The sequence below is a fragment of the Photorhabdus stackebrandtii genome (genome assembly GCF_011189495.1).
GTDB classification, from domain to species: Bacteria; Pseudomonadota; Gammaproteobacteria; order Enterobacterales; family Enterobacteriaceae; genus Photorhabdus; species Photorhabdus khanii.
Window position 1 is genome coordinate 1 of record NZ_PUJV01000022.1, and the last position, 57,671, is coordinate 57,671.

The window sequence follows — 57,671 nt, forward strand, 5'->3', positions numbered from 1 at the left end:
CGTATACTACGCTTTTCGCCCGCAGAGTCAAGCGCTTATTCACGTTGCTCTGCCTGGCCTCACACGTTTTGTCAGCGTTGTGTCGGTCAGTGGTGGCGCATTATAGGGGGTTCTTCGGCGCTGGCAATAGTTATTTTAAAGAAAATTGATCGTTTGATTAATCCCACAGCAAAACCCCACTTTATACTCATTTATCAACAGACTTATCCACAAATGGTTAGTTGAGTTAAAATTTATCGAGCATCACGCAAACGTTTTCGTTACAATTCGATGGCTAAAATCATTGCGTGGTTTTAGCTGACTGTTCTGAAATATTATTGCAGTGCCCATTTTTTATGTCCTGATAATAGTGGGTTCTTCCCAATAACACGTTATTGCCTTATAAAATCCAAGGGATCAAACCAATGCAACAGCCTCGTCCAATCCGTCGTGCCCTACTTAGTGTTTCCGATAAATCAGGGATCGTTGAATTTGCAAAAGCCTTATCTCAACGCGGTGTTGAATTACTTTCTACTGGCGGAACAGCCCGTTTACTGGCTGACTCTGGTCTGAAGGTTACTGAAGTTTCAGATTACACCGGCTTTCCTGAAATGATGGATGGACGCGTTAAGACCCTGCATCCTAAAGTACATGGCGGAATCCTTGGTCGCCGCAGGCAAGATGATGAGATCATGGAACAACACCAAATCTCACCAATTGATATGGTAGTTGTGAATCTATATCCATTCGCTCAAACCGTTGCCAAACCAGATTGCACTTTGGAAGACGCTGTTGAAAACATTGATATCGGCGGACCAACGATGGTTCGCTCTGCGGCTAAGAACCACAAAGATGTCGCGATCGTAGTTAATAGTAATGATTATGAAAAAATCATTGAAGAGATGGATAACAATCAAGGTTCACTGACACAATCGACCCGTTTCGATTTAGCCATTAAGGCATTTGAACACACCGCTGCTTATGACAGCATGATTGCTAACTATTTTGGCAAACTGGTTCCGCCTTATTACGGTGACATCACTCAACCATCAGGACGCTTCCCTCGTACCCTGAATCTGAATCTCACTAAAAAGCAGGATATGCGTTATGGCGAGAACAGTCATCAGGACGCCGCTTTCTATATAGAAGAGAATATCTCTGAAGCGTCTATCGCAACGGCAACTCAATTACAAGGTAAAGCGCTTTCCTATAATAACATTGCAGATACAGATGCAGCTTTGGAATGTGTTAAAGAATTTGCAGAGCCTACCTGTGTTATCGTTAAGCACGCTAACCCATGCGGTGTAGCAATAGGTAAAGATATTCACGAAGCCTATGATCGCGCATTCAAAACAGACCCTACCTCAGCTTTCGGCGGTATTATCGCGTTCAACCGCGAACTTGATACTAAAACTGCACAAGCCATTATCGATCGCCAATTCGTTGAGGTAATTATCGCTCCTTCAATAAATGAAGATGCATTACCCGTATTGGCTACCAAGCAAAATGTCCGTGTTCTGGTCAGTGGAGAATGGGAAACTCGCGTTGCTGGTCTTGATTTCAAACGTGTTAATGGCGGCCTACTGGTACAAGATCGCGATCTTGGTATGGTAACTACAGATAGCTTACGTGTAGTTTCCAAACGTCAACCCACGGAACAAGAAATGAAAGATGCCCTGTTCTGTTGGAAAATCGCTAAATTTGTCAAATCAAATGCAATTGTTTATGCAAAAAATGATATGACCATCGGTATCGGTGCAGGTCAAATGAGCCGCGTCTATTCTGCAAAAATTGCTGGAATTAAAGCCGCCGACGAAGGTTTGGAGGTTCAGGGGTGTGCAATGGCTTCTGACGCATTTTTCCCATTCCGTGACGGCATTGATGCAGCAGCGGCTGTCGGTGTGAGCTGTGTTATCCAACCAGGCGGTTCTATCCGTGATGACGAAATCATTGCAGCGGCTGATGAACACGGTCTCGCCATGATTTTTACTGGCATGCGCCATTTCCGCCACTAATCAATAGCAGGAGTGAACTAAATGAATATTTTAATTATTGGTAGCGGTGGACGCGAGCACGCTCTGGCATGGAAAGCAGCTCAGTCTCCTTTGGCTGATAAAGTCTATGTTGCTCCAGGAAATGCAGGAACCGCTCTGGAAAGCAATCTGGAAAATATTGATATCTCAGCGACAGATATCAATAGCCTGTTAGCATTTGCACAAAGCCATAATATCGGGCTGACTATCGTTGGTCCTGAAGCGCCATTGGTCATTGGTATTGTCGATGCATTCCAAAAAGCAGGGTTGACTATCTTTGGCCCAACTCAAGCAGCTGCTCAATTAGAAGGCTCAAAAGCATTCACCAAAGATTTCCTGGCACGCCATCAGATCCCAACGGCGGCTTATCAGAATTTTACAGAAATCGAACCGGCTCTCGCCTATCTGGATAAAGTCGGCGCACCTATTGTCATAAAAGCTGATGGGTTGGCTGCGGGTAAAGGTGTGATTGTTGCAATGACTCTGGGAGAAGCTCAGTCCGCCATAAAAGATATGCTGGCTGGAAATGCATTTGGTGATGCAGGCCATCGGATTGTTATTGAAGAATTTTTAACTGGCGAAGAAGCGAGTTTTATTGTTATGGTCGATGGCAAGAATGTTGTTCCTATGGCAACCAGCCAGGATCATAAGCGCATAGGTGACGGTGACACGGGTCCGAACACTGGGGGAATGGGGGCCTATTCACCCGCTCCGGTCGTCACCGATGCAATCCACCAACGTATTATGGAAGAAATTATTTATCCTACTGTTAATGGTATGGCTGCTGAAGGTCATATCTATATGGGTTTTCTTTATGCCGGGTTGATGATCAACCAGAATGGCGAACCGAAAGTGATTGAATTTAACTGTCGCTTTGGTGATCCGGAAACCCAACCAATCATGATGCGAATGCGTTCCGATTTAGTTGAACTTTGTTTGGCCGGTGCAAAAGGCAAGCTTGCGGGTAAAACTTCTGATTGGGACGAACACCCTGCTCTGGGTGTAGTGCTGGCTGCCGGCGGATATCCTGCTGATTATCACAAAGGAGATATTATTCATGGCTTGCCCCAACAAGAAAATGAAAGTAGCAAAGTTTTTCATGCAGGTACGGTACTGAAAGATGGTGATGTTATTACCGCAGGTGGACGTGTTCTGTGTGTTACCGCCTTGGGAGAAACCATTGCCGATGCACAGAAAAATGCTTACCAGCAAGCAGAAGAGATTGAATGGAGTAGCTGTTTTTATCGCAAGGATATTGGATACCGGGCAATTAACCGGCTGAAATAATCACAAAACTGACGGAGGTCAGAGGCTGTCCTTCGTCGGTTCCCAACGGCAGAAGTCGTTATTGGCTACCAACAGTAATTCACGGCCAGCCGAAGCTTCCAACCAGGCAATTGTTAATTGACCGTAACTGCTTTTTTCGCGCTGTTCAAGCCATGACCTCGCGTAAGGTTCAAACTCGACGGCAATCGTGTCACCTGCACAGGTAGTGACCTTGCCGTTATGCCAGTGCCCTTGCATCAAACGCACATTTCCCACGATCAACGCATCACTTAACTCAAGAACCCGTTTAGCATCAAACTGCATGCGAACAATATCATCACTGGAAAGTGGTTCACGCCGGGTTTTTGACTGCTTTTGCATAAAAATCACATCACCGGATTTATCTAAACGAAGTTGTTCAGCCAATGGATTTTCATTATGCAGAATTTCACGACGAATTTGGCGTAAATCGCCCTGTTTATATTCATAAAAAGTCACGATGGTATTGCCATTACGGTAAGGGCTGTAAACACTCATTAGAACCAGAGGCTTACTATTTTGATCGTTGAGGCGCCACAAGCGGACAACGCCATCATCTGCGATGAATCCACTTGCACTAAAAGAAGGTTCTTTTGGTTGATTGGTACAGGCGCTGAGCGCGAAGACGAATCCTAGTGTCATCAGCCCCTGACGAACCAACAAAAGGGGATAAATACCCCTTCTATCTTTTCTTTTTTGCAATGAAATTATTTAACTGCGTCTTTCAGTGCCTTGCCAGCAGAGAAAGCAGGTACGTTCGCAGCAGCGATTGTAATTTCTTTACCGGTTTGAGGGTTACGGCCAGTACGCTCTGCGCGATGGTTAACTTTGAAAGTACCAAAGCCCACCAGTTGTACTGAATCACCTTCTTTCAGGGATTCAGTAATTGCATTCAAAGTTGATTCCAGAGCAGCTTTCGCCTGAGCTTTGGTCAGGTCTGCGCTTTCTGCGATTGCATCAACTAATTCAGTCTTATTCATAGATTATCCTTACAGTGTGTTTATCGTTTGCAAAGCATCGAGTGCGACGGATATGCCGAATGACAGCACCCCTGCATACACGCACCGATAGCCACTTCTTTTCACCCCCCAAATGTAGAACAGAGTGGGGGCAAAAGTGAAGCCTTTGAACATGGCATTTAAAGCATTAAATCACGTTTTTTCACTTTACTGCGTTAAATTTATGCCTATGTTGCTAATTCCTGACTCCCGGAGGTCAGCTTTCAATCCTTTAATCAACTCAATATCCCGCTCTTCACAGCCGGCCAATAAGCGATAAATTTCCCATTGAATGTCCCACTCTTGTTCAATGGCAGGTAATACTCTTAATTCTTCATCGGTCATTTCTTTCCCGGCATGAGTCATTTCAAGCATAGCAACGGTGCGAATTGAAATTTCACTCACTGCAATTGTATGCTCCAATGTCTCACCACTCAGACGGGCATGAATAATTTCCCCTAACGCAATACACGCATCAATTGCCGGGTACACACCGTAAATATCGTAATCATCGGCTGACGGAATGATTTGTTCCAACTTTTCCAGCTGATTATCAAAATTAACCTTGGCATCTTTTACAACTAATATTTCCCACACCAAATCCAGAATACGGCGGTAAAGAGCAGGTTCCGCGAACGCTGTCTGACGACAGAACATCTGGTAATTTGGATACATCCGTTCGCATAAACTCGCCATGAAAGTCAGATGCTGCCAGCTTTCAAGTTTTTCCAGCCGTAAATGTATCGGGTTTCGTAACATTAGTTCTTACTCATTAATGCATAATTTGCTTCGCAGTTTACCTGAAATTCAAGAAGATCCACACGCTTACACCGAATTTAAGGATTTTTCTGCATCATTTGTTCAAAAAACGCCCTATTTGAGGCGATACCATCCGCCCAACGGGTAGTTTCAGGTAGGCGATAACCTCTCACACAACGCTCTACCCATAGCAATGCACTATCAAGACTGATTCTGTGTCCTGTAGAAATATACAATGGATTACAACGTTTTTTACTTCGCCATACCCAACCAATCTGCTCCTCTTTATCAATCAAAGGCTGGCAACTGCCGGGTTGCTCATCCAATGGTTCACTTTCACCACATAAACGACGTTTTGCCACACCAATAGTAGGTACATTCGCCAATAAACCAAAATGGCTGGCAACACCTAAACGACGTGGATGCGCAATACCATGGCCGTCCACCATGACCAGATCAGGTGTATGTTTCAGCGACTGCCAGGCAGCCATCAATGCAGGATATTCACGAAAAGAGAGTAAACCAGGGATATAAGGAAGTGTAGTTTCAATTCGGGCTATCTGATACTCCACCAGTTCAAGGGTAGGATAAGAGAGAACAGCAATAGCTGCGCGGGTAACCGTTCCCTGCTGTTCAAAGCCCACATCAGCACCAGCAATCAATTTTGGTGAGGAAAAATCATCATGACGAATGACTTGCTGAGCCTTTTCTATTTGTTCCTGACGTAATGCTTTCGTGTTAATCATATTTTTACTGATGATATTTAGCTGAAAGTTTATGTACCGCTTCAACAAATACACCAGCATGTTCCGGCAGTACATCTTGATGGATACCATGACCAAGGTTAAAAACATGACCAGAACCCACACCAAAACCTTGCAAAATTGTCGAAACTTCCTGCTCAATCCGCTCTGGAGAGGCGTATAACATAGATGGATCCATGTTGCCCTGCAAAGCCACTTTACTCCCTACACGACGACGTGCATCAGCAATATCTGTCGTCCAGTCCAAACCAAGGGCATCACAACCCGTTTCAGCCATTGCTTCCAGCCATTGCCCACCGCCTTTGGTAAACAATGTTACCGGCACACGGCGACCTTCATTTTCACGGATCAGGCCATCAACAATTTTGTGCATATAACGCAGGGAAAACTCGCGATAATCCCGCCCCGTCAGCACGCCTCCCCAAGTATCGAAAATCATCACGGACTGAGCGCCCGCTTTAATCTGGGCATTAAGATAAAGAATAACACTGTCTGCCAGTTTACCCAGCAATAGGTGCATGACAGCGGGTTCGGCATACATCATTTTTTTGATTTTAGTGAATGCCTTACTACTACCGCCTTCCACCATATAAGTCGCCAGTGTCCACGGGCTACCGGAAAAGCCAATCAAAGGAACCTGACCCGCCAGTGCCTTACGGATGGTACGCACTGCATCCATCACATAACCCAGCTCCATTTCAGGATCAGGAACCGGCAGTTTTTCAACATCAGCACGACTTAAAATAGGGGACTTAAAACGCGGGCCTTCACCTGCCTCGAAATAGAGTCCCAACCCCATTGCATCAGGAATAGTGAGAATATCAGAGAAGAGAATCGCCGCATCCAACGGATAACGCCGTAAAGGCTGTAAAGTGACTTCGCAGGCAAGTTCAGTATTCTTACATAGAGAGATAAAATCACCTGCCTCGGTACGGGTAGCCTTATATTCCGGCAAATAGCGACCAGCCTGACGCATCATCCATACAGGTGTAACATCAACGGGTTGGCGTAGTAAGGCTTGCAAATAGCGGTCGTTTTTCAACTCATTCATAACAGGCTCCATTTATTTATTGGCCGCAATATTATCTGGCTGCAATGATTTGCTGCCATTGTAACATGACAGGCAAATCTCTCCCGTTGAATCGCACCAAACAGTACATTACGCATTTCGGCATAAAGCAACCGTATCTTCAATCAACCGGCGGGCAATCGTATTGGCTGGCGGGATCAATGGCAGTTGATCATAGCGATACCAGTCTGCGCTAATCAGCTCTTTCGGATCATGACGGATTTCACCGCTGTCATAATCAGCCAGAAATGCCATCATCAATGAATGAGGAAAAGGCCACGGCTGAGAAGCCACATAACGTAAGTTACGGACTTTAATATTACTTTCTTCCATTACTTCGCGGGATACCGCTTCTTCGAGTGTTTCACCTACTTCGACAAATCCCGCTAGTACTGTGTACATATTCCCGCGATGACGTTGATGCTGCGCCAGCAAAATCTGATCATTACGGCGAATACCGACAATAATGCAAGGCGCAATCTGCGGATAATAACGCTCATGGCAGTGGTTACACAAACAAGCCCATTCACTGACACTGTGGTACATTTCATTGCCACAATAACCACAATATTGATGAGCACGATAAAACTCTGCTAGCTGTACTCCCCGACCAGCTAACTGAAACAATCCGCACTCACTTGAAACAATTTCCCGTAGCGAAACCATATCGGAAGACATTTTTTGACGAATAAGCCAAACTTTCTCTCCCTGCCATTCACCAATAGGCAATGCTATTTTTCCTTGCAGTGACCATTGAGCCGCTATTCCAAAGGGTAATTCACCTTTAGGGAGCCAAATACGATTTTCATAGCTAATAATCCACCAGCCACGTTTTGTACCTGTAATTTGTTGTTGCATCATCACTATGACATCTTAAATTATTCTAATATGTGTATAAATCATACGCTTTTTCATCAGAAAAAGAGTGTCTTATTATTATATATTGTATTGCCTGACCAGACAGTGACAGGCATGATTCTCAGCTATCAATGTGCTTTGACCTGAGGAACACAACATCATGCCACAACCGCTTGCAGTGTTTGATCTGGATGACACCTTAATCTCCGGTGATTCCAGCGCTATATGGACAGAATTCTTATGGGAAAAAGGCATAATTACTGATCCCAGCTTTATCGAAGCAGACAAAAAAATGATGGCTGATTACAGCGCAGGTATGCTGAATATGAATGACTATCTGGCATTCAGCTTGGAAACATTACATCAGGTTCCGCTAGAGCGGGTTGATGTCTGGCTCACCGAATTTGTTAAAGAGAAAATCAGACCACGGTTTTACCCACAAGCCAAAGCTCTGCTTGAAGAGTATCAACAGCAGCAGGTTCCAGTCATGATTATTTCAGCCACCGTCTCTTTTATTGTGAAAAAGATAGCTGCCGAATTAAATATTCACACTGCACTAGGCATTGATATGGTGATGGAAAATGGCTGCTATACCGGCAAAATAGACGGTATTGCGACTTTTCGTGAAGGTAAAGTCAAACGAATCAAACAGTGGCTGGAACAACAAAATAGTTATCCTGAAATTATCCGTTTTTACAGTGATTCAATTAATGATCTACCAATGTGCCAATTTGCCGATGAGGTCATTACTGTCAATGCCGATGCCCGTTTAAAAGCCGAAGCACAACAACATGGCTGGCAACAATTAACCTGGTCATTGTAAATACTTTCAATCAGTAAGGGTTGTAGTTTTCATAATCCCTTCTATACTTATGCCTACTTTCTTGTCGGAGTGCCTAGCGTAAGCTGTTTTATCGCAGCATACACAGGCTGAGACCGTTAATTCGGGATCCGCAGAACCTGATCGGGTTAATACCCGCGAAGTGGAACAAGAGTAATCAACCGCTGTCGGCTCACCCGGTTTTCTTACCAAGAGTCCATCCAGCCATCAATTATTACTCCCTGCGAGCTCCAGACAAGCAACTTTCCCAATAACACGGTTAGGAATTTGCTATGTCTAATAATATTGTTATCCCTGCAACTGATATTTCACCAAAACCCAGCACGGCACGTCCACGTCAAGCTCAACGCGATGCCGCTCAGGAATTTATTAATTCTATTCAGGGAGTCGCATTCCCTAATTCTCGACGAATTTATCTCCAAGGTTCACGTGACGATATCCAAGTCCCAATGCGGGAAATTCAGTTATCGCCCACTTTAATTGGTGGAACTAAAGAAGAACCGCGATATGAGGAAAACGAAGCTATCCCTGTTTACGATACTTCTGGTGCTTATGGCGATCCTGATTCCATGCTGGATGTGCATGTTGGGTTAACTAAATTGCGCCAGCAATGGATCGACGAACGCCAAGATACAGAACCCGTTACTGCCCTCAGCTCTGATTTTACTCAGCAACGCCTGGCGGATGCTGGTCTCGATCATTTACGTTTCAATAACCGCCCTCATCCATTAAAAGCCGGTAAAGGCAAACGAGTGACTCAATTGCACTATGCCCGTAGAGGCATCATCACACCGGAAATGGAATTTATCGCACTACGGGAAAATATGGGACGTGAACGTATCCACGGCGATGTACTACGCCAACAACATGCCGGGCAAGGCTTCGGCGCTCAGTTGCCAGAAAATATCACACCAGAATTTGTCCGTCAGGAGGTCGCGGCTGGCCGGGCGATTATTCCTGCCAATATCAATCATCCTGAATCAGAACCAATGATTATTGGTCGTAATTTTCTGGTGAAGGTTAACGCCAATATCGGTAACTCTTCGGTAACCTCTTCTATTGAGGAGGAAGTGGAAAAGCTAATCTGGTCTACCCGTTGGGGAGCGGATACGGTAATGGATCTCTCCACTGGCCGTTATATCCACGAAACCCGCGAATGGATCTTACGTAATAGCCCGGTTCCTATCGGCACAGTCCCCATTTATCAGGCTCTGGAAAAAGTTAATGGCGTAGCGGAAAACCTCACCTGGGAAATGTTCCGTGATACCTTGCTGGAACAAGCAGAACAAGGGGTGGACTACTTCACTATTCACGCAGGCGTTCTGCTGCGCTATGTACCGATAACAGCCAAACGCCTCACCGGGATCGTTTCCCGCGGTGGCTCAATTATGGCGAAATGGTGCTTATCTCATCATCAGGAAAACTTCCTCTACCAACATTTCCGCGAGATTTGTGAAATCTGTGCTGCTTATGATGTTTCTCTATCCTTAGGAGATGGCTTGCGCCCCGGTTCTATTCAAGATGCCAATGATGAAGCCCAGTTTGCAGAACTACACACATTAGGCGAACTAACCAAAATTGCCTGGGAATATGATGTTCAGGTGATGATCGAAGGCCCCGGACATGTGCCAATGCAGATGATTCGCCGCAATATGACAGAAGAATTGGAGCACTGTCATGAAGCCCCTTTCTATACTCTTGGGCCACTGACGACAGATATTGCACCAGGTTATGACCATTTCACTTCGGGCATTGGTGCAGCGATGATTGGCTGGTTTGGCTGCGCCATGCTCTGTTATGTGACGCCAAAAGAACATCTTGGGCTGCCAAACAAAGATGATGTTAAGCAAGGGCTGATAACCTACAAGATTGCTGCTCATGCTGCCGATCTCGCCAAAGGCCATCCAGGCGCACAAATCCGTGATAACGCGATGTCAAAAGCAAGATTTGAATTCCGTTGGGAAGATCAATTTAATCTGGCGCTCGATCCAGATACCGCACGTGCCTATCACGATGAAACTCTGCCACAAGCCTCCGGTAAAATTGCTCATTTCTGTTCTATGTGCGGGCCTAAATTCTGCTCGATGAAGATCTCTCAGGAAGTACGCGATTATGCCGCCGGTATGGAACAGATGTCAGAAGAATTCCGCGCCCGCGGTAGCGAGCTGTATCATAGTGCGGAGGGAATCTCTCATGAGTAATCTGCCTAATGCCCCATTTGCCCCGACGGAACACAGATTGGGGCTGTATCCGGTCGTGGATTCACTAGAGTGGATTTCCCGCCTATTAAAGGCAGGAATTACTACCATCCAGTTACGAATCAAAGACTTGCCAGAAGATCAGGTCGAGGGAGAAATTAAGCAGGCCATCATGCGGGGCCACCAATATAACGCTCGTTTATTTATTAACGATTACTGGCGACTGGCGATCAAACATGGCGCTTACGGTGTTCATCTGGGACAGGAAGATTTGGATAACGCCGATCTGAATGCAATCCAGGAAGCCGGATTGCGGTTAGGCATTTCCACTCACAATGAACAAGAATTGGCACGGGCAAAATCTTTACGTCCATCTTATATCGCCCTCGGCCATATTTTCCCGACGACTACCAAAACAATGCCCTCTTCCCCACAAGGGCTAGCAGCACTAAAACAACAGGTAGAAAACACACCGGATTATCCTACTGTCGCTATCGGAGGCATCTCTCTTGAACGTGTACCGGATGTTATTGCTACAGGAGTTGGTAGTGTGGCACTGGTCAGTGCGATTACCAAAGCAAAGGATTGGCGTCAGACAACAGCGCAATTGCTTCATCTGGTTGAAGGCATTTAGTTGAAGGTATTGAGAGGTTCTTATGCTGAATGATCAAGAATTTATGCGTTACAGCCGACAACTGTTGCTGGAAGATATCGGCCCTGAAGGGCAGGAAAAACTGAAAACCAGCCGTGTACTGATTGTCGGTCTGGGAGGGCTGGGTGCCCCTGCGTCTCTCTACCTCGCCGCGGCAGGTGTGGGAACAATTTATCTCGCGGATGATGACCAACTGCACATCTCCAATTTACAACGGCAAATCCTTTACCGCACAGAGGATATCCCTTCGGCAAAAGCTGAACTTGCAGCAAATCAACTCAATGCGCTGAATCCACTGGTAAAAATAACCGTTCTTAATCAACGTCAAGATGTGGAATCACTGAAAAAAATCGTAAAACAGGTCGATCTGGTTCTTGATTGCTGTGACAACATGGCAACTCGCCACGCTATCAATGCAGCTTGTGTAGCCACACGCAAACCCTTAATCAGTGGCAGTGCTGTTGGGTTCAGCGGTCAGCTTATGGTGCTTGAGCCCCCTTATTCCCACGGCTGCTATACCTGTCTCTACCCTGATCAGGAAGAACCACAGCGCAATTGCCGAACTGCGGGTGTATTAGGTCCGGTAGTCGGCGTCATCGGCACATTACAGGCATTGGAAGCCATCAAAATGTTAACCGGACTTCCCTCTCCGTTGAGCGGTAAACTTCGGCTGTTTGATGGTAAGCAGCAAAGCTGGAGCACGCTACAGCTCAGTCAATCGCAGCAATGCCCAATCTGCGGAAATATGGCATGAAAATTACTATAAATGACCAGCTGATGGAGCTTACCGCTCCTCTGGCTCTACAACAATTACTGGAACAACTTGAATGGTCACAACCGGGAACGGCATTGGCCATTAATCAAACCATTATTCCGCGTTCGAACTGGAGTACGTACCAAGTTAATGATGGGGACAATATCCTTTTGTTTCAGGCTATTGCCGGAGGTTGATATGTTAAAGATCGCTGATACTACTTTTGATTCCCGTCTGTTTACTGGTACAGGCAAATTCGCTAATGCAGATTTAATGATTCAGGCTATAGCTGCCTCTGGCAGTCAGCTTGTCACGATGGCGATGAAACGCATTGATTTGCAGGGAGGTAATGACGCTATTCTGGCACCATTACAAAAACTTGGCGTCAAATTGCTGCCAAATACTTCTGGAGCCAAAACCGCAGAAGAGGCTCTGTTCGCAGCCCGTCTGGCCCGTGAAGCGTTGGCAACAAACTGGATCAAACTGGAGATCCATCCTGATGTGAAATACTTGCTGCCCGATCCGGTCGAAACGCTCAAAGGCGCTGAAATGCTGGTCAAAGACGGATTTGTCGTTCTACCTTATTGCAGTGCGGATCCTGTTTTGTGTAAACGTCTGGAAGAAGTGGGCTGCGCGGCAGTCATGCCTTTGGGCGCGCCGATTGGCTCTAATCAGGGACTGCTAACCCGGGATTTCCTGCAAATTATTATTGAGCAAGCACAGGTGCCAGTGGTTGTCGATGCGGGCATCGGCGCACCAAGCCATGCACTGGAAGCGATTGAACTGGGTGCTGATGCCATATTGGTCAATACCGCTATTGCCGTCGCGCATAACCCAGTAAAAATGGCACAGGCATTTAGCATGGCAATTGCAGCAGGCGAATTATCCTATCAGGCTGGTTTAGCAAGTCGAAAACAACACGCTGTTGCATCCAGCCCATTGACTGATTTTCTGGGAACGTTCTAATGGCTAATCATCTTTTGAACAACAGTTTTGGTTATCGCTGGCAGCAACTGGGTTGGGATGACATTACCCTTCGCATTAACAGCAAAACTTCGCAGGATGTCGAACGGGCATTGGGCAGCCACAAATTAAATCTGGATGATTTTATGGCGCTGATCTCACCAGCGGCGAAACCCTATATAGAACCGCTGGCACAACGAGCACAGAAATTGACTCGTCAACGCTTCGGTAATACCGTTGGTTTTTATGTGCCGCTTTATCTCTCGAATTTGTGCGCCAATGATTGCACCTATTGTGGATTCTCAATGAGTAACCACATCAAGCGCAAGATACTAAATGAAGACGAAATTATTGCAGAATGTCAGGCGATTAAAGCTCTGGGCTTTGACAATCTGCTATTAGTCACGGGAGAACATCAAAGTAAAGTAGGTATGGACTATTTCCGCCGTTATCTGCCACTTATCCGTGAACATTTCAGTTCCATAATGATGGAAGTCCAGCCAATGACTCAGGAAGAATATTCAGAACTCAAAACATTGGGGCTGGATGGTGTAATGGTTTATCAAGAAACCTATCATGAACCAACTTATCGGCTGCATCATCTGCGGGGTAAGAAACAAGATTTTCATTGGCGACTAGAAACACCGGATCGTCTTGGCCGGGCAAAAATTGATAAAATTGGTTTAGGGGCATTAATTGGCCTATCTAACCACTGGCGGACAGATTGTTATATGGTGGCTGAACATTTATTCTTTTTACAACGCACATACTGGCAAAGTCGTTATTCAATTTCATTCCCACGTTTGCGGCCTTGTGCCGGAGGTATTGAACCTGCATCACTAATGAGTGAAGCAGAACTGGTACAACTGATTTGTGCTTTTCGTCTGTTTGCGCCAGATGTTGAGCTTTCTATTTCTACTCGTGAATCCCCATTCTTCCGTGATCACGTTATACCACTGGCAATCAACAATGTCAGTGCAGGTTCTAAAACACAGCCCGGTGGTTATGCAAATAATAGCCACGAAGAATTGGAACAATTTATTCCGTATGATAATCGTTCTGTTTATCAGGTCGCGAACGTATTAATTAAAGCCGGATTACAACCTGTCTGGAAAGATTGGGATGGTTATTTAGGCCGATAATTTAACAGGGATTTATCGTAAGGAAAGGACTCCTATCTAATAACCCCTAATTAATCGTCTATCACTCCTTTTTTATCAAGTAATTTATTAAGTTTTCAGAATATTTAATAAATTAAATAACACAAATCTGACCTATCTTAGCGGATTATTCAGCAACGTTGAATGCAAGGAGCGAATAAATTTACACCGATACTGAAGAGAAGAAAGAGACTATGTACACTGTATATATTGAAACTTACATTCATTTATCTTATTTTTTTATTAATTGATACAACAAATTACAAATCTCCATCAATAAAAAATACGATTGAGTATTCTCCTGTCATTGATAAAGTGCTCACCGAAAAACAAAGCACTTAATAAAAATCAAATTCATTCCTATTTATTTAAAAAGGACTAATATGAACGTACAAGAAATCCTGGATAACGAAGATTATTCTGGTAATAAGAAAAACTCTCATAAAGAACTGGTTAACGGCTCATTTAATGAAGGATATAACGGTTGGAGAATCCCAGTGCCTGAAACGGTAAAAATCTTATCCGAGAATGAAATTAACTTTCTCAGAGTCCAAAGCGTTACGGGTTCCGGCGTTATCGATCAAATTATAGAAGGATTAGAACCTAACACTAAATATAAATTGACTGGTACCGCTCGTTTATCAGCAGAGTCATCAGCAGCTTATTTTGGTTTACAGAATCGCACATCTGGTCCGGAATCTTTTGCTGTAAATAGCACCAATTTTACAACTGGTACTATCGAATTAAGTACAGATGAAGAAGGACTTTTACGCGTTTACTTGCTGAAAGACCAAATTGGCCCCAGACCAAGCGGAGCAACCGCTGACTTTACCGGTTTTATTTTAGAAAAAGCCTGAACATTTAACTTTGATATCGTTTGACATTTCAACACCCGAAGCTCATTGCTTCGGGTGTTTTAACGTCTGTCTCAGCAAATGTAATTCTTCGAAAAGAATCCTACCTAACTTAAATCATGCAATGGTTTTTTTATTGGCGGTGTAAGTCTGAAATCAGAAAATTTCACCTGTAACCCTTGGCGTTCTGGAGAACAACACATTGCGCCAACAAAGACGCGTTGTTTATCCTCAAGAAAAGGAGATAACCTTAATAGCGGCCACCGTAAACCATCAGTGGAATATTGAAGCCTTAAATATCCTTCTTCACAGGTCAGACGTAACCAGAATTTACTCGCATTACCCGGAAATATTCCCATAGACCAATCAGAATGGTGGCGTGTAAGTACACTACCAATAGTGGCCTGCCCGTCAGAATATTCAACTCCCCCTTTCAACCAATGTTTTTCATCCACTAATAGCATGATTCCTGCTTGATCGTATAAATGTTCAAAGCATCCTTCAATACAGAGTTGAAAGGTAAAATTATCCTCAATATAACGTCCAAAAACATGACCACTATGACGTTGAAAACCATACCATGTTTGTTGCCAAAAATCGGTTTTGTGATCTGTAGCAACATTAAGCCAGTCGTTTCCAGCTTGCCAATCAGATGGTTCATTAAGCCAATGATATTGTGACAAACTCATAGGAACTCCCTCTATCATCTTCCGCTTGGATTAATAAATTTATATCCTGCAAGTAAGGAAACAGAGAGTAAAGCAACACAAGCAAAAGCACCATGTAATGTCACAATATGTGCTATTCCCCCGATAATTGCAGGCCCCAGTAAGATACCTGAATATCCCATTGTAGAAACCGCCGCAACTGCCAGCGAGTCAGGCATAATTTTCTGTTGACCGGAAGCAGTGAAAAGCATTGGGGCTATATTAGATAATCCAGCCCCCACCATCAGGAAGGAAAGTCCTAATATTATTGCTGTTGATGCTGAGTAAATAAGGATAAATCCAGAAGTCGCTAATAAGGCACTACTGATAAAAACCCGCCGGTGTCCATAAAGGGCAATGATCTTATCCCCCAAAAAGCGACCAGATGTCATGGCAATAGCAAAAAGGGTATAACCGATTCCAGCCTGATGGCTGCTGATATTATGTACACTGGTTAATAATATACCACTCCAGTCCAGCATTGATCCTTCCATGATATAGGCAACAAAACAGAGAAACCCCAGCAAAATAACGATGCCATGGGGCACAGCAAAGAACGGTGTATTGCCCGATTCTGCTTCGTTCAACAACCCACTCCATGCCGGCAGTAGCAATAAAACAATCAGTAATACCGCCATTGACATCACCTGAAGGGGTGATATTCCCAGAGACAATAATGCACTGACCGAGCCTGCACCAGCTATTCCCCCCAGACTAAATAACGCGTGAAAGCCGGACATAATTGGCCGCTGAGCCATTTTTTCAACCATAACAGCGTGGATATTTACTACAACATCCATCGCACCAATACCTGCACCAAAAACAAATAAAGCGCAGGCCAGTGTCAACGGTGTAGGTAATACACTAAGACCTGGCAACATCACTAACACCAACAGGGCACATAAAGTGAAAACTTGCCGGCATCCAAAACGTGCAGCCAACATTCCTGCCATCGGCATCATGATGAAAGAGCCAATACCGAACGCCAACATCAGAAGCCCCATAGCGCCATTATCAAGTTGCAGCCGTTCTTTAGCTAAAGGAATGAGGGGAGCCCAACTTGCAAGACTAAAGCCGGCAATAAAAAAAGCGACGCGCGTCGCCATGATGGGTTGTTTTACCAAAGAGACCATATTCAGATCAGACAACTCATACTCCTTCTATATAAATAAAAACGCCCTCCGATGTGACTCACGGAGGGCATTAAATTATGCAAAACTAATCCTGGAAAATTGCGGAATATCTGTCAGCACTCCGATAATACGGGTTGCCTGTTGATACTGTTCTGCAACGGATAACGCATGAGGCCAGGCATACACATAGGGAATACCTGCCTGTACTGCTGCTGTAATCCCCAAATCTGTATCTTCAATTACCAATGTTTGATGAACATCCATCGACTTCAATTCCAACATGGCAAGATAGGGATCGGGATTCGGTTTCGTTCTTACAACATCGTCGCCGGAGATCAACGCTGGGCTTTCGCTCAATCCCAATAATCCAATATTAGCCAAACACACTTCACGCGGCGCAGTAGAGACAAAACCAAAAGGAATGCTGTGCTGTTGTAAAGCCTCTATCAGCCTGGCAATCCCTGGGCGAAGGTAACTTTGGGACAGCTTATCTTTGTAAACAGAAACAATTTTGTCAGTGATCTCTTTCTGCTGCTGAGCTGGAACCCCAATATAATCCAGCGTTTCTTTCAAACTCAGACCGATAAGTTGCTGCGGTTGTACATGATGTGTGTAATCAGGAGCCAACGCACAAAGAACATCAAAGTGCAATTGCTCACTATCGACAATGACCCCATCAATATCAAAAATCACATTAAATTTATCCATGTGAAAAACTCCATTAATTGAGATCGGAAATGCGGATCAGCACTTTACAGTTTGGAGTATAGAGCGGTTTTTGGGTTTTGCTCGCAATATCGCAACCCACAGTGAGAAAAGCCTGCAAGTAATCATTAAAATCAAAGATCTGACTGACCAGACGACCCGCCGGAATAATACCATCACGGATCATGGTATAAGCACGTTCAAAGCTGTTATTCAGAGAATCAATAGAACCAATGACTGAAAGGCTCTTATCCGCAATTTTAAGAATATCAAGGCTGGCATGTTTATCTTTAAGCGCAACATTCAGCAATTTTCCGCCAGGCGCTAGATGTTCGAAAATGTATTCGGTTAACTGTCCGGTAGTATCTACACATAGATCGATCAATGCCGATTTATCGCCATATTTCTGAACCAAAGCCTCATCAAAATCAGTATACAACTCACACTCTGGGGGCAGGTTTTCTCTGGCAAACTGAACACGACTTTCATTTTTCTCGACCATGAAAGCCTTGACGCCCCTGGCATGTAAAGCCCAAATGTAGAGCATCCCCATTGGACCTGCGCCAGCCACTGCTGCACGAATATTAGTATGAGTGATACCCAGCTTATCGACACCGGTTAATGTACAACTAAGCGGTTCGGTAAGTGATGCCTCTTCCATGCTGACATGATCATCCAGTTTTATCAGTGAACTCTCTTTAGCCAGATACTGTTCAGCAAATGCTCCGTCATAGGAAACCCCAGCTTCGGTTCCCAATTTTTTTTCACAATGATTTGGGCTTCCTGTCTGGCACATCCGACAATGCCCACAGGAATAAGTTGGGTTGACCACCACGCGGTCACCCACGTTAAAACGCGTGACACTTCTTCCTATTTGAGTGACAACCCCCGTCGTTTCATGACCGAGAGTCGTCCCTGGAATCGCAACAGGGTAAGAGCCCGTGATAATCCCAACATCCGTACCACAAACGCCACAAACCGCAATATCAACCACCACATCATCAGGCTCAACACAGTGTAACGGCTCAACATCCCGGATTTGAACATCCCATACCTGATTAAATTTAAGTGCTTTCATTACGCTACCTCCTTGTTGTCCAGCATATCTAAAGTCAGCTCAGCAAAAGTCAGATCCAATTTATGCAAAATTTCGCTTAAATGTTCCTGAGTACAAATTAATGGAGGACGAACTTTGAGTGCACGGCCTTTCCCATAACGAGAGCCCCGGATGATCAAATTATGGCTGTTCGCAGTTGCAATCGCTTTTGCAGCAAATTCCGGCGATGGCGTATCAAAACCAAACATGTAACCAACGCCTCTGACACCCGTAATTTCTGGATATTTACGCTGTAATGCTAATAAGCCATTACGCAAATAAGCTTCGTGACTCTGCACATTCTCCAGAACATGTTCATCTTCGATAATATCGATAATTTCATTAAGAGCCGTGAGTGAAAGAGGGTTAGCACCTGATGTGCTGGAATGTTCGAAAGACTCCAATACATCCAATGAACTACGCATCAATACACCACCGGTAGGAATACCTATACCACCTGCGCCTTTTGCGAAAACAATAATATCTGGTTCTAATTCTTTGGCGTAACCAGTTGATGCGAAGAATGTTCCTGTGCGTCCAAACCCTGTCTGCACCTCATCTGCGATAATGATAATGTCATGTTTATGACAGATATCTCTAATCTTACGGTAAAAATCAACGGGGAAAACGATATTTCCACCATTTCCTTGAATAGGCTCAATGATTAGGCAGGCAATATTGTCATTCGAGCCCAACTGAATAAATTGTTCCAGGTCAAAATACTGATTTGGTTCTGTGCTCGGTTCCAATTCAGACATTACGCTGGCAGGAGTCGGCACTTTTAAAGAGCCATCAATATTGACATGGAATTCTTTAATTCTAAAAGCATTACCAGAAATTTGCGCTGTAGCTAAAGACTGACCATGATGAGCCAGAAAGAAGGAGATAACCCCTGACCGCCCTGTTGCTTTTTGAGCAATACGAATTGCGCATTCAACCGCCCCGGAGCCGGAAACATCCCGCAGCCATATTCTATTAATTCCTTCAGGGGTATGCTTAACTAATTTATTCAGAATATATTGCGACATTTCATGAGTATAAGCTGAACTCAAATGGGTACATCTGTCGATTTGCTGTTTCAATTTTTCTGCTATTCTGCGATTAGTGTACCCAAGCGGAAGGTTAAATGTTCCCGAAGCTGCATCAATATACTTTTCACCCTCTATTTCCAGATAAGGACCGTCCCCAACAAAGCGAGAAAGCATATCTTCAAACCGTTTTCCATTTTCCATAATCTCATCACCTTAATTAACCATTTCTAACTATAAGAAAGCACAATAATCGTGAACAAGTAAGAGAATATTTACTAAAAGTTAATTTATATCAATAAAAAAACGATAAAACCCCAAAAAACATTTAAAAAATTAAAGTATTTTATATAAAATACATTATTATTTTGAATGTATTGTTAATTACATACAGAACTGCTAGTAAATATGGCTAGTACAGATAATTCTGTTTAAAATCCTGTAGAACTGCCCGAAAATCTTTCAGCTCTGCCTCAAACGATAACCATGAAAATATTTGTATAGCCTATGACTATTTCCTTTTTGATAGGTAACTATCTTGATTATTTATGATTTATCAGAAACAATATGTTTTTTATTGAAAATGAGTTACTGAAGAAATAAAAAAAACAGTAATTGTTTATATATGAAATAATTTCAAATAGAGCGCTTTAGATAGAGGCTGTTAATAGTCTGACATACCTTAAAAAAGTGCTGAAGCAGCCTGGTCGGTTTACACAGTTAAGCAGCTCGTATAAAGTTCAGGTTTGAAAAAGCAGTAAATAATTGGTTGTGCACGATACTTAAATAAACCTATCGCTAGTTTGAAATAACCCGCTAATAGGATCTCTGACATACACAAAATCTTTAATTATGCTGGAAACTCAGTGCCACTGTGCCGATTTACTAACAAAGCCACCACAATTATTTGAAATACTAAAAGAATAAACATGCGAAATTACATTTTTCTGTTACTTAGTTTGGTACTTTTCGGACCACTGGGTATCGATCTGTTTTTACCTACGATCCCCGCCATTGCTGAAGATTTTCAAGTTAATAATGAAGTCATTCAGTCGACTATCTCTTTATTTCTGCTCATCATGGGACTGGGACAATTAATCGCCGGACCATTGGTAGACAAATTTGGCCGTCGACCGGTTGCCTTATTGGGGATCATCTTGTATATCATTGGCTCTATGATCGCAGCACTTTCAACCAATTCCGAAATTTTTGTCGCGGCACGGATCATTCAAGGATGTGCTGTTTGCTGTACCAGTGTCGTCTGCATCAGCGGTGTACGCGACCGCCTGAATGGTGACGAGGCAGCTAAAGCCTACGGTTTTCTCAACAGTACACTGAATATTGTTCCTGCTCTCGCTCCGTTACTCGGTGGTCTTTTGGCTGAAATGTTTAACTGGCAGGCACCATTTTGGTTCTTGGTCTGCTACTCCGTAATTGTGCTGCTTATCATTGCCATTTGGCTGCCAGAAACGCGCCCTGCAAACACTAAACCCATTCATGGATTGCCGCTGAAACAGTATTATCAGATTCTCAGTAATGCCCGGTTTATGCATTTTGCACTGGTTAACGCTGGCATCATGGCAATAATGATTACTTATGTTTCATTTGCGCCAACTGTGTTAATGACCGAAGGCCATATTTCACCACTCGTATTTTCATTGATTTTTGGCGGCAACGGACTCTGGACTATGATCGCCTTCCTGATCGCTAATAAAGTCCTTCATCGAACGGGTCGCCCTTTCTGCTTGCTGTTTGGGGCAATTCTGATGGCACTGGGCTGCCTATCTCTGTTCTCAGGAATGCATCTGCTGCCAAGCGTAGCCAGCCAACACTGGCTAAGTTATATGTTACCGGTTGCTTTCGCTTGTGCAGGTTTAGCGTTCGTTATGGGACCCGCCACCAGTTACGCTCTGGAACCTTATTCTGAAGAAGCAGGCGTCGCTTCCGCATTGATAGGGTTCGTCCAGATGGCTGTTGGCTCTATTATCTCGCTGGGCGCTATGGCGTTACCATTTCCACCCAAACAATCATTAATGCTGGTGATGCTACTGGGTACCGTGTTAACCCTGTCAGCACACTTACTCAGTCGCAGCCTGAAAGGACGGATTGTCTCGCTAAAATCTTAAAATCTGTCACGCAAAGCCATTGTTCAGTATCACTGATCAGAACAATGGCTTGCTCACCGGAAGTCACACACCTAACCCCATCATCTGCATCAGTTGCTGTGCCTGCTGAATCGCCTCCTGACGATTCGCAATCCCCAGTTTCTGATACAAATTCCGGATATGAGTCTTAATGGTTGTAGTTGCTACATCCAGCTCTGCGGCAATCTGATCATTGCTGTAGCCTGAATAAATCAGTCCCAGCACCTGCCACTCACGCTGCGTCAGTGGACTATTGCGAATAAGTTCTGGGACATCGGGATGTGTCAGCAACTGTGTGACGAAACTTTCATCAAAATGAGCGAATTTATGACGATGCTGACGGTTGATATCACGTAAAATGCGCTGTGCCCTGTGCAACTCCAGTTCAGACAAAGTATTCAGCTGGATAAGCTGACGCAGCTGCTGGGCCATCAACTCACCTTCAATCACAAAATGGCTGATAAATCCTGTGCGGTTAGCCAGAGCCAACGCCTCGATAAGCGCATTCTGCGCTTCACTTTTACGTCCTATATGCCAGTAAAGCAAGTTACATAACAGTAGATTACGGTTCAGATCGCTTATTAATTGCAATTCTCTTGCATGTTGATTCAGCATATCCAAAATAGATTCCGCCTCATCATACAGGCCTAGAAGGATCTGAGCGCGGGCGATATTACGCCACTGGCCCTGATTAAAATGATTATCGACACTATCCGGTCGCTCGGTCTGTGCCAACCATCGAACAGCCGCGCTTTTCTCTTCCATATTCTGCCAAATGATGACTCTCAGTTTGTCAGTATTGGTTCGCCAGTCTCTGTGATATTGCCCATTATTCAACAGGTTTTCACAACGGGCCAAATAACGGCGGGCATTATCAATATCTCCCTTGGTCAAAGAACATTTGGCTAACTGTGTCAGGCACTGCAACTGCTGCTGAGGTTGGAAGTTCGACAACACCTCCAAGCCACGACGCGCAGCCTCTTCTGCTTCATCAAGACGGGACCAGCACCACAAAAGCTGTGAGCGGATGCGCAAAAGGAACTCATGCATCGGAAGCTGCTCCAGATGCTGTTCACGGATCAATTCAAATGCCTTGTTCTGCGTTTCATAGGCGGTCTGCAAATACCCTTGTGCCAGCAAAATCTCGCTTTGCTGCAACAATGCCCATAACGCATAGTGATGAACGTGGAAACGGCGCGCAAGCTGCTCAGTTTGTTGCATCCGCATCAATGCGTCAGCCAGCTCGCCTTTACAATGTAAGACTTCACCTTCCACTGACGTTGCGACAATACGACTGTATTCATTCTGTGGCAACAGAGCCGCCAAGGCCTTCTTCGCCAGCTTATCAGCCATCTCCGGCTTGCCGCTGTTCATAGCGACTTGAGCCCGTAAAGCGTCGAACTCAGCCAGTAAATCCGGCTCAATAGCAATCTGTTTCTGATGCAGTGCTTGTTCCGCCTGGCTCAACAGTGTATTTACCTCTGAGTAGCGATGCTGGCTCTGAGCCAGCCAAGCCTGCAGCAGCACCAGACGCGGACTCTCCAACAGTTGTTCATAAGGCAGCGCGTTCATACATTCTTCCAGCAGAGATAGCTCACTGTGGTTAAACAACGACCAGGCATACTGCAACAGAATATCGCGTAACATGGCGGTATCGCCCGCCGCTAAAGCATGATGAATAGCCTCACCCGGATATCCTTGAACTAACCAGCCTTCTGCGGCGGCACGATGCAATTCAGGCAATTGCAATGCCATTTCCCATTGACAGCGTTGACGTAAAAATGAGGCAAAAAGTGGATGAAAGCGAAACCATTCGCCAGAATCGTCCATACGCTGGATAAACAGCCCCTGACGCTCGGTTTCTTCAAGACGCTGTTGACCATTCTCTTCACCGGTAAGACAAACGATCAAACCATCATTCATAGAGCGCAAAATAGAGCTGCGCAACAAAAACTCACGGGTCGATTTGTCCACCTGATTCAATACTTCATCCACCAAATAGTCGGAAAGATGGCTGGCGTTAATGCCCGATAAGCGTTTAGCCGACAGTTCAGCGGCATCACACGACTGCCGCGCTGAAAGCGCAATCAGCTGAAGCGCCGTTGCCCAGCCAGCCACTTCGTTGCACAGGCGTTTACAATCGTCGGCGTCAAGCGATGGGGTCAAACGCTTGTCAAAAAATTGCTGGGTTTCCTGATGATCAAAAGCCAGTTGCTGGCTATCGATTTCCAGCAATTGCTCACGCACACGCAGATTGGCGACCCCAAGAGAAGGCAGATTGCGTGATAAGATGGTTAAAGTCAGATTCTCAGGCTGGTGACGCAGGAAAAATCGCATAGCCTCATGAATAATGTTATTCATAATCAGGTGATAATCATCAATCACCAGGAAAATCGGTCGTCGCCATTCATTGAGTTCAATAAACAGTTGAGCAAAGAGCGCGGGTAAATTGGCATATTGGTGTTTTTGGGCCAACACTTCACTTTTGGCGCAATGCCCTTGCGTGGCCTGCTGCAACGCCGCGATAAGATAGCTGGCAAAACGCTCCGGCTGATTGTCGCTTTCATCCAAAGAATACCATCCCAGATTATCTTGCCCGGCCGCCCACTGAGATACCAATGTGGTTTTACCATAACCAGCAGGGCTGGTTATCAGAACAAGACGATAGTTAGACGACTCATTCAGTCTGATCAACAGGCGTTTACGCCAAACCGTATTATTCAGACGAACAGGACGACTCAGTTTTGATGGGATAAGCATTGATTTCCGTGCCCAATAAGAAGCGATAAATAAAACCTGCGCCGGAACCCTATGTGATGTTATTAGATAATTTATATCACGGCCCGTAATAATGTCATTAATAAGCCCAACCAAATTTAGTGAAATACACAGCCTTTGCAAACCTGTTTGCGAACCTCATTGTATTAAGTTGCGCGCCCTATCACATTCTTGAACAGCAAATTCCATTTTCCATCGATAAATTATGGAAGACGACCGCAAACCATTCCATCAATCTCCAGGAAAAAATGAATTCACATAGATTAAAAATCAAGCTGAATATGATTATCGACTACGCCCTTTTACTCCACCCTGACTAATACCTCTCCAGGATGATGTTTTAGACTCTGAGAGCATTCAGCATAGTGTCTAAATTTTCCTTTTTCAGCTACAGGATGAAGACTCCATGCAACAGACCAGATTAGATAAAGCCCAGTTTCAAGCTGCGCTGACGCGTCAATGGCAGCGCTTTGGCCTCGGATCAGCACAGGAAATGACTCAGCATCAGTGGTGGCAAGCCGTCAGTGCGGCCCTGTCAGAACTACTGCCCTCAAGCCCTGAGATCACTGCTCCTTCCGACCAACAACAACGCCATGTGAACTATATCTCTATGGAGTTTCTGATTGGCCGTTTGACTGCAAACAATCTGCTCAACCTTGGCTGGTACGAAGACGTTCAGACTTACCTGGCAGAAGAAAATATCATTCTTAGCGATCTGCTGGAACAAGAAACGGATCCCGCATTAGGCAACGGTGGACTCGGACGGCTTGCCGCCTGTTTTCTCGACTCTATGGCAACCGTTGGCCAATCAGCAATCGGCTACGGTCTGAATTATCAATATGGCTTGTTCCGCCAGTCTTTTCAGCAGGGGCAGCAAATTGAAAAGCCGGACAATTGGGGGCGTGAATCCTACCCTTGGTTCCGCCACAATGCTCAGTTGGATGTTGAAGTTAATTTTGGTGGCGAAGTCTTAATGACAGACGATGGGCGCGAAACCTGGGCCCCTGAATTTACATTGATTGGGGAAGCCTGGGATCTACCGGTTATTGGTTATCACAACGGTGTTACCCAACCACTGCGCCTGTGGCAAGCAACACATGCTGATCCATTTGATCTCGACAAATTCAACAACGGTCAGTTCCTGGCAGCAGAACAGCAAGGTGTTGAAGCAGATAAGCTGACGAAAGTTCTCTATCCGAATGATAACCATCAGGAAGGCAAACGCCTGCGTTTGATGCAACAATATTTCCAGTGTGCCTGCTCTGTGGCGGATATCCTGCGCCGCCATCATCTGGCAGGACGCAAAATAGAAGATCTGCCGAAGTATGAAGTTATCCAGCTTAACGATACCCACCCAACGATTGCCATTCCTGAAATGATGCGCATTCTGCTGGATAAACACCAAATAAGCTGGGAATCGGCATGGGAGATAACCAGCCATACTTTCGCCTATACTAACCACACGCTGATGCCGGAAGGGCTAGAATGTTGGGATGAACATCTGGTAAGCCACCTGCTGCCACGCCATTACGACATCATTCAAGAAATTAACCGCCGTTTCAAAAATCTGGTGGAGAAAACCTGGCCAGGCGATCAAGCCGTATGGGAAAAATTGGCGGTACATTATAACCATCAGGTGCGGATGGCGAACCTTTGCGTCGTCGCCGGCTTTGCCGTGAACGGGGTAGCGGCGCTGCACTCAGAACTGATCGTTAAGGATCTTTTCCCAGAATATCACCAACTGTGGCCGAACAAATTCCATAACGTGACGAACGGTGTTACCCCGCGTCGTTGGATCAAACAGTGTAACCCAGCCTTGTCAGGGTTGATCGATCGGACGCTTAACCGTGAATGGATTAACGATCTTAATGCACTTAAAGAGCTTGAACCCTATGCAGATGACGCTGCTTTCTGCAAAGAGTATCGGGCGGTCAAACAGGGCAACAAAATCCTCCTGTCCAATTATGTGAATAAAGTAATGGGGCTTAAGCTGGATCCAAACGCCATTTTCGATGTACACATTAAGCGCCTGCACGAATATAAGCGTCAGCATCTGGACCTGCTACACATCCTGTCGCTCTATAAGCAAATTCAGGAAAATCCGGCGCTGGATATCGTTCCACGCGTATTCCTGTTTGGTGCGAAAGCAGCACCAGGTTACTATCTGGCAAAAAACATTATCTCTGCGATCAATCAAGCCGCTGAAAAGATCAATAATGATCCTATTGTTCGTGATCGCATCAAGATCGCGTTTATCCCCGATTACAAAGTTTCTGTCGCAGAGCTTATGATCCCGGCTGCCGATGTTTCAGAACAAATCTCCACTGCCGGTAAGGAAGCTTCCGGTACAGGAAACATGAAACTCGCACTAAATGGCGCACTGACTATCGGAACATTAGACGGAGCGAATGTCGAAATTGCCGAGCAAGTGGGAGACGACAACATTTTCATCTTCGGACACACCGTCGAAGAAGTGAAAGCTTTGAAAGCTGCCGGTTATGATCCATTGACGTTACTCAAGGAAGATAAACATCTGGACAATATACTCAAGGCACTGGCCAGCGGCGAATTCAGCTACAGTGATAAGCGGGCATTTGACATGCTGCTGCACAGCTTGATTGAAGGTGGAGACCCTTATCTGGTACTGGCTGATTTTGCCTCCTATTGCAATGCCCATAAGCGGATCGATGCCTTGTACCGTGATACTCAAGGCTGGACACGCAGCGCCATTCTGAATACCGCCCGAATGGGCATGTTCAGCTCTGACCGGACAATCCGGGATTATCAACAACGTATCTGGCAAGCAAAGAGATAAGGAAAAATCATGGAGGATAAGAGCCTCGATCATTTAGCGACCGAGGCTGGCATTGTTGCCAGCTATATCAATGCTTATGGAAAACCACAGGCGATTCCCGCAGACACCAGGCACCGCCTGTTAGATGCCATAAATGTAAACAAACCGGCCAACGAGCCGGTTTCCCCCGTACCGATAGTAAAAGTTTTTACTCAAGGGCAGCACTTCACTATCACCCTGAAAGACGACAGGAACTACCAATGGCAGATACGGACAGAACAAGGAGAAGAATTTCAGGGACATGGCAGCCATCAACTGACTTTTCCTGATACCCTTGCTCAGGGATACCATCACCTTACTCTGACGCAAGGCAGCCAATGCTGGTCTATACAAATTATAGTCGCGCCCAAACGCTGCTATGAGCCAAATGCGCTGTTAAAGGGGGAAAAACTTTGGGGTGCCTGTGTACAGCTCTATACACTGCGTTCAGAAAACAATTGGGGAATCGGAGATTTTGGCGATCTGAAATACATGCTGAAAGAGATGGCGGCACGCGGGGGTTCCTTTATCGGATTGAATCCATTGCATGCGCTGCATCCAGCTATGCCAGAAAGCGCCAGTCCCTATAGCCCCTCTTCACGCAACTGGCTTAATGTGATTTACATTGATGTTAATCAGATTGAAGATTTCAAACACAGTGAAGAAGCGCAGAAGTGGTGGCAAACTCAGACGACTCAGCGCATGTTACAACATGCCCGCAGCACAAAATGGGTGGATTACACCACAGTCATGGCGTTGAAAATGGCAGCACTGCGTCTGGCATATCAACAGTTCAATACCCGTTCAGAAGCTGACTCCCAACAGGTCTCTTTTCGCCAATTCGTCATTCAAGGTGGTGAAGGCCTCTACTATCAAGCCGTCTATGACGCCCTGCACTGTTTGCTATACGCTAAAAATAACAGCTGTTGGGGCTGGCCTGTATGGCCGGAAGAATATAGCGATCCACACGGCGAAGCCGTACAAACATTTTGCCAGTCTCACCCGCAAGAAGTGGAATTCTTCCTCTGGCTACAGTGGCTGGCCCATACTCAACTTGCAGACTGCTTTGCACAAAGTCAAACCAGTGAAATGCCGATTGGGCTTTACCGAGATTTAGCCGTTGGCGTAGCCGAAGGAGGATCGGAAACTTGGTGCAACCGGGCTGTCTACTGCACCAAAGCATCAGTGGGAGCGCCACCGGATGCCCTGGGGCCATTGGGTCAAAACTGGGGCCTGCCACCAATGAATCCTCATGTTTTGCAAACCCAGGCTTACCAACCGTTTATTGAACTGCTGCGCACAAATATGACCTATTGCGGCGCCCTACGCATTGACCACGTTATGTCGATGCTCAGGCTCTGGTGGATCCCCTATGGCGAAACCGCCGACAAAGGGGCATATGTACACTACCCAGTTGATGATCTGCTGGCAATTCTGGCACTGGAAAGTCAACGTCATCGCTGCCTGGTCATTGGTGAAGACTTGGGTATCGTGCCGGAAGAAATTGTGAGCAAACTGCGCGACAGCGGTGTCTATTCTTATAAAGTGCTCTACTTTGAGCGTAATGGACAGGGAGAAGTCCGTGCACCGAATGATTACCCAGTACAAGCAATGGCAACGATAACCACCCATGATCTGCCTACTTTGCGCGGATTCTGGCAAAGTGCCGATTTGACACTTGGGGAATCACTCAAGCTATATCCTGATAAAGATCTTCTTCAAAGGCTATATACCGAACGTCAGGCAAGCAAACAAGAGTTATTAGAGGGATTGCATCGCTACGGCTGTATTCCGGAACATATCGGCCACACTGCGAAAGAGGTGGCAATGTCACCCGAGATAAACCAGGGATTACATCGCTATATTGCCCACAGCACCTGCGCACTGCTGGGACTGCAACCCGAAGACTGGCTGGATATGGATAAACCCGTCAATATTCCAGGTACTACAATGGAATATCCCAACTGGCGACGTAAATTAAATACCACACTGGAAACGATGTTCAGTGATGATCATGTAAACCAATTACTGAATGATTTGAATACATGTCGTAAAAAAGCAGGGGCAGCCGAGAACTGAACACCGTAACATCAGGTTCTCCTCTGAAAGTGCGATCTTTTCCCATTTAATAACTTAATGAAATTATGATTTTCAAGGATGGTTTATAATCTAAACCATCCTTAAGATTGCTGACTTTTGGCTCCTCGACTATCACTGCTGAGTTTTCACCAAAGCATTTTCTGATATCGCACAGCAAGGAGCATCAATAAAGTTTTATTAGTAGTGATAGCGGCATTGCACAATAACGATTGTTTCGCCTGTCACCTTGTAAACTAGGCGATGTTCTCGATCAATCCGCCTGGACCAATATCCCGACCAATTATGCTTTAGTGGCTCTGGATCACCAAGCCCATCAAAGGGCTGCCGTTTAATCTCTTTAATTAACGTATTTACGCGCTTTAAGATTTTTTTATCGGTTTGTTGCCAATGCAGATAATCCTCCCATGCCATTTCCGCCCAAGATAAAATCATTCTTCCAATAATCCTTTCTCAACGGTTTTACCGGCCTCCACTTCCGCGATAGCCTGGTTCAAACGCGCAGCATTTTTGGGGCTGGCCATCAAGTAGGCCATCTCTTCGTAAGACTGGAAATCTTCCAGGCTAATAACGACCGCTGGTTTACCGTTCTGGCGAGTGATAATAACGGGCTTGTGGTCATCATTCACTTTATCCAAGGTTCTGGCCAAGTTAGCCCGGAATGCTGAATAACTCATCGTATTCATAGTCATTACCTCACAATGTTGTACCCATAACTGTACTTGTGCAAATATGAGTACGCAAGTGTTGCGCTAACAATATTTCTGTATACCATCAGGGCTGGCTTCCTCATTTTAGAGGCGAAATCATATCTGGATAAATTATAAATAAAGTGGAATCCCACCTTGGGCGCTAAAAAGGGTAAAAACAATTGCTAAAACCTTATACCGATTAAAACCAAAAGTTAAAAAAATGACGTTTAATAACAGTTCAAAACCTACCCATCATAAAACTATCAGTGAAAAATGAAAACTTTATTAATGCTCATCTCTCTGGAAAAAAGACAAATAAGAATATGAATAACTTAATCATAAAATCTATTTTACCAAAGAAACCGACTTTAATAATGTTTTCAACTGACAATAAACTTTGTCATAAAGAAATTACAGTCTCTAAGCAAATGATTTAACAGAATATAAATCGGATTACTTACAGTACTATTATTTTGCAATTTATTATGTAAAACTGCAATGCCTTAAATACGCCAGATTAAACTTGCTTTACACTGCTTTAATCAATCTGGTCTGCGATTTGATTTAAACCATACCTCTTTTTATGCCTTTAATGTGATTTAACGCTAAAATCAATTCATACCGTTACTTTCCAAAATATTTTCGCGCTCTGTTAACGCTTAAATATCTGCCCAACTGTTATCACCTTTCTGGCTGATTAATCTGCCAAACCTTTTATCATCGTTGATGCAATAAACTGTTATTAGATAAGAGAAAACTAATCAGCCGACAACACGCTATCTGAAATTCTCAGTGAAACGAAAACACCTATTTTTAAAAATGGTTTTGTCAGCAACCTAAAAGATGGCTTATAATCTAAACCATCCTTTCTCAATCGATTTTGTCTGGGCCTTGGTCAGACCTGCTGTTTACTGCAAAAAATGTCTAATAAAATAACCTAACATTAGGATAGGCAATCATTTACTAAATAAGCTAGGATCTTTACCCATAAAATACCAAATTAATCTTACTAATCCATTCTAATTAAGAAGGCATTATGTGGTTTCCCAGATTTAAACAGGCTTTTATCGCTCTTTTACTTCCCTGGCTGCTGGCTGTATCAATACAAATGGCGGGAAGAATCTATCTTCTCCTCACTTATGGCAGCCATCAGCTCCTTGCTGACTCTATTCAAGATGTAGAACGAATGTTCTGGATTGGCGGGCTGTTTGATATCCGTATTGCCAGTCTGCTATTTGTTCCCTGTCTGCTGATTGCCGGCTTATTTGCCATTCACAAAAACAGTTTCAGCCTATGGCAGCGTTGCTATCCGTGGCTGGCTGCAATACTCAATACACTGGTCGGGGCTTTAACTGTAAGCAATGTTTATTACTATGCCACTTATGAACGGTCGATTGATATTTTCATTTTCGGTTTGGTGGAAGATGATACGAAAGCCGTGTTGCATACTCTGTGGAATGACTATCCCATTATCCGTGGCTTACTGTGCTTAGTTCTGTTTACCGCTTTCGTCTTCTGGCTTTGTCTCCGCTGGCAACGCCACCTTACCTTACGTACAGCACGCAAAACCAGTTTGCCAATTTCTGCTATAGCGACACTGGCTATTTTGGCTATCTGCTTCGTTGGAATGCGCGGCTCCATAGGGACCTTTCCACTGCGTCAGTCCAATACACAAGTTTCAGAAGTTAAGATACTTAATATGCTGACACCTAATGGTCCAATGGCATTGAACTGGGCCTTTAATGATCATGACAAAAACAGCTATTTCCCAGAAGCAACGGATGAGCAAGGTAGCAAGCTATTAAGCCAATTTCTGGATAATCCAACGCCGGCTAGTCTGTCGCCGTTTATGGCTAAAACCGCCGACAATCCTGTCGCTCAGAAAAAACCACCCCATGTAATATTTAACGTGATGGAAAGCATGGGCTATCACCTGCAAAGCCTGGATCGTCCAAACCTTGATGTTTTTGGCGCCCTGCGTCAGCACTGGCAAAACGATTGGCGTTTTGAACGTTTTGTTTCTGAAGGGGACGGCACTATTGACAGTTTGAGCCGCTTCCTGGTCCGTAGCCCGAACAGTGCAATCAGCCAATCCACTGCCCAAAATCTCGATTTCACCAGCAATATGTTTAAACCCTATCTGGCGAATGGTTACAAGATTATCTTCGTTACATCCGGTAACGGAGCATGGCGTAATTTGAATCAGTTCCTGCCAAATCTGGGCGTCAGTGAATTTATCGATCAGAATGGGCTGAAAAAACGCTACCCGGAAGCCAAATTCGGTACTTGGGGTGTACCTGACGAGTTTATGTTCCGTTATATTGAAGAACGCCTGACTCAGGCAGAGAAGAACGGAGAACATGTTCTGATTCTGTCATTGTCTACTACCCATCACCCACCGTATAAGTCACCAAAAGGCTATCAGAAAACCGACATTAAGCTAAACGATGCAGAGAAACAACGCCTAAGCCATCTGGCTAGCGGTGATGAGTTACAAGAGGTCTTCCATACTCTGCGTTATACCAACGATCAGTTGGGGCAGTTTATCAGTTGGGTAAAATCTCAGTCACTGGCTTCCCATACTATTATTGCAGCAACCGGTGACCATAATATGCGGGGTATCAGTTATCCAGATGCCCATGAACTGGCAATTGGTCACGGCGTACCACTTTATCTCTACGTGCCGCCTGATTATCGCTATAACACGACTTTTGATGCGACCAGAGTCGGCAGCCATAAAGATATCTGGCCAACTCTCTATCATTTAAGCCTATCAAATACGACTTATTACCGTACCGGCTGTAATTTGCTGACTGAACATCTGGACCCTATCTGGTGTCAGGGATATAACCCGGAAGTGACTATTACACCGCAAGGGGCCTATATCATGATAGGCAAAGGTGAATTTCGACCGTGGGCAAATCAAACGGGATTATTATTAGGTGAACCACAGCCAATGACAGCAGAGCAGACTAAACAGTTTCATCGCTGGCAGGTATTTACTGATTTACTGTCATGGCAGTTAAACCGTCAAGTTCACCACCAGCAATAATTGATACTTCCGTGAATCCCTTTAATCTCAATCTATTAAAGGGATTCACACTGATAAGTGTCACAATCAGCCTTTTACTCCCCCAGCGGTCAAACCACTAACCAACCAGCGCTGAGCAACCAAGAAAACAATGGTAATCGGGAGTGCCGAGAGCACAGCGGCGGCGGCAAAATCTCCCCAAAGATAGTTTTGTGGATTAAGGTACTGCTGCATGCCCACAGCCAGAGTGTAATTATTCACATCCCGCAGCAGCAGTGAAGCAACAGGCACTTCCGTAATCACGCCAATAAAGGAAAGAATGAACACCACGGCCAAAATCGGTACAGAGAGCGGTAACAAGACCATACGAAAAGCCTGCCACGGTGTCGCGCCATCAAGCGCAGCAGCCTCTTCCAGAGAGCCGTCAATGGTTTCAAAATAACCTTTAATCGTCCAGACATGCAACGCAATGCCCCCCAGATAGGCAAAGATAACGCCGCCGTGAGTATTGAGGCCGATAAACGGTATATACTCCCCCAATCGGTCAAACAAGGCATATAACGCCACTAAGGAAAGAACTGCCGGGAACATCTGAAAAATCAACATACCTTTCAGCAAGGTGGTTTTACCGCGAAAACGCATACGGGCAAAAGCATAAGCACAGGTGGTTGATAACGTAACGATACCTACAGCGGTAATAAAGGCAACCTTCACAGAGTTCCAAAGCCATAGCATAACCGGGAAAGGTGGTGGAGTAACACGACCATCCGATGAGACCACGCTGTAGCCAAGCGCCAATTTCCAGTGCTCCCAAGAAATATTTTCTGGGATCAAACTACCCGTGGCAAAATTCCCCGGCCGCAGGGAGATGGTAATAACCATCAACATCGGGAATAAAATCATGGCAATAAAGGTTAACATCAGCAAATGCGTCGCCCACAAACGCCATTTCTGTGATTTGGGTTGAACCATCGCCATTGCATTCCCTCCTTAGTCAAATTTAATACGGGTGGTTTTTAGATTGATAATGGCCAGTGCACCAACTAGCAAAAAGATAACGGTGGCAATCGCCGCAGCCAATCCAAAGTCCTGGCCACCACCCCCTTCGAAAGCAATACGATAGGTATAGCTCACCAGTAAATCGGTATAGCCCGCCGGCGTCGTAGTGCCAATATGATCCGGCCTGCCATAAGTCAACAATTGAATCAGAACAAAATTGTTGAAATTAAAGGCAAAACTGGCAATCATCAGCGGCATCAACGGCTTAATCAGCAGCGGGAAGGTAATCTTAAAAAAGTTCTGAAACGGGCCAGCACCATCCATCGCCGATGCTTCATACAGATCATCTGGTATTGCCTTCAACAAACCCATACAGAGGATCATCATGTAGGGATACCCCAACCAGGTATTCACCACAATCAGCATGGTTCGCGCCAGTGTCGGATCAGTAAACCAAGCGGGCTTAATACCAAACAGGCCGTTAAGCAACAGGTTGATTTCACCAAAACTCTGGTTAAATAACCCCTTAAAAATCAAAATAGAAATAAACGATGGCACGGCATACGGCAAGATTAACAGCACGCGATAAACAGCACGGCCTTTCAATGCTTCCCATTGCACAACACAGGCCAAGACCATGCCAACAGCAACAGTCAGTACCACAGTGAACAGAGCAAACACAACCGTCCAAACGAAAATAGAGAGAAACGGCTTCTGAATACCTTCATCCTGTATCACACGCAGGAAATTTTTCCAGCCAATGGAAACAGTAAATCCCGGCGTTAACGTCTCATTTCCCCATTGCTCCTCAGCATTAACAGACTGATAGAAACCGGTATCGGTATTAGGGCGATAAAGCGTGCCTGTTTGATTGTTAGTAAGAGTCTTGCCATCTTCCCCAAGAGAGTATTGAGGATGTACACCAGAGAATTGACGAAGCGAACTCATTCTCAGTTGCTTACCATCTGGTAAAACGGCAACCAACTGGTTCAGCGCCTGTCGATTCTGGGTGATAATACGCAATGTCGCCGCTTCACCACTCTGGGCGTTGTCCTGTTCATGCAAATGTAAAGTCGTTTCTTCCGCTACTGACAGAGAAAACGGCTCCGATACCAGTTGCTTAGTCTGGCCCGGTGCATCCAATGCCAGAATCCATAGATCGGATTTTGGATAGAGCCTGAAAGTGAATGTTTGCCCTGACTGATACTGACGGCTCATCAGGACAGATTGTGCACGTTCAAAAGTCAGTTGATTCGTACTGCTATAGTTGGTAAAGGCAATGGCAATAGTGCAAATGAGCGGAAACAACACAAACAGCCCCATTCCCGCGATGCCCGGATAAGCATAACGCCAGGCATAAGTATTGCGGTTAGCGAAAACGTAAATCCCCGTTCCCAACAATACCAACGTCAGCATTGCGAACAGATACTCTCCCTGTGAGTACATCAAGACCACCAGATAACCGGTAAAGAGTATACACAGGCTCACTGCAAGCCATTTCAGAGCAGAATACTGCCACCATGATATTTTTTTGAGCGTCGCTGACATAATGCTCTTATTCCTTTTACTACGACTGTAACAGCTTTGCTGATAATTGGATCAATCTTCCGCAAGTAACATCCTTAGTCGTTACGGGAAAGAGACACCCTTTCAGAAAAGGGTGTCTACAGGCTACTTGGTCATACGGGCTTCTGCGTCACTCAGTGCGGCATCAATAGTCTGACGGCCGGTCAACGCATTAACAACAGCGTTACGCATGGCATACCAAAAACTGCTCATTTGCGAGATGTTCGGCATGATTTCGCCTTTTTGAGCATTTTCCATCGTGGCAGAAATGCGCGGGTCCTTAGCCAGAATATCGTGATAGGATTTCAGCGCCACGGCCCCCAGCGGTTTATCCTTATTCACCATTGCCAGCCCCTCATTGGTCAGCAAATAGTTTTCCAGGAACTCCTTCGCCAACTCTTTATTCGGGCTGGCGGCATTAATACCTGCCGTCAATACGCCAACAAACGGCTTGGATGGATGACCTTTAAACGTCGGCAATAACGTCACGCCGTAATTTATCTTGTTCTTGTCGATGTTGGCCCACGCCCACGGACCATTGATAGTCATAGCCGTTTCACCTTTGTTGAACGCTGCTTCGGCAATGGAATAGTCGGTATCCGCATTCAGATGCTTATTTTTTACCAAATCGACAATAAAATTCAGCCCTGCTTTGGAACCGGCATTATTAACCCCGACGTTCTTAGCATCATATGCACCATTTTCCATTTTGAAAGCATATCCTCCATCAGCAGCAATCAGCGGCCAGGAGAAATAAGGCTCTTGCAGATTAAACATAAGAGCGCTTTTGCCCTTACCCTTCAATTCCTTATCCAGAGCAGGGATCTCTTCCCAAGTTTTGGGTGGTGTCTTTACAAGGTCTTTATTGTAAATAAGGGAGAGGGCTTCAACTGCAATAGGATAACCAACTAATTTACCGTCGTAACGCACAGCATCCCAAGTGAATGGAAACAGTTTGTCCTTAAGGTTTTGATCCGGCGTAATTTCCGCCACCAGACCCGACTGTGCATAACCACCAAAACGGTCATGAGCCCAGAAAATAATATCCGGCCCATCACCGGTTGCCGCAACCTGCGAATATTTCTCTGCAAGCTTGTCCGGATGTTCAACAGTAACATTGACCCCCGTATCTTTTTCAAATTTCTCACCGACTTGTGCCAGACCGTTGTAGCCTTTGTCGCCGTTGATCCAGATAACCAGCTTACCTTCCTCAATTTTTGCCAAAGCAGAGGCAGAAAGCACAAGAGTAGCTAAAACAGAAAGCGCCAGGGTACGGGCGCCCACTTTCAAGTTTGTTTTTGTCATCATTCCGTCCTTTACTTATAGTGTGAATAGGTTCAGGGTGAACTGTTTTGTTACATTGGCGGAGGGTACGAAGCTAGTGTGCAACCGACAATAGAAATACTCATCCTCCCCCGCTCTACGCCCCAACTGAGATGGGTGTGATCTACATTACAAAAACAGAGGAACCGTGTTGTTGACCACAAAAAGAGACACCTCTTTTTGTAGTAAAGATCACACTTTATCCAGCAGCTCATACCTAGCCACCTCAACAGCTCTTATCTCATCCTCCTGGCTCCTCCCCCACAAAAAATTTGGGTATGGAGGATTTACTCACCCGCTATCTTAAACACACTCTGGCTTATCATTTTTCACCGTGGATTGCGGTGATAGTCCGGGGGAACACATGTCGAGCGTCACACTACGTAATGTATCTAAGGCTTATGGTGAAACTATTATTTCTAAGAACATCAACCTTGAGATACAGGAAGGAGAATTCGTGGTTTTTGTCGGTCCATCAGGATGTGGAAAATCGACACTATTAAGGATGATTGCAGGTCTGGAAGATATTACTTCTGGTGATTTGCTGATCAACAATATACGTATAAATGATGTACCACCAGCCAAGCGTGGCGTTGGAATGGTTTTTCAATCCTATGCACTGTACCCCCACCTGTCTGTTGCAGACAATATGTCGTTTGGTATGAAGCTGGCCGGCGCCAAAAAAAGTGACATTCAGCAGCGCGTGAAGCAAGTTGCGGAGATGCTACAACTCGCTCATCTGCTTGATCGCCGCCCTAAAGCACTATCAGGCGGCCAACGCCAGCGGGTCGCCATTGGCCGTACTCTGGTCGCTGAACCGAATGTTTTCCTATTGGATGAACCACTTTCCAATCTGGACGCCGCACTGCGCGTCCAAATGCGCATTGAAATTTCACGCCTACACAAACGCCTGCAACGTACGATGATTTATGTCACCCACGATCAGGTTGAAGCAATGACGCTGGCCGACAGAATCGTGGTACTGGATGGCGGGGATGTTGCCCAGATCGGCAAACCACTTGAGCTTTACCACTATCCCGTTAATCGTTTTGTTGCCAGCTTTATTGGCTCACCCAAAATGAATTTCCTGCCAGTTAAAGTCACGGCCACCGCCGTCGATCAGGTGCAAATTACTCTGCCTAATCGCCAGCAAATCTGGCTTCCCGTAGAAAGCCAAGGGGTAAAAGTAGGCAGCAATGTATCTCTGGGTATACGCCCAGAACACCTCCTTCCTAGTGATATCGCAGATGTCACGCTGGAAGGCATAGTTCAGGTTGTCGAGCAATTGGGGAATGAAACCCAGGTTCACATTGAAATCCCGGCTATTCGTCAAAATCTGGTTTATCGCCAGCCTGATGTTGTGCTCGTGGAAGAAGGGGCCTCCTTCACCATCGGATTACCTCCCCACCGCTGCCATTTATTCCGGGAAGACGGAACAGCATGCCAGCGTTTGCATAAAGAACCCGGTGTTTGAGCCTGAACTAATTAACAAACGACAGGAGAATAATTGATGAAATCAATGCGTATATTACCTATTTCACTAACCGTTATGGCTGGATTACTGTCCATGCAGGCGTCAGCCGTAGAATTCCACGGTTACGCCCGTTCCGGCATTGGCTGGGCTGGCAGCGGTGGCGAGCAACAGTGTTTCCAAAGTACCGGTGCGCAGAGCAAATACCGTTTAGGTAATGAATGTGAAACCTATGCTGAACTTAAGTTAGGTCAGGAGCTATGGAAAGACGGCGATAAGAGCTTCTACTTCGATACCAACGTAGCCTATTCCGTAGCGCAACAAAGTGACTGGGAATCCACCAATCCCGCTTTCCGTGAAGTGAATGTCCAGGCGAAGAACGTCATCGACTGGCTGCCAGGCTCAACACTGTGGGCAGGTAAACGCTTCTACCAGCGTCATGACGTACATATGATCGACTTTTACTACTGGGATATCTCAGGTCCCGGTGCCGGCCTGCAAGATATCGATCTGGGCTTTAGCAAACTTTCTCTGGCCGTCACCCGTAACACCGAGTCTGGCGGTTCTCATGGCTGGATTGCCGGTAGGAACCATGAAATTCCCACGTCTAACGATGTCTACGACATACGTCTGTCCGGCTTGGAAGTGAACCCCGGCGGTAGTCTGGAACTTGGTTTTGACTATGGGCGTGCTAATGCGCGGGACAACTATCACCTTGACCGCAACGCATCCAAAGATGGTTTCATGTTTACTGCCGAGCATACACAAAGCGTGTCCGGAGGCTTCAACAAATTTGTCGTACAGTACGCAACAGACTCCATGACCTCTAACAACAGTGGTCGCTCTGAAGGAGCCAGTGTAAACAATGACGGTTATATGCTACGCATCCTGAATCATGGCGCGATTAATCTCGCGGAAAAATGGGATCTCATGTATGTAGCGATGTATCAAGATACTGACCGTGATAACAACAACGGCAACACGTGGTATACGGTTGGTGTACGTCCAATGTACAAATGGACACCAACGATGAGTACCTTGATGGATATTGGCTATGATAATGTCAAATCTCAGCGTACCAATGACACTAACGATCAGTACAAAATCACCCTAGCCCAGCAATGGCAGGCTGGTGATAGCATCTGGTCCCGTCCGGCTATCCGCCTGTTCGTCACCTATGCCAAATGGGATGAAAAATGGGGTAATGCAAGGAAAGACGACGGCGATAACTACACCACTGGCATGGCCTACCGTGATACAGCAACACATAAATTCAGCCGTGGCAACGATGATGAATTCACCTTTGGTGCACAATTCGAAGCCTGGTGGTAATGCCATTAAAAACGGCTGGTTTTAGGTAAACAGGGTTATTTAGCCACTATTAGCGCTTTGGACTGATATGCCTTTTGCTCGTGGATATCAGTCTTTTTTTTTCAACCGAACAAAGGTAAGAAATGAAAACCAAACTTATCTCATTTTGTCTTAGTGCCTTACTCTGTAGCGCAGCTCCTCTGATAAGCTATGCAACACCTATCACTACAACAACTAAGGCAACCACGACACAGGATGCTGTTGCACCTTCCCTCTCAACAGCAGCACTGCAAAAACTGAACTGGCAGCCAGTTAACCCAAACGATACGCAGACCATTATCCTCAATGCCACATCCCAGCACCTTAATGAAGGAAATATTCAGGGGCCAATCGCAGCATTCGCCATTCCGGCAAATCGGGGCTCACTGGACATTATGCTGAGCAGTTTAGTACAAGATAAACAAGTTTATGCACCAAATGTTTTGGTGCTTGATCAGGGATTACGCCCCGCAGCATTTTATCCAAGTGACTACTTTCCGTATGAACGTCCGGGGGTTATGTCTACAGATCGGTTGGAAGGCACATTAAAGCTGACGCCAGCATTAGGACAACAGCAAATTTATGTGCTGGTCTATACCACTCGTACCGATTTGCAAAAATCAACACAAATGATTGATCCCGCCAAAGCTTATGCTCAAGGAGTCGGCAACGCCGTTCCCGCTATTCCAGATCCCGTTGCCCGCCATACAGAAACCGGTACATTAAAGCTGAAAGTGAAATCGGAACAAAACACCGGCAACATCACTATTGGTCAAGTCTTATCAGGCCCGGCACTGGAGCCTGTCGTTGTTGGGCCAACACAAGCTACCGCAACACAGCGCACTCCACTGAAAACCAAACCTGTCCTGAACGACACAGAACGTTATTTCAGTGATGCAATTAAAAACGAAATTAATAACGGCAATATTGATAAGGCGCTGAATCTGCTGGATGAAGCAGAACGCCTGGGATCTTCAACTGCACGAGAAACGTTTATTAACAGTATCAAAAACAAGAGATAAATCATTTACCTATGTTGGCTATATAGTAAGTGCACCATTAGTTTGTTCAATGCAAAACAAATGCTCTCCGAAGAGGAGAGCATTAAGTTTAACACTCATAATATGTTACGACAGGAGATACTTACCGGTGGAGAGATAAAGCGTTAGTAATTCTTAACAGGAAATTGTCTTCATAAAGAAAGGCAATAGAATTTTTTATTGCATAATGATCTCTTATTTTATATCCATCAATAATGAGTTGTAATTTTTTAGACAACTCAAGAATACTACCTGATTTATAAATCTCGCCATTTAAATCGTTGATAATATCATTCGGACCACACTTACAATCTGAACTTATACAATAGATACCATAGGATATTGCTTCCGCTAATACCATGCCAAAACCTTCATATTTTGATGTTAAAATAAAAGCGGATACTTCTTTTATGCTACTCATTACAAATTCCCAAGGCTGATCTTGCCAACCGTGCCAAATAATATTGTTATTTATATTGAGTTGTGAAGATAATTTTTTTAAGTAACTCTCATCATCACCAGAACCTACCATATGTAATTCCCAATGACCATGTAATTGAGAAAGCGCTAAAAATAGTTCAGTTAGATTTTTTGACTTATAGGCAAGAATTCTTCCAACATATAATAATCTAGCTATGTGTTTTGGTTGAGGAATTATAAAGGGATTCATTTTGATAGGATTGAAAATAAGATGAAGTTTCTCTGTTTTTATCCCAAAGGATAACATTTGATCTCGTAAACCAGAACTGATTACAAGGTGCTCGTCGGCACAGCATAAATCTTTAATTTTCTGTGGGGTAGGATTTCTAATGGAAGTATGCAGCCAAGAGTAAGTTTTTACTGGGAAATTAATTTTTTCACAGGAAAGTCGAGCAATATTACAGGATGTTGTGTCTAAACTTATTAGAATCTCAGGGTAAAATCTTGCTAATATCAAGGATAATTCGCATGCAATATCCTGGCGAGATTTGTAATTGCTTGATGCTAAGGATATATGTTGAGCATTAGATAACCAAGCATGATTTTCAATTCTGTTTATCTCATTTAAGGATATGAAAATGAAATCAATTTCAATGTTGGCACGGTTAATTAAACTTATTAAACTCGAACATACCATTTCTACCCCACCATATCCATTTAAGAAAAGATCATGGTATATTATAAATATTTTTTTCATTGTTAATCTTTCATTTAATTAACCAAAAACGTTCTTGTATTTTGATTTTGTTAATAGATTGATGATATTTTCTCAATGAGACTAAAAGATTTGATTTGTTACCAAACAGAGGTTCTAATTGAGACTCATAAAATAAAATATTTTGCATTTTTTCTTTTAAATCAATATCTAACAATATAGCTCGCTTATCAAATTTGTTATTTCTTAATAAAGAATTTTCCACACTATCGGGATTAATAATAGGATATTCACCTAAAACATAAGGGAAATCTTCATAAAGTAATATTTTTAACTTACGTGAACCTGTTATATTATGTACAAGATTATTTATTATAATATGGTCCACATGTCGACCTATTCCCAAAGGGGCATATATATAATCAGGCTGATAATTTAACAATGTTTTGTCGATGAGATCTTGAGCCATATCGGATGCATAATCTGATTTATGTACCAGACCACTATAAATAATGGCAGAATTTTTATACATAAGTTCACCGCATTGATCAGTTCTGTAAATGCAATCTAAAATTCTACCATGTATTGGAATCGCTGATAATTTATTACAAAAGGCGATATCCTCATTAGCTCGCTTTGAATAAAGTTTTATAAATGAATTCATATTATCATTATTCGCAGAGTATAAGTAATGAGATGCAATATTTTTGTCATACTCAGTAAAAAATGTTAAAATAACTACCTTTTGATTTTCTGAAACTAATTTATGTATTAAACCGCCAGCGCTTAAAGCTACATCATCTAAATGGGGTGATAGAAATAAATGTATCATTTCAAACCTCCATGTAAAGGCGGTTATATTTTATTTCCATGAGTACAATATAAATAGCGGCTAAATCAATGCGTATCCCATCCCTGTTTTTTATAAAATCTGAGTTGTTAATATTTAGCTTTTCTTTTGATTGGACTCTTTCATCATCGGCATAAAATTCTTTCATTATATCAAACCAACTGGCATGGATTTTTTCTGCTGCAATTTCTATTATACTGTCACTGTGGCCTAATATTGTCATTAAATCTGAAAAAATAGCATCGTTTGTAGAAAGTAACATCTCATAATTAAAATTACCAGATGCAATATTGTCATCGTATAAATAAATACTTTTCATTATCTCTGATATAATACTCAAGTCGCTCTTGATTAACCTTTTCTCAAACTTCTTCTCTTTTTCTGTGAATGCTTGATAAGGTTTTAAAAAATTGACTTGCAAATTGTATTCAACTTCAAGTTTTGTTATTGAATCTTGCGTAGCAGTTCTATTATCGATTAAATATTTTGCACACCATAAATCGTGTATGCAAGAGGCAAGAATATCTAAATTACCGTCCTGCTCCAAGAACGCACATATCTCATAAAATAATTTAATTTGTGAACCATCTAGCTGGGAATTTAAAGTTATATCACCAGGATTAAATATAAATGAAGCTTGTTTTAATCTTCTCTGAATCTCTTTGGTTAAATATGTTGAATTTAAATTAACTTCGTTATCCAGCAGATTTTTGTGATTTTCTTTATTCATGATTTATCTCCTTTTATTTATTCATTAACCTTATTTCTGTTGATGATATATCTAATCGGAATAGACTTTCTGGAATAGATTCAAATAAAAAACGATGCTCCTTTCTAATATTTACCAAATCATCAACTGCATGATATTTATTATTAAAAAAACGGCCAGCCACAAGAAATCTACAATCATTATTCTTAATTGTCATAAGAGATTTTTTTAATCCCTCTTCACCGCCATAATAAATAGGGTTATTAATTTCTTGACATAAATCAGCACCAATTACGAAAATTGCTCCTTGATAAATATGCGATTTATCAGTAAAAAACGTAGCATCGCTTAAAATTATATTACCTTTATCCTTGAATTGCTCTATCCTTTTGAAAACTTCATCGGTTGGAATGGTAAGTTTTACCGCATTCTTAATTGACAGTTCATAATAGGGTTTTCTTTTAGTCATCATTGTAGCGATTTCTTTTAATTCTTCATGACCTTTATGAAGTGGATTGAAAGAACCCGATAAAATTAACGCATTTTTCCAGTCTATGTTTGTATTGCTAAAGTCCCCTTTTCTATCAATATGTATATAATTCAATCTACCATCAATTAAATTATTTATATAACGCTCATTGTTGTTAGGTATATTCATATATGTTCCTATATGTTATTATTGTTAATAAAATATATATTACTTCCTTATAATTCCATATATTTATAAAATTCTATCCTTGTATTATTTACTAATGGTGATTAATGACACATCTTTATTTTCTTGAAATAAATATCAAATTAATTTACTTGACTATTTATCAGCAGAGAATCCTTTTGTTTTAACATTAAGGCTATGAAATTTAAATGTTTTATTCACAGTTCCACTTATTATTAAATTGCGTAAGTTATCTGAGCTCCTCTCATTAATTATCAGTATTTCCTTCACAACTTCCTTCAGTGATTTCAATCAAGGCAGATTTTATTTTTAAAATATCTTCCGCTGTATGCGACGTATCAAGGCTAACTCGAACAGTACCATCAGGGTAAGTGCCAAATTTTTTATGGGCTAATGGTGCACATTGCAACCCAGGACGTGTAATAATATTGTATTTGTTCTCGAGTATATAAGAAACTTCTCCGGGATGATAACCTTCCACTGTAAGAAGAATTGTTGGTAAGCCAACATTATGTTTACAGATTAGCTTGATTTTATTTAATTGTGATAACTCATCTATAAGAGTGGTACGCAGAGTTTGTAATTGATTTTGAATGTTCTCTATCCCAATTTTTTTTAAACGCCTTATAGACGCCAACAATGAAAGTATGCCAATAGTGTTTTGTGTTCCCGATTCATACTTGTATGGTATTCCAGTTGGTTGTGTTGTTAATCTTGATAATACACCTGTCCCACCCTGGATTAATTCATTATGAGAAAATCCATTATCAAGAATAAAATATCCCCCAATACCTGATACTCCTCCTAAACTTTTGTGCCCACTAAAAACAAAGTAATCAATATTACCTTTCGATAAATCAATTAATTGTGAACCAAAAGATTGTGAACCATCAACTAAAACCATTGCTCCGTATAAATGTGCCAGTTTTCCTACCTCATCTATATTACAAAATGTACCAATAGTATTCGAGCAACTATGAACTACTAGTAGCTTAGTTTTCTTATTCCTTAATAAAATCTCCAAATGCGATATATCAATTTCACCATCTGTCACATCGATCAATTGACTACTTACTCCAATATCTTTTAAATGGTTTATGGGTCTGAGTACTGAATTATGTTCTAAATGGGTAGTAATGACATTATCACCCGGTTTAAGCGTACCTTTTATACATTCATTGAGTGAGTACGTTGCTCCTGAGTTAAAAATGACTGTCCCATGACCATTTAATTTCGTTTGTTCGATTAATTCATGTCGGCACTCTTCAATGAGTTCGGTAACCTTTTTAGATTGTTGCGATAAAGATCGCCCTGGAGTTACTCCAAGAGTGTCTAAATACATATTTATCATGTCTTTCACTTCTTGTGACTTTGGCCATGAGGTAGAAGCTGCATCTGCATATAACATTATCCAATCTCCATATGGTTATTAATATATAATTTGAATTTTTTAGCAGTCGCATTCATCTCCTTTATTCCTTCATTAGCTCTCCAATCGGATCTTTCTGGCATATTTAAACTATTTGCCAATACTGTTCTTATCATTCCTCTCTCAATGAAATCTGATTCACCTATCGTAAAAATATATTTATTACCACTATCTTCAACATAGATATAGGGGCCAGCCTCACCGAACATTTTCAGTTCATCTAATGAGTCTATTGTATGCATTTTAAATTGATTCTTTAATTTATTATGAAGATCAATCTCAGTAGGGAAACAACATAAATGTGCATGATAACAGTACTTTTGATTTGGATCCATGACGATACAACCACCAGCTCGCCCATTTTCATAACAAATAGGATGACTTATATTGTAATATTCGCGATAAAAATCATTTATTATATTCTTAAACTGTTTCAATTCTTTTATTGCTTCTTCATCGTATATTTCTGCAAAGCACCGATATCCCCCTAAATCAGTATTACATTTGTTAGTAGCAATAATTATATAACCTTCAATTATCTGGCCTTTAGGTACAAAAGCATAGAAATATTTTCCTTGTAAAAGTATTTTATCTTTTTCAAAGGAAGATTCTGGGTGACAAAAAATACATCCCATTTTAAACTCCTTTATCGTTTGTCGATTTTATTGATAAATATATCTTCATGACATAAATTGAAATCTTCTTCGGTATGCCAGGCAATCATCATGCTAAACTTATTTATAATATTATGTTTACTTAGCCTACTTTGTAGTTCAGAATAAATAGGATTTGGTAAAATTATTCTGCATTTCGTCCTAATAGCACAACAAGCGTTAATTATAGATATAATTGTACGGGGAGATGTATTTGACAAACCTATCACTTCCACCGTGGTATCATCAAAACCCAATATCGCTAATTCTTTCCCAACAGTTAACAACTTAATATGCTTGTAGCAAGGACACTGCTTTGAGTAAGCGATCCAATCTCTATTTACTTCTCTGCCGAAAAAATTGATTTTACTAATATTATCTATTTCATTAAAATCACTCAGGTCTACATCGATTTTGGTAGCTCCTTCTACTATTATTTCTGTAAAATCAAAAACGTTCACTCTGTCACATATGTATTTTTCGAAAATCTTTGAATAACATTTGATCTTTCTTTCATCTGAGTAACATACCGTCGCATCCACATCATTACGATGTGTCTGTTTAGCACTTTCTATTATCAAAGTTCGCGATTTTACACATTCATCTATGCCAAAATCGCTAAGCATATTAATGGATACTTGCCTATGTTTAAGACTAAATTCACACTTTCTTGCTATAACAATTGACAAGTATGTATCGTTTCTTTTAAGCGAAAATGCTTTTATTTCACTAGAGATATTATATTTTTTTTCTTTAATATTCTTCCAAATAAAGTAGTCTAAGCTTCCTATATTACGCTTATAAAGATTATTTAACAGGATATAATTATCCTCCGTTACGTCTTCGCAGACCAAGATTACTCCATTTTTCCTGTCTTCAATATTCTCCATTATCTTATCTCGTTATTTTATATTGGCGCTAATTGCCTCTCATTTTCAGTTTATATTTATTTTCGAGTATATGAACATGAAATATTGTATTTTATGACCTGTATCATGATTTAAAGATTCAGCAGCAGTACAAACCGTAATTCGTTATCCTGAAAGATTAAATTAAAGTCGCCTTTAATGATATAAGAACACCGGTAAAAATAGGTTCTTTAAAGAAGAATATTTCATAAATTCTATATGGTGTGACTTTAAATAAAATAATCACATTGACCAGCCATCTGAATTAAACACGATGAACTATTTCTGCATGCCAAATAATATCTATTGTATGTTTAAGGTGATTTTGTCGGAACTGCTCATAGACAAATCAAGTTCAATACTTTTACACATGAAAGTTCACACCCTCGTACAAGATACCGATTTTTCTTGACTATAGATTTTCACCTATATAGCATTTAACCTATATTGAGTAAGGAGTAGTTATATGGGCTATAGAAACGACGGACACCTTTGATGCATGGTTCGATGCTTTGGATGATACCGATAGGGCCAATATGCTAGCTTCAATAATAGCGCTTCGAGAAAGAGGCCCTATGTTGCCCAGGCCATACGCAGACACTGTGAACGGTTCATGCCACAGCAACAACGCGTCCAAAGCAAAGGCGACCCGCTCCAAGCATTCTTTGCGTTCGACCCCAAGCGGAGAGGAATTTTGCTTTGCGCTGGTAACAAAACCGGAGACGAGAAACGGTTTTATCAAACAATGATTCCGATTGCTGATCGTGAGTTCACGGCACATCTGGAAAAGCTAAAAAAGGAGTAAACATACTATGGCAAGAACGCTTGATCAAATATTAGCAAATGAAAAGCCCGAAGTTGTTGCCAATGCACAAGCTGCGGCAACAGAAATGTTATTAAACATCCATCTGGCAGAACTTCGTGAGCGGGTACAGAAGACCCAAAGCGAAATAGCTCTGGCTCTTGGTATCAAGCAACCCACGGTTTCTGACATGGAGAAGCTTGGCCGCGACTTGAAACTGTCTTCCCTCAAACGTTACGTTGAGGCAACAGGTAGCAAGCTGCGCCTCGATATCGAGTTGCCCGACGGCACCCACTACGGATTTTCCGTTTAACTACGAACGCCCCGGTAACACTCACAGATATATTCAGAATCAATGTCTGCATCGACTTTTTTACGCGCCAGATGATTGTGAGGAACAAGGTCTTCAAATTGAACTCTTTTCAGAAAGAAAAATTGGGCGAGAGGATTCGTGGCGGCAAGCTCCATTTGGTGAACGGAACTCGATTAAAACAGAGCACCAAGTAAAAAATTGGTACGTTATCAATAGGTTGAAATGCCCTCCAAAAAGGAGGGCATTTAATTAGCGATGGTACTCTACAGAATTACTTCTTATCGCCACCAAAACCAGCATTCAGCAGTTCTGCCAGGTTTGCAGTTGCTTCATCTACACTCACTTGTGGTGCTTCAGAAGGCTCATTCAACTGACGACGACGCATACGGTCCTGATGGTAAGCATAACCCGTACCGGCTGGGATCAGACGACCTACGATGACGTTCTCTTTCAAGCCACGCAGTTCATCACGTTTACCCGCAACCGCCGCTTCTGTCAGCACGCGGGTCGTTTCCTGGAACGATGCCGCAGAGATGAAGGATTCAGTCGCCAGAGACGCTTTGGTGATACCTAACAGATCACGTCCATAAATTGCAGGGACTTTACCTTCCTGTTCCAGCTTACGGTTTGCCACTTTAACGCGGGCATATTCAACCTGTTCGCCTTCCAGGAATTCGGAACTACCTGCACTTTCGATGGTTGCTTTACGCAGCATCTGACGCACGATAACTTCAATGTGTTTATCGTTAATCTTAACCCCTTGCAGGCGGTAAACTTCCTGAACTTCGTTGGTGATGTAACGGGTAACCGCATGAACGCCACGCAGACGCAAGATGTCATGTGGAGACTCTGGACCATCGGAGATCACATCACCACGCTCAACAACCTCACCTTCGAATACGTTGAGCTGACGCCATTTAGGGATCATCTCTTCGTAAGCATCACCACCATCTAATGGGGAGATAACCAGACGGCGTTTACCTTTGGTTTCTTTACCGAAGGAGACAATACCACTGACTTCAGCCAGGATTGCAGGTTCTTTCGGACGACGCGCTTCGAACAGGTCGGCAACACGTGGCAGACCACCGGTAATATCTTTCGTACCGCCGGATTCCTGAGGAATACGCGCTAACGTATCACCCGCAGAGATGCTGACACCATCGTCTAACTGAACAATTGCTTTGCCTGGCAGGAAATATTGAGCAGGCATATCAGTACCTGGGATCAATACATCGTCACCCTTGGCATCAACGATTTTCAGTGCCGGACGCAAGTCTTTACCACTACCGGTACGCTCTGCACTATCCAGAACAACCAGTGAAGACAGACCCGTCAGCTCATCCGTCTGACGGGTAATGGTCTGACCATCTACCATATCGGCGAAACGGATGATACCGGATACTTCACTGACTACTGGCATGGTATGTGGATCCCAGTTAGCAACAGTTTCGCCGCCGTTAACTGCTTCACCATCACCTTTACCCAATACCGCACCGTAAGGCACTTTATAACTTTCTTTAGTACGGCCAAATTCGTCGATCAAGCACAATTCGGTGTTACGGGAAGTAATCACCAGTTTACCTGCGGAGTTGGTAACGGATTTCGCGTTAAACAGTTTCAGGCTACCTTTGTTACGAACCTGAATGCTGGATTCCGCTGCTGCACGGGATGCCGCACCACCGATGTGGAACGTACGCATCGTCAGCTGTGTACCCGGCTCACCAATTGACTGCGCCGCAATAACACCAACAGCTTCGCCTTTATTGATGATGTGTCCGCGAGCAAGGTCACGACCATAACAGTTCGCACAAACACCAAAGTCAGTTTCACAACTTACAACGGAACGTACTTTAATGCTGTCAACAGAGCTCTCTTCTAACAGATCACACCATTTTTCGTTCAGCAGGGTGTTACGTGGAACCAGAATGTCAGCAGTACCCGGCTTGAGAACATCTTCTGCCGTTACACGACCCAATACACGCTCACGCAGTGGCTCTTTAACATCACCACCTTCAATGACCGGCGTCATCAGAATACCGTCGTGCGTACCACAGTCGTCTTCTGTAACAACCAGATCCTGTGCAACGTCAACCAGACGACGAGTCAGATAACCAGAGTTCGCCGTTTTCAGTGCGGTATCCGCCAAACCTTTACGGGCACCGTGGGTTGAGATGAAGTACTGGAGTACGTTCAAGCCTTCACGGAAGTTCGCGGTGATTGGGGTTTCGATAATGGAACCGTCTGGTTTAGCCATCAGGCCACGCATACCTGCCAACTGGCGGATCTGAGCGGCGGAACCACGCGCACCAGAGTCAGCCATCATAAAGATGCTGTTGAAGGAGACCTGTTGTTCTTCTTCACCGTTACGGTTAATGACTGTCTCAGTGGACAGGTTTTCCATCATTGCCTTAGCTACACGCTCGTTTGCTGCGGCCCAGATGTCGATAACTTTGTTATAACGTTCGCCAGCAGTTACCAGACCAGACTGGAACTGTTCCTGTATTTCAGCAACTTCTGCTTCTGCTTCCGTGATGATCCCAGCTTTTTTCTCTGGGATAACCATGTCATCAATACCAACAGATGCACCTGAACGCGCAGCGTAGGCAAAACCGGTGTACATGATCTGGTCAGCGAAGATAACTGTTGGTTTCAGGCCCATAACACGGTAGCAAGTGTTCAGCATTCTGGAGATAGCTTTTTTACCCAGTGGTTGGTTAACCAGAGAGTAAGGCAGACCTTTTGGCACGATCATCCACAGAATTGCACGACCAATAGTAGTATCAACCAGACCAGTGCTGGTGGTGATATTACCCTCGCCATCTCTCACTTCTTCTGAGATACGAACTTTAACACGAGCATGCAGAGAAGCCAGACCTGCGCGGTATACGCGTTCTGCTTCTTTAGGCCCGGTCAGCACCATACCTTCGCCTTTAGCGTTAACACAGTCACGGGTCATGTAATACAGACCCAGAACAACGTCCTGAGATGGCACGATGATTGGCTCACCACTCGCAGGAGACAGGATGTTGTTAGTAGACATCATCAATGCACGCGCTTCTAACTGGGCTTCCAGTGTCAGCGGTACGTGAACAGCCATCTGGTCACCATCGAAGTCGGCGTTATATGCCGCACACACCAATGGGTGCAACTGAATCGCTTTACCTTCGATCAGAACCGGTTCGAATGCCTGAATACCCAAACGGTGAAGTGTTGGTGCACGGTTCAGCAGAACCGGGTGTTCACGAATCACTTCATCCAGGATATCCCATACCACCGCCTCTTCGCGCTCAACCATCTTTTTGGCTGCTTTAATCGTCGTCGCTAAACCACGCAGTTCCAGCTTGCCATAGATGAATGGCTTGAACAGCTCCAGCGCCATCTTCTTAGGCAGACCACACTGATGCAGACGCAGGTAAGGGCCTACGGTGATTACAGAACGGCCTGAGTAGTCAACACGTTTACCCAGCAGGTTCTGACGGAAACGACCTTGTTTACCCTTGATCATGTCAGCCAGGGATTTCAGAGGACGTTTGTTAGAACCGGTAATGGCACGACCGCGACGACCGTTATCCAACAGGGCATCAACTGCTTCCTGCAACATACGTTTTTCGTTGCGAACGATGATATCCGGCGCAGCCAGATCTAGCAGACGTTTCAAACGGTTGTTACGGTTAATAACACGACGATATAGATCGTTCAGATCCGACGTTGCAAAACGGCCGCCATCCAATGGAACCAGTGGACGTAAATCAGGCGGCAGAACTGGCAGAACGGTCAGAACCATCCATTCTGGTTTGTTACCGGACTGAATAAATGCTTCCAACAGCTTAATACGCTTGGTCAACTTCTTACGTTTAGTTTCAGAGTTAGTTTCATTTAACTCTTCACGCAGAGTTTCACACTCATTTTCCAGATCGAGATTTTTCAGCAAAGACTGGATAGCTTCCGCACCCATCTTCGCATCAAATTCATCACCGAACTCTTCCAGTGCATCCAGGTATTGTTCTTCTGTCAGGATTTGACTGCGTTCAAGGCTGGTCATACCGCCTTCTACAACCACATAGGATTCGAAGTACAGTACGCGCTCAATATCACGCAGAGGCATATCCAGCAATAAACCGATGCGGGATGGCAATGATTTCAGGAACCAAATGTGTGCAGTTGGAGAAGCCAGTTCGATGTGACCCATACGCTCACGACGAACTTTAGTCTGGGTAACTTCTACGCCACACTTCTCACAAATCACACCACGGTGTTTTAAGCGCTTGTATTTACCACACAAACACTCATAGTCTTTTACCGGTCCGAAAATACGGGCACAGAAAAGGCCGTCACGCTCAGGTTTGAACGTACGGTAGTTAATAGTTTCCGGCTTTTTCACTTCACCAAATGACCACGAGCGGATCATATCTGGTGAGGCCAGAGCAATTTTGATCGCATCAAACTCTTCGGTCTTAGTTTGCGCTTTCAGAAACTTCAATAAGTCTTTCACGAAATGGCTCCTGTCGGAGTTAGACCTGTCAGGAGAACGGCCCATGCCACTCTCCCCTATGACCAGTGCAACCACTGGCTGGTAAACTGCCCGTCATATCCATTCAGGGCAGTACCAGCGGGAATACGGTTTATTCGTCTTCCAGCTCGATGTTAATACCCAGAGAGCGGATCTCTTTCAACAATACGTTGAAGGATTCCGGCATCCCTGGCTCCATCTGGTGGTTGCCATCCACGATGTTTTTATACATCTTGGTACGGCCGTTAACATCGTCGGACTTGACGGTGAGCATTTCCTGCAAGGTGTACGCGGCACCATATGCTTCCAATGCCCACACTTCCATCTCACCGAAGCGTTGACCACCGAACTGCGCCTTACCACCCAGCGGTTGCTGAGTAACCAGGCTGTACGAACCGGTTGAACGAGCATGCATTTTGTCATCCACCAGGTGGTTCAGTTTCAACATATACATGTAGCCAACTGTAACCTGACGTTCGAATTGCTCACCAGTACGACCATCAAACAGGGTAATTTGCCCAGAAGTTGGCAAGTCACCCAGTTTCAGCAGTTCTTTAATTTCTTTCTCTTTCGCACCATCAAATACTGGTGTTGCAATTGGCATACCTTTTTTCAAGTTTTCCGCCAAACGCATAACTTCTTCATCAGAGAAAGTGTTCAGATCAACTTTCTGACGGGTTTCATCACCCAGGTCATAAGCTTTCTGGATAAATTCACGCAGTTTGGCGACTTCCTGCTGCTGTTTCAGCATCGCGTTAATCTTGTCACCAATACCTTTCGCAGCCATCCCCAGGTGAGTTTCCAGGATCTGACCAATGTTCATACGTGATGGTACGCCCAGTGGGTTCAGTACGATATCTACCGGAGTGCCGTTTTCATCGTAAGGCATATCTTCGATCGGGTTGATCTTGGAGATAACACCCTTGTTACCGTGGCGGCCCGCCATCTTATCACCCGGCTGAATCTGCCGCTTAACCGCCAGATAAACTTTAACGATCTTCAGCACGCCCGGTGCTAAGTCATCGCCCTGCGTGATCTTACGACGTTTAGCGTCCAGTTTTTTCTCGAACTCAGTTTTCAGTTCGTCATACTGTTCAGCCAACTGTTCCAACTGATTCTGTTTTTCTTCATCAGCCAGACCCAGTTCTAACCAACGCTCACGAGGCAGCTTATCCAATTTCTCAGCTTCGATGCCGCCAGAAATCAGGACAGAACGGATACGGGCAAACAAGCCAGCTTCAAAGATCCGCAACTCTTCTGTCAGATCTTTCTTAGCCTGACGCAGTTGCATCTCTTCGATTTCCAGAGCACGTTTATCTTTTTCAACGCCGTCGCGGGTAAATACCTGTACGTCGATAACCGTACCGGATACGCCATTGGGTACGCGCAGAGAAGAGTCTTTAACATCAGACGCTTTCTCACCGAAGATAGCACGCAGCAGTTTTTCTTCTGGCGTCAGCTGAGTTTCACCTTTAGGTGTCACTTTACCAACCAGAATGTCACCGCCAGTCACTTCCGCACCAATATAAACAATACCGGATTCATCCAGTTTGGAAAGTGCCGCTTCACCCACGTTAGGGATGTCAGCAGTGATCTCCTCAGGCCCTAATTTGGTATCACGAGACACACAAGCCAGTTCCTGGATGTGAATAGTTGTAAAGCGATCTTCCTGGACAACACGCTCAGAAACTAAGATGGAGTCCTCGAAGTTATAACCATTCCACGGCATGAACGCTACGCGCATGTTCTGACCCAGAGCCAATTCACCCAAGTCAGTGGATGGGCCGTCAGCCAGTACATCACCGCGTTCTACGGGTTCGCCCAGAGAAACACATGGCATTTGGTTAATACAGGTGTTCTGGTTAGAACGGGTGTATTTAGTCAGGTTATAGATATCGATACCTGCTTCACCCGGATACATTTCGTCTTCGTTTACTTTGATAACGATACGGGATGCATCAACGTACTGAACCACGCCGCCGCGTTTAGCAACGGAAGTGACACCTGAGTCAACCGCAACAGCACGTTCCATACCTGTACCTACCAGCGGCTTGTCAGCGCGCAGTGTAGGAACAGCCTGACGTTGCATGTTTGCACCCATCAATGCACGGTTTGCGTCATCGTGTTCCAGGAATGGGATCAGGGAAGCACCGACAGAAACCACCTGTTGAGTGGAAACGTCCATATATTCAACCTGTTCACGGTTGAATAAGCTGGATTCGCCATAATTACGGCAGGTTATCAGATCTTCAACGAAGTGACCTTCATCGTCCAATACGGTGTTTGCCTGTGCGATAACGAAGTTACCTTCTTCAATCGCAGACAAGTAATGAATTTCATCAGTGACAACACCATCACGAACCAGACGGTATGGGGTTTCAAGGAAACCATACTCGTTAGTCTGCGCATAAACAGACAATGAGTTAATCAGACCGATGTTCGGACCTTCCGGGGTTTCGATTGGACATACACGACCATAGTGAGTTGGATGTACGTCACGCACTTCAAAGCCCGCGCGCTCACGAGTTAAACCACCTGGGCCTAACGCAGAAATACGGCGTTTGTGAGTGATTTCAGAAAGTGGGTTGTTTTGGTCCATAAACTGAGACAGCTGGCTGGAACCAAAGAATTCTTTCACTGCGGCGGAAATTGGCTTAGCGTTGATCATATCCTGAGGCATCAGAGTATCCAGATCACCCAGAGACAGACGCTCTTTAACCGCACGCTCAACACGTACCAGACCAACACGGAACTGGTTTTCTGCCATTTCACCCACGGAACGGATACGACGGTTACCTAAGTGGTCAATATCGTCAACTTCACCTTTACCGTTACGGATGTCAATGAGCTTCTTCATGACATCAGTGATGTCATTTTTACTCAGAATACCGGAGCCTTCAACTTCTTCTCGGCTCAGTGAACGGTTGAATTTCATACGACCAACCGCAGAAAGATCGTAACGATCTTCTGAGAAGAACAGATTTTCAAACAGATTTTCTGCTGCTTCACGCGTTGGCGGCTCACCAGGACGCATCATGCGATAGATTTCAACCAATGCACCTAAACGATCGTTGGTTGGATCAACACGAAGAGTCTCGGAGATATATGCACCGTGATCCAAATCGTTGGTAAACAGGGTTTCGATAGATTTATGACCAGCCTGGCTCAAACGTGCCAGCAGATCCAAAGAGAGTTCCATGTTAGCCGCACAGATAATTTCACCCGTATTGACATCAATGTAATCTCTTGCAACAACTTTACCCGCGATGTATTCAACCGGAACCTCAATACGGTTCACTTCGTCTTTTTCTAACTGACGGATATGACGTGCGGTAATACGACGGCCTTTTTCAACATAAACTTTGCCGTTTGCTTCAATATCAAAAGAAGCCGTTTCACCACGCAGACGCTCTGGCACCAGTGTCATCTGGAGTTTGTTGTCACGAATTTCGAAAACAGTCTTACTGAAGAACAGGTTCAGAATGTTTTCAGTGCTGTAATCCATTGCGCGCAGAATAATGGTTGCCGGCAATTTACGGCGACGGTCAATACGCACAAACAGGTTATCTTTTGGATCGAATTCGAAATCTAACCAAGAACCACGGTAAGGGATAATACGTGCATTATACAGCACTTTACCGGATGAGTGAGTTTTACCCTTATCGCTGTCAAAGAATACACCAGGACTACGATGTAATTGGGAGACAATAACCCTCTCAGTACCATTGATAACAAAAGTACCGTTGTCAGTCATGAGCGGAATTTCACCCATGTAGACTTCTTGTTCTTTGATGTCTTTGACTGTGCCTTCCGGTGCTTCACGTTCATAGATGACCAGACGCAGTTTAACGCGCAGAGGTGCAGAATAAGTGACACCACGAATCTGGCACTCTTTAACATCAAACACTGGCTCACCAAGACGGTAGCTAACGTATTGCAGCTCCGAACTGCCACTGTAGCTCTGAATTGGGAATACAGAACGGAATGCCGCTTCTAAACCATTCTGGCCTTCTGGATCTTGCTCGATAAATTTCTGGAACGAGTCAAGTTGGATAGAAAGGAGATAGGGTACATCCAAAACTTGTGGACGCTTACCAAAATCCTTACGAATACGTTTTTTCTCGGTATAGGAGTAAACCATAGGGTTCCTCAGCTCGCTGATCAGTGACCCACTCTGCCCGCCCTAAAGGACAGCTCTTTACGACACTGTTTTTTCGAACAGAAAATTGAATTATTTTCCGTAATACTCATTGCTATTACTCTTAAATCATTTCATTGCGCTACCTTACTACCGAGCTACCCGAGTGGATCGTAGCTGAGAACGCAGTATATTAAGTCGTCAATAGGAAAAAGTATTTGGGGGTTAATTAGCAGCCAAACAGTGGAAATGCTACTAATGCCCTACAGCGCAAAAAGGCTGGTGATTAAAAAATCACCAGCCGTCAGCCTGTAAAGTCAGGCTGCTAACTCAAAACTGAACTTACTTAATCTCAACAGAAGCACCAG

At 44.0% G+C, this 57,671-nt stretch carries 45 protein-coding genes, 1 pseudogene and 1 riboswitch (1 of these 47 running past the window's edge); of the genes and pseudogenes, 19 read left to right on the forward strand and 27 right to left on the reverse strand.

The features are described 5' to 3' along the window. The first annotated feature begins 404 nt into the window (after window positions 1-404). Together purH and purD are read left to right on the forward strand one after the other, a co-directional pair. Entirely contained in the window at window positions 405-1,994 is a 1,590-nt protein-coding gene (gene purH / locus C5470_RS16155) for a bifunctional phosphoribosylaminoimidazolecarboxamide formyltransferase/IMP cyclohydrolase (RefSeq protein WP_166290686.1), read from the forward strand. Between the two features lie 21 nt (window positions 1,995-2,015). Continuing rightward, on the forward strand, window positions 2,016-3,299 hold the full coding sequence (purD, locus tag C5470_RS16160) for a phosphoribosylamine--glycine ligase (RefSeq protein WP_166290688.1): 1,284 nt from the start codon (window positions 2,016-2,018) through the stop codon (window positions 3,297-3,299). Between the two features lie 18 nt (window positions 3,300-3,317). On the opposite strand, the gene C5470_RS16165 is transcribed toward purD, so the two are convergent. The 6 genes from C5470_RS16165 to nudC all read right to left on the reverse strand — a co-directional run bounded on the left by C5470_RS16165 (window position 3,318) and on the right by nudC (window position 7,765). Continuing rightward, window positions 3,318-3,959 carry a DUF1481 domain-containing protein gene (locus C5470_RS16165; RefSeq protein WP_036845750.1) on the reverse strand — a complete coding sequence of 214 codons (642 nt, stop codon included), beginning with the start codon at window positions 3,957-3,959 and terminating at the stop codon, window positions 3,318-3,320. A gap of 65 nt (window positions 3,960-4,024) precedes the next feature. Then, entirely contained in the window at window positions 4,025-4,297 is a 273-nt protein-coding gene (hupA, locus tag C5470_RS16170; protein ID WP_021322843.1) for a nucleoid-associated protein HU-alpha, read from the reverse strand. A gap of 186 nt (window positions 4,298-4,483) precedes the next feature. Then, the gene (locus C5470_RS16175) at window positions 4,484-5,074 is read right to left on the reverse strand and encodes a YjaG family protein (protein ID WP_166290690.1); all 591 of its coding nucleotides are present in this window, start codon (window positions 5,072-5,074) and stop codon (window positions 4,484-4,486) included. Window positions 5,075-5,151: 77 nt separating this feature from the next. Beyond that, window positions 5,152-5,820: a deoxyribonuclease V gene (gene nfi, locus C5470_RS16180; protein ID WP_166290691.1), complete on the reverse strand. Its 669-nt coding sequence runs from the start codon at window positions 5,818-5,820 to the stop codon at window positions 5,152-5,154. A gap of 4 nt (window positions 5,821-5,824) precedes the next feature. Beyond that, window positions 5,825-6,889: a uroporphyrinogen decarboxylase gene (hemE, locus tag C5470_RS16185; RefSeq protein ID WP_166290693.1), complete on the reverse strand. Its 1,065-nt coding sequence runs from the start codon at window positions 6,887-6,889 to the stop codon at window positions 5,825-5,827. A gap of 108 nt (window positions 6,890-6,997) precedes the next feature. Continuing rightward, complete coding sequence (gene nudC, locus C5470_RS16190) at window positions 6,998-7,765, reverse strand: NAD(+) diphosphatase (RefSeq protein ID WP_166290735.1); 768 nt, start codon at window positions 7,763-7,765, stop codon at window positions 6,998-7,000. A 160-nt stretch (window positions 7,766-7,925) separates the two neighbouring features. Here nudC and C5470_RS16195 point away from each other — a divergent pair, with 160 nt between their 5' ends. The 8 genes from C5470_RS16195 (at window position 7,926) to C5470_RS16230 (ending at window position 15,190) form a co-directional block, all read left to right on the forward strand. Continuing rightward, a complete protein-coding gene (locus C5470_RS16195) occupies window positions 7,926-8,588 on the forward strand; it encodes an HAD family hydrolase (RefSeq protein WP_152963736.1) in 663 nt (220 codons plus the stop codon). A gap of 55 nt (window positions 8,589-8,643) precedes the next feature. Beyond that, window positions 8,644-8,770: riboswitch (TPP riboswitch) on the forward strand. A 108-nt stretch (window positions 8,771-8,878) separates the two neighbouring features. Beyond that, entirely contained in the window at window positions 8,879-10,807 is a 1,929-nt protein-coding gene (thiC, locus tag C5470_RS16200; RefSeq protein ID WP_166290695.1) for a phosphomethylpyrimidine synthase ThiC, read from the forward strand. After that, complete coding sequence (thiE, locus tag C5470_RS16205) at window positions 10,800-11,438, forward strand: thiamine phosphate synthase (RefSeq protein ID WP_166290697.1); 639 nt, start codon at window positions 10,800-10,802, stop codon at window positions 11,436-11,438. Before thiC ends, thiE begins: the two co-directional genes overlap by 8 nt. Before the next feature lie 22 nt (window positions 11,439-11,460). Then, complete coding sequence (locus C5470_RS16210; RefSeq protein WP_166290699.1) at window positions 11,461-12,210, forward strand: HesA/MoeB/ThiF family protein; 750 nt, start codon at window positions 11,461-11,463, stop codon at window positions 12,208-12,210. Beyond that, window positions 12,207-12,407: a sulfur carrier protein ThiS gene (thiS, locus tag C5470_RS16215; protein WP_166290701.1), complete on the forward strand. Its 201-nt coding sequence runs from the start codon at window positions 12,207-12,209 to the stop codon at window positions 12,405-12,407. The genes C5470_RS16210 and thiS overlap by 4 nt, the downstream gene beginning before the upstream one ends. A gap of 1 nt (window position 12,408) precedes the next feature. Continuing rightward, entirely contained in the window at window positions 12,409-13,176 is a 768-nt protein-coding gene (locus tag C5470_RS16220) for a thiazole synthase (RefSeq protein WP_152963732.1), read from the forward strand. Further along, window positions 13,176-14,315, forward strand: a complete 1,140-nt coding sequence (gene thiH / locus C5470_RS16225) for a 2-iminoacetate synthase ThiH (RefSeq protein WP_207627025.1) — start codon at window positions 13,176-13,178, stop codon at window positions 14,313-14,315. The genes C5470_RS16220 and thiH overlap by 1 nt, the downstream gene beginning before the upstream one ends. Before the next feature lie 401 nt (window positions 14,316-14,716). Then, window positions 14,717-15,190: a carbohydrate binding domain-containing protein gene (locus tag C5470_RS16230; RefSeq protein WP_166290703.1), complete on the forward strand. Its 474-nt coding sequence runs from the start codon at window positions 14,717-14,719 to the stop codon at window positions 15,188-15,190. Window positions 15,191-15,294: 104 nt separating this feature from the next. On the opposite strand, the gene C5470_RS16235 is transcribed toward C5470_RS16230, so the two are convergent. From C5470_RS16235 to C5470_RS16255, 5 genes are read right to left on the reverse strand one after another with little or no spacing between them, the layout of a single operon-like run. Then, window positions 15,295-15,876 (reverse strand): DUF1349 domain-containing protein, encoded by a 582-nt coding sequence (locus tag C5470_RS16235; protein ID WP_166290705.1) that lies wholly within the window; start codon window positions 15,874-15,876, stop codon window positions 15,295-15,297. 14 nt (window positions 15,877-15,890) lie between these two features. Continuing rightward, window positions 15,891-17,042, reverse strand: a complete 1,152-nt coding sequence (locus tag C5470_RS16240; RefSeq protein ID WP_036845792.1) for an MFS transporter — start codon at window positions 17,040-17,042, stop codon at window positions 15,891-15,893. Window positions 17,043-17,102: 60 nt separating this feature from the next. Next, window positions 17,103-17,735, reverse strand: a complete 633-nt coding sequence (locus C5470_RS16245) for an HAD family hydrolase (RefSeq protein ID WP_166290707.1) — start codon at window positions 17,733-17,735, stop codon at window positions 17,103-17,105. Window positions 17,736-17,748: 13 nt separating this feature from the next. Further along, window positions 17,749-18,810, reverse strand: a complete 1,062-nt coding sequence (locus tag C5470_RS16250; RefSeq protein ID WP_036845798.1) for a zinc-dependent alcohol dehydrogenase — start codon at window positions 18,808-18,810, stop codon at window positions 17,749-17,751. After that, entirely contained in the window at window positions 18,810-20,060 is a 1,251-nt protein-coding gene (locus tag C5470_RS16255; RefSeq protein WP_166290709.1) for a class-III pyridoxal-phosphate-dependent aminotransferase, read from the reverse strand. The genes C5470_RS16250 and C5470_RS16255 overlap by 1 nt, the downstream gene beginning before the upstream one ends. A gap of 725 nt (window positions 20,061-20,785) precedes the next feature. On the opposite strand from C5470_RS16255, the gene C5470_RS16260 reads away from it, so the two are divergent. Further along, on the forward strand, window positions 20,786-21,982 hold the full coding sequence (locus tag C5470_RS16260) for a multidrug effflux MFS transporter (protein ID WP_166290711.1): 1,197 nt from the start codon (window positions 20,786-20,788) through the stop codon (window positions 21,980-21,982). A gap of 63 nt (window positions 21,983-22,045) precedes the next feature. Here the strand turns inward: C5470_RS16260 and malT are convergent, their stop codons facing one another. Beyond that, window positions 22,046-24,760 (reverse strand): HTH-type transcriptional regulator MalT, encoded by a 2,715-nt coding sequence (malT, locus tag C5470_RS16265; protein ID WP_036845807.1) that lies wholly within the window; start codon window positions 24,758-24,760, stop codon window positions 22,046-22,048. Window positions 24,761-25,184: 424 nt separating this feature from the next. Here malT and malP point away from each other — a divergent pair, with 424 nt between their 5' ends. Both malP and malQ read left to right on the forward strand, forming a co-directional pair. Beyond that, the gene (gene malP / locus C5470_RS16270) at window positions 25,185-27,593 is read left to right on the forward strand and encodes a maltodextrin phosphorylase (protein ID WP_166290713.1); all 2,409 of its coding nucleotides are present in this window, start codon (window positions 25,185-25,187) and stop codon (window positions 27,591-27,593) included. A gap of 9 nt (window positions 27,594-27,602) precedes the next feature. Then, window positions 27,603-29,690: a 4-alpha-glucanotransferase gene (gene malQ, locus C5470_RS16275; RefSeq protein WP_166290715.1), complete on the forward strand. Its 2,088-nt coding sequence runs from the start codon at window positions 27,603-27,605 to the stop codon at window positions 29,688-29,690. A gap of 198 nt (window positions 29,691-29,888) precedes the next feature. Here the strand turns inward: malQ and C5470_RS16280 are convergent, their stop codons facing one another. Further along, complete coding sequence (locus C5470_RS16280) at window positions 29,889-30,143, reverse strand: Txe/YoeB family addiction module toxin (protein WP_152963724.1); 255 nt, start codon at window positions 30,141-30,143, stop codon at window positions 29,889-29,891. Continuing rightward, the gene (locus C5470_RS16285) at window positions 30,140-30,394 is read right to left on the reverse strand and encodes a type II toxin-antitoxin system Phd/YefM family antitoxin (protein ID WP_152963723.1); all 255 of its coding nucleotides are present in this window, start codon (window positions 30,392-30,394) and stop codon (window positions 30,140-30,142) included. The genes C5470_RS16280 and C5470_RS16285 overlap by 4 nt, the downstream gene beginning before the upstream one ends. Window positions 30,395-31,436: 1,042 nt before the next feature. On the opposite strand from C5470_RS16285, the gene C5470_RS16290 reads away from it, so the two are divergent. Beyond that, window positions 31,437-33,452, forward strand: coding sequence for an LTA synthase family protein (locus C5470_RS16290; RefSeq protein WP_036845821.1), 2,016 nt, complete (start codon window positions 31,437-31,439; stop codon window positions 33,450-33,452). Window positions 33,453-33,518: 66 nt separating this feature from the next. On the opposite strand, the gene malG is transcribed toward C5470_RS16290, so the two are convergent. The 3 genes from malG to malE form a co-directional block, all read right to left on the reverse strand. Then, a complete protein-coding gene (malG, locus tag C5470_RS16295; RefSeq protein WP_036845823.1) occupies window positions 33,519-34,409 on the reverse strand; it encodes a maltose ABC transporter permease MalG in 891 nt (296 codons plus the stop codon). A gap of 12 nt (window positions 34,410-34,421) precedes the next feature. Further along, window positions 34,422-35,978 (reverse strand): maltose ABC transporter permease MalF, encoded by a 1,557-nt coding sequence (gene malF / locus C5470_RS16300; protein ID WP_036845826.1) that lies wholly within the window; start codon window positions 35,976-35,978, stop codon window positions 34,422-34,424. A gap of 123 nt (window positions 35,979-36,101) precedes the next feature. Continuing rightward, on the reverse strand, window positions 36,102-37,301 hold the full coding sequence (gene malE / locus C5470_RS16305) for a maltose/maltodextrin ABC transporter substrate-binding protein MalE (protein ID WP_166290739.1): 1,200 nt from the start codon (window positions 37,299-37,301) through the stop codon (window positions 36,102-36,104). 382 nt (window positions 37,302-37,683) lie between these two features. Between malE and malK the strand changes: the two genes are divergently transcribed. The 3 genes from malK to malM all read left to right on the forward strand — a co-directional run bounded on the left by malK (window position 37,684) and on the right by malM (window position 41,162). Next, entirely contained in the window at window positions 37,684-38,793 is a 1,110-nt protein-coding gene (gene malK, locus C5470_RS16310; RefSeq protein WP_132355256.1) for a maltose/maltodextrin ABC transporter ATP-binding protein MalK, read from the forward strand. 36 nt (window positions 38,794-38,829) lie between these two features. After that, complete coding sequence (locus C5470_RS16315; RefSeq protein WP_166290717.1) at window positions 38,830-40,122, forward strand: maltoporin; 1,293 nt, start codon at window positions 38,830-38,832, stop codon at window positions 40,120-40,122. Between the two features lie 122 nt (window positions 40,123-40,244). Beyond that, on the forward strand, window positions 40,245-41,162 hold the full coding sequence (gene malM / locus C5470_RS16320; protein ID WP_166290719.1) for a maltose operon protein MalM: 918 nt from the start codon (window positions 40,245-40,247) through the stop codon (window positions 41,160-41,162). Between the two features lie 121 nt (window positions 41,163-41,283). On the opposite strand, the gene waaB is transcribed toward malM, so the two are convergent. The 7 genes from waaB to C5470_RS16355 all read right to left on the reverse strand — a co-directional run bounded on the left by waaB (window position 41,284) and on the right by C5470_RS16355 (window position 47,522). After that, entirely contained in the window at window positions 41,284-42,357 is a 1,074-nt protein-coding gene (gene waaB, locus C5470_RS16325; protein WP_166290721.1) for a lipopolysaccharide 1,6-galactosyltransferase, read from the reverse strand. A gap of 10 nt (window positions 42,358-42,367) precedes the next feature. Continuing rightward, a complete protein-coding gene (locus tag C5470_RS16330) occupies window positions 42,368-43,147 on the reverse strand; it encodes a PIG-L family deacetylase (RefSeq protein ID WP_166290723.1) in 780 nt (259 codons plus the stop codon). 1 nt (window position 43,148) lies between these two features. Continuing rightward, window positions 43,149-43,895: a hypothetical protein gene (locus C5470_RS16335; protein ID WP_166290725.1), complete on the reverse strand. Its 747-nt coding sequence runs from the start codon at window positions 43,893-43,895 to the stop codon at window positions 43,149-43,151. Window positions 43,896-43,908: 13 nt separating this feature from the next. Then, window positions 43,909-44,532 carry a nucleotidyl transferase family protein gene (locus tag C5470_RS16340; protein ID WP_036845849.1) on the reverse strand — a complete coding sequence of 208 codons (624 nt, stop codon included), beginning with the start codon at window positions 44,530-44,532 and terminating at the stop codon, window positions 43,909-43,911. 265 nt (window positions 44,533-44,797) lie between these two features. After that, on the reverse strand, window positions 44,798-45,958 hold the full coding sequence (locus C5470_RS16345; RefSeq protein WP_036845852.1) for an aminotransferase class V-fold PLP-dependent enzyme: 1,161 nt from the start codon (window positions 45,956-45,958) through the stop codon (window positions 44,798-44,800). Then, window positions 45,958-46,614, reverse strand: coding sequence for a hypothetical protein (locus C5470_RS16350; RefSeq protein ID WP_036845855.1), 657 nt, complete (start codon window positions 46,612-46,614; stop codon window positions 45,958-45,960). Before C5470_RS16350 ends, C5470_RS16345 begins: the two co-directional genes overlap by 1 nt. An 11-nt stretch (window positions 46,615-46,625) precedes the next feature. Next, window positions 46,626-47,522, reverse strand: a complete 897-nt coding sequence (locus tag C5470_RS16355) for a hypothetical protein (protein WP_166290727.1) — start codon at window positions 47,520-47,522, stop codon at window positions 46,626-46,628. A gap of 482 nt (window positions 47,523-48,004) precedes the next feature. On the opposite strand from C5470_RS16355, the pseudogene C5470_RS16360 reads away from it, so the two are divergent. Together C5470_RS16360 and C5470_RS16365 are read left to right on the forward strand one after the other, a co-directional pair. Further along, window positions 48,005-48,345, forward strand: a pseudogene (locus C5470_RS16360) (type II toxin-antitoxin system RelE/ParE family toxin). A gap of 7 nt (window positions 48,346-48,352) precedes the next feature. After that, complete coding sequence (locus tag C5470_RS16365) at window positions 48,353-48,655, forward strand: helix-turn-helix domain-containing protein (protein ID WP_036845864.1); 303 nt, start codon at window positions 48,353-48,355, stop codon at window positions 48,653-48,655. A gap of 271 nt (window positions 48,656-48,926) precedes the next feature. On the opposite strand, the gene rpoC is transcribed toward C5470_RS16365, so the two are convergent. From rpoC to rplL, 3 genes are all read right to left on the reverse strand, one after another. After that, the gene (rpoC, locus tag C5470_RS16370) at window positions 48,927-53,147 is read right to left on the reverse strand and encodes a DNA-directed RNA polymerase subunit beta' (RefSeq protein WP_036845866.1); all 4,221 of its coding nucleotides are present in this window, start codon (window positions 53,145-53,147) and stop codon (window positions 48,927-48,929) included. A 130-nt stretch (window positions 53,148-53,277) separates the two neighbouring features. Then, entirely contained in the window at window positions 53,278-57,306 is a 4,029-nt protein-coding gene (rpoB, locus tag C5470_RS16375) for a DNA-directed RNA polymerase subunit beta (protein WP_036845869.1), read from the reverse strand. Window positions 57,307-57,645: 339 nt separating this feature from the next. Next, window positions 57,646-57,671, reverse strand: the end of a protein-coding gene (gene rplL / locus C5470_RS16380; RefSeq protein WP_036845871.1) for a 50S ribosomal protein L7/L12. The gene runs 340 nt beyond the window's last position; only the last 26 of its 366 coding nucleotides appear in the window; its start codon lies beyond the right edge, outside the window; it ends in the stop codon at window positions 57,646-57,648.

What these genes read in the sequence shown, in the direction of transcription:
- malT (WP_036845807.1), bottom strand. Translation starts at nt 24,760, where the DNA reads ATGCTTATCCCATCAAAACTGAGTCGTCCTGTTCGTCTGAATAATACG.
- C5470_RS16235 (WP_166290705.1), bottom strand. Translation starts at nt 15,876, where the DNA reads ATGAGTTTGTCACAATATCATTGGCTTAATGAACCATCTGATTGGCAA.
- malM (WP_166290719.1), top strand. Translation starts at nt 40,245, where the DNA reads ATGAAAACCAAACTTATCTCATTTTGTCTTAGTGCCTTACTCTGTAGC.
- malP (WP_166290713.1), top strand. Translation starts at nt 25,185, where the DNA reads ATGCAACAGACCAGATTAGATAAAGCCCAGTTTCAAGCTGCGCTGACG.
- C5470_RS16250 (WP_036845798.1), bottom strand. Translation starts at nt 18,810, where the DNA reads ATGAAAGCACTTAAATTTAATCAGGTATGGGATGTTCAAATCCGGGAT.
- malF (WP_036845826.1), bottom strand. Translation starts at nt 35,978, where the DNA reads ATGTCAGCGACGCTCAAAAAAATATCATGGTGGCAGTATTCTGCTCTG.
- C5470_RS16330 (WP_166290723.1), bottom strand. Translation starts at nt 43,147, where the DNA reads ATGATACATTTATTTCTATCACCCCATTTAGATGATGTAGCTTTAAGC.
- C5470_RS16335 (WP_166290725.1), bottom strand. Translation starts at nt 43,895, where the DNA reads ATGAATAAAGAAAATCACAAAAATCTGCTGGATAACGAAGTTAATTTA.
- nfi (WP_166290691.1), bottom strand. Translation starts at nt 5,820, where the DNA reads ATGATTAACACGAAAGCATTACGTCAGGAACAAATAGAAAAGGCTCAG.
- C5470_RS16245 (WP_166290707.1), bottom strand. Translation starts at nt 17,735, where the DNA reads ATGGATAAATTTAATGTGATTTTTGATATTGATGGGGTCATTGTCGAT.
- rpoB (WP_036845869.1), bottom strand. Translation starts at nt 57,306, where the DNA reads ATGGTTTACTCCTATACCGAGAAAAAACGTATTCGTAAGGATTTTGGT.
- C5470_RS16220 (WP_152963732.1), top strand. Translation starts at nt 12,409, where the DNA reads ATGTTAAAGATCGCTGATACTACTTTTGATTCCCGTCTGTTTACTGGT.
- thiC (WP_166290695.1), top strand. Translation starts at nt 8,879, where the DNA reads ATGTCTAATAATATTGTTATCCCTGCAACTGATATTTCACCAAAACCC.
- malQ (WP_166290715.1), top strand. Translation starts at nt 27,603, where the DNA reads ATGGAGGATAAGAGCCTCGATCATTTAGCGACCGAGGCTGGCATTGTT.
- C5470_RS16355 (WP_166290727.1), bottom strand. Translation starts at nt 47,522, where the DNA reads ATGGAGAATATTGAAGACAGGAAAAATGGAGTAATCTTGGTCTGCGAA.
- C5470_RS16195 (WP_152963736.1), top strand. Translation starts at nt 7,926, where the DNA reads ATGCCACAACCGCTTGCAGTGTTTGATCTGGATGACACCTTAATCTCC.
- malG (WP_036845823.1), bottom strand. Translation starts at nt 34,409, where the DNA reads ATGGCGATGGTTCAACCCAAATCACAGAAATGGCGTTTGTGGGCGACG.
- C5470_RS16345 (WP_036845852.1), bottom strand. Translation starts at nt 45,958, where the DNA reads ATGTTATATGCAGATGCAGCTTCTACCTCATGGCCAAAGTCACAAGAA.
- malE (WP_166290739.1), bottom strand. Translation starts at nt 37,301, where the DNA reads ATGACAAAAACAAACTTGAAAGTGGGCGCCCGTACCCTGGCGCTTTCT.
- C5470_RS16260 (WP_166290711.1), top strand. Translation starts at nt 20,786, where the DNA reads ATGCGAAATTACATTTTTCTGTTACTTAGTTTGGTACTTTTCGGACCA.
- nudC (WP_166290735.1), bottom strand. Translation starts at nt 7,765, where the DNA reads ATGCAACAACAAATTACAGGTACAAAACGTGGCTGGTGGATTATTAGC.
- C5470_RS16290 (WP_036845821.1), top strand. Translation starts at nt 31,437, where the DNA reads ATGTGGTTTCCCAGATTTAAACAGGCTTTTATCGCTCTTTTACTTCCC.
- thiS (WP_166290701.1), top strand. Translation starts at nt 12,207, where the DNA reads ATGAAAATTACTATAAATGACCAGCTGATGGAGCTTACCGCTCCTCTG.
- purD (WP_166290688.1), top strand. Translation starts at nt 2,016, where the DNA reads ATGAATATTTTAATTATTGGTAGCGGTGGACGCGAGCACGCTCTGGCA.
- waaB (WP_166290721.1), bottom strand. Translation starts at nt 42,357, where the DNA reads ATGAAAAAAATATTTATAATATACCATGATCTTTTCTTAAATGGATAT.
- thiE (WP_166290697.1), top strand. Translation starts at nt 10,800, where the DNA reads ATGAGTAATCTGCCTAATGCCCCATTTGCCCCGACGGAACACAGATTG.
- C5470_RS16210 (WP_166290699.1), top strand. Translation starts at nt 11,461, where the DNA reads ATGCTGAATGATCAAGAATTTATGCGTTACAGCCGACAACTGTTGCTG.
- C5470_RS16165 (WP_036845750.1), bottom strand. Translation starts at nt 3,959, where the DNA reads ATGACACTAGGATTCGTCTTCGCGCTCAGCGCCTGTACCAATCAACCA.
- C5470_RS16365 (WP_036845864.1), top strand. Translation starts at nt 48,353, where the DNA reads ATGGCAAGAACGCTTGATCAAATATTAGCAAATGAAAAGCCCGAAGTT.
- malK (WP_132355256.1), top strand. Translation starts at nt 37,684, where the DNA reads ATGTCGAGCGTCACACTACGTAATGTATCTAAGGCTTATGGTGAAACT.
- C5470_RS16350 (WP_036845855.1), bottom strand. Translation starts at nt 46,614, where the DNA reads ATGGGATGTATTTTTTGTCACCCAGAATCTTCCTTTGAAAAAGATAAA.
- C5470_RS16340 (WP_036845849.1), bottom strand. Translation starts at nt 44,532, where the DNA reads ATGAATATACCTAACAACAATGAGCGTTATATAAATAATTTAATTGAT.
- C5470_RS16280 (WP_152963724.1), bottom strand. Translation starts at nt 30,143, where the DNA reads ATGATTTTATCTTGGGCGGAAATGGCATGGGAGGATTATCTGCATTGG.
- thiH (WP_207627025.1), top strand. Translation starts at nt 13,176, where the DNA reads ATGGCTAATCATCTTTTGAACAACAGTTTTGGTTATCGCTGGCAGCAA.
- hemE (WP_166290693.1), bottom strand. Translation starts at nt 6,889, where the DNA reads ATGAATGAGTTGAAAAACGACCGCTATTTGCAAGCCTTACTACGCCAA.
- C5470_RS16230 (WP_166290703.1), top strand. Translation starts at nt 14,717, where the DNA reads ATGAACGTACAAGAAATCCTGGATAACGAAGATTATTCTGGTAATAAG.
- C5470_RS16175 (WP_166290690.1), bottom strand. Translation starts at nt 5,074, where the DNA reads ATGTTACGAAACCCGATACATTTACGGCTGGAAAAACTTGAAAGCTGG.
- hupA (WP_021322843.1), bottom strand. Translation starts at nt 4,297, where the DNA reads ATGAATAAGACTGAATTAGTTGATGCAATCGCAGAAAGCGCAGACCTG.
- C5470_RS16285 (WP_152963723.1), bottom strand. Translation starts at nt 30,394, where the DNA reads ATGAATACGATGAGTTATTCAGCATTCCGGGCTAACTTGGCCAGAACC.
- C5470_RS16255 (WP_166290709.1), bottom strand. Translation starts at nt 20,060, where the DNA reads ATGGAAAATGGAAAACGGTTTGAAGATATGCTTTCTCGCTTTGTTGGG.
- purH (WP_166290686.1), top strand. Translation starts at nt 405, where the DNA reads ATGCAACAGCCTCGTCCAATCCGTCGTGCCCTACTTAGTGTTTCCGAT.
- C5470_RS16315 (WP_166290717.1), top strand. Translation starts at nt 38,830, where the DNA reads ATGAAATCAATGCGTATATTACCTATTTCACTAACCGTTATGGCTGGA.